The organism is Bacillus solitudinis (genome assembly GCF_002797395.1).
In the GTDB taxonomy this organism is placed as follows: Bacteria; Bacillota; Bacilli; order Bacillales; family Bacillaceae_D; genus Halalkalibacter_A; species Halalkalibacter_A solitudinis.
The window spans coordinates 1,015,024-1,072,694 of the sequence record NZ_KZ454943.1 but is presented as its reverse complement, the minus strand read 5'-3'; the positions used below and the strand labels follow the sequence as shown (position 1 = coordinate 1,072,694).

53 protein-coding genes (2 of these 53 only partly in view) are annotated in these 57,671 nt (G+C 38.2%); 45 read left to right on the top strand and 8 right to left on the bottom strand.

The window, feature by feature from the left end; genetic code table 11:
- Positions 1–140 carry the 5' portion of a 30S ribosomal protein S4 gene (gene rpsD / locus CEF19_RS05330; protein WP_100405126.1) on the bottom strand. The gene continues 463 nt to the left of window position 1, outside the view, so 140 of the gene's 603 nt are visible here — the first part of the coding sequence; it begins with the start codon at positions 138–140; the stop codon falls past the left edge of the window.
- A 472-nt stretch (positions 141–612) separates the two neighbouring features.
- On the opposite strand from rpsD, the gene CEF19_RS05325 reads away from it, so the two are divergent.
- Together CEF19_RS05325 and refZ are read left to right on the top strand one after the other, a co-directional pair.
- Positions 613–2,874, top strand: coding sequence for a sensor domain-containing diguanylate cyclase (locus CEF19_RS05325; RefSeq protein ID WP_227521918.1), 2,262 nt, complete (start codon positions 613–615; stop codon positions 2,872–2,874).
- A gap of 192 nt (positions 2,875–3,066) precedes the next feature.
- Positions 3,067–3,708, top strand: a complete 642-nt coding sequence (refZ, locus tag CEF19_RS05320) for a forespore capture DNA-binding protein RefZ (protein ID WP_100405125.1) — start codon at positions 3,067–3,069, stop codon at positions 3,706–3,708.
- Here the strand turns inward: refZ and hisJ are convergent.
- Positions 3,705–4,520 (bottom strand): histidinol-phosphatase HisJ, encoded by an 816-nt coding sequence (gene hisJ / locus CEF19_RS05315; protein ID WP_198510240.1) that lies wholly within the window; start codon positions 4,518–4,520, stop codon positions 3,705–3,707. The two genes, refZ and hisJ, sit on opposite strands and share 4 nt — an antisense overlap.
- Before the next feature lie 278 nt (positions 4,521–4,798).
- Between hisJ and ezrA the strand changes: the two genes are divergently transcribed.
- The 5 genes from ezrA to CEF19_RS05290 all read left to right on the top strand — a co-directional run bounded on the left by ezrA (position 4,799) and on the right by CEF19_RS05290 (position 10,995).
- Positions 4,799–6,490 carry a septation ring formation regulator EzrA gene (ezrA, locus tag CEF19_RS05310; protein ID WP_100405124.1) on the top strand — a complete coding sequence of 564 codons (1,692 nt, stop codon included), beginning with the start codon at positions 4,799–4,801 and terminating at the stop codon, positions 6,488–6,490.
- Between the two features lie 130 nt (positions 6,491–6,620).
- On the top strand, positions 6,621–7,766 hold the full coding sequence (locus CEF19_RS05305; protein WP_319830069.1) for a cysteine desulfurase family protein: 1,146 nt from the start codon (positions 6,621–6,623) through the stop codon (positions 7,764–7,766).
- Positions 7,767–7,803: 37 nt separating this feature from the next.
- Complete coding sequence (gene thiI, locus CEF19_RS05300) at positions 7,804–9,009, top strand: tRNA uracil 4-sulfurtransferase ThiI (RefSeq protein ID WP_100405122.1); 1,206 nt, start codon at positions 7,804–7,806, stop codon at positions 9,007–9,009.
- 83 nt (positions 9,010–9,092) lie between these two features.
- The gene (locus CEF19_RS05295) at positions 9,093–9,305 is read left to right on the top strand and encodes an alpha/beta-type small acid-soluble spore protein (RefSeq protein WP_100405121.1); all 213 of its coding nucleotides are present in this window, start codon (positions 9,093–9,095) and stop codon (positions 9,303–9,305) included.
- A 109-nt stretch (positions 9,306–9,414) separates the two neighbouring features.
- The gene (locus CEF19_RS05290) at positions 9,415–10,995 is read left to right on the top strand and encodes an amidohydrolase (protein WP_100405120.1); all 1,581 of its coding nucleotides are present in this window, start codon (positions 9,415–9,417) and stop codon (positions 10,993–10,995) included.
- Positions 10,996–11,155: 160 nt separating this feature from the next.
- On the opposite strand, the gene CEF19_RS05285 is transcribed toward CEF19_RS05290, so the two are convergent.
- Positions 11,156–11,953 carry an NAD kinase gene (locus CEF19_RS05285; protein WP_100405119.1) on the bottom strand — a complete coding sequence of 266 codons (798 nt, stop codon included), beginning with the start codon at positions 11,951–11,953 and terminating at the stop codon, positions 11,156–11,158.
- A gap of 123 nt (positions 11,954–12,076) precedes the next feature.
- Here CEF19_RS05285 and sppA point away from each other — a divergent pair, with 123 nt between their 5' ends.
- The 9 genes from sppA (at position 12,077) to CEF19_RS05240 (ending at position 20,088) form a co-directional block, all read left to right on the top strand.
- Entirely contained in the window at positions 12,077–13,072 is a 996-nt protein-coding gene (sppA, locus tag CEF19_RS05280; protein WP_100405118.1) for a signal peptide peptidase SppA, read from the top strand.
- 14 nt (positions 13,073–13,086) lie between these two features.
- Positions 13,087–13,605 carry an RDD family protein gene (locus tag CEF19_RS05275; RefSeq protein ID WP_100405117.1) on the top strand — a complete coding sequence of 173 codons (519 nt, stop codon included), beginning with the start codon at positions 13,087–13,089 and terminating at the stop codon, positions 13,603–13,605.
- A 105-nt stretch (positions 13,606–13,710) separates the two neighbouring features.
- Positions 13,711–14,376, top strand: coding sequence for a DUF2953 domain-containing protein (locus CEF19_RS05270; protein WP_100405116.1), 666 nt, complete (start codon positions 13,711–13,713; stop codon positions 14,374–14,376).
- A gap of 14 nt (positions 14,377–14,390) precedes the next feature.
- The gene (ytfJ, locus tag CEF19_RS05265; RefSeq protein ID WP_100405115.1) at positions 14,391–14,846 is read left to right on the top strand and encodes a GerW family sporulation protein; all 456 of its coding nucleotides are present in this window, start codon (positions 14,391–14,393) and stop codon (positions 14,844–14,846) included.
- A 198-nt stretch (positions 14,847–15,044) separates the two neighbouring features.
- Positions 15,045–15,545 (top strand): thiol peroxidase, encoded by a 501-nt coding sequence (gene tpx, locus CEF19_RS05260; RefSeq protein WP_100405114.1) that lies wholly within the window; start codon positions 15,045–15,047, stop codon positions 15,543–15,545.
- A 182-nt stretch (positions 15,546–15,727) separates the two neighbouring features.
- Positions 15,728–16,726, top strand: coding sequence for a class I SAM-dependent methyltransferase (locus tag CEF19_RS05255; protein WP_100405113.1), 999 nt, complete (start codon positions 15,728–15,730; stop codon positions 16,724–16,726).
- Between the two features lie 207 nt (positions 16,727–16,933).
- On the top strand, positions 16,934–18,121 hold the full coding sequence (locus tag CEF19_RS05250; protein WP_100405112.1) for an acetate kinase: 1,188 nt from the start codon (positions 16,934–16,936) through the stop codon (positions 18,119–18,121).
- A gap of 173 nt (positions 18,122–18,294) precedes the next feature.
- Positions 18,295–19,230, top strand: coding sequence for an HD domain-containing protein (locus tag CEF19_RS05245; protein ID WP_227521917.1), 936 nt, complete (start codon positions 18,295–18,297; stop codon positions 19,228–19,230).
- A gap of 21 nt (positions 19,231–19,251) precedes the next feature.
- Positions 19,252–20,088, top strand: a complete 837-nt coding sequence (locus CEF19_RS05240) for an EcsC family protein (RefSeq protein ID WP_100405110.1) — start codon at positions 19,252–19,254, stop codon at positions 20,086–20,088.
- A gap of 129 nt (positions 20,089–20,217) precedes the next feature.
- Here CEF19_RS05240 and CEF19_RS05235 read toward each other — a convergent pair whose 3' ends face one another.
- Complete coding sequence (locus CEF19_RS05235; protein WP_100405109.1) at positions 20,218–20,559, bottom strand: hypothetical protein; 342 nt, start codon at positions 20,557–20,559, stop codon at positions 20,218–20,220.
- Positions 20,560–20,797: 238 nt separating this feature from the next.
- Here CEF19_RS05235 and CEF19_RS05230 point away from each other — a divergent pair, with 238 nt between their 5' ends.
- The 8 genes from CEF19_RS05230 (at position 20,798) to CEF19_RS05200 (ending at position 28,672) form a co-directional block, all read left to right on the top strand.
- A complete protein-coding gene (locus CEF19_RS05230; protein WP_100405108.1) occupies positions 20,798–22,009 on the top strand; it encodes an argininosuccinate synthase in 1,212 nt (403 codons plus the stop codon).
- The gene (gene argH / locus CEF19_RS05225) at positions 22,006–23,379 is read left to right on the top strand and encodes an argininosuccinate lyase (RefSeq protein ID WP_100405107.1); all 1,374 of its coding nucleotides are present in this window, start codon (positions 22,006–22,008) and stop codon (positions 23,377–23,379) included. The genes CEF19_RS05230 and argH overlap by 4 nt, the downstream gene beginning before the upstream one ends.
- Positions 23,380–23,441: 62 nt before the next feature.
- Complete coding sequence (locus tag CEF19_RS23940) at positions 23,442–23,576, top strand: hypothetical protein (RefSeq protein WP_264755121.1); 135 nt, start codon at positions 23,442–23,444, stop codon at positions 23,574–23,576.
- A 135-nt stretch (positions 23,577–23,711) separates the two neighbouring features.
- Positions 23,712–24,470 (top strand): SDR family oxidoreductase, encoded by a 759-nt coding sequence (locus tag CEF19_RS05220; protein ID WP_100405106.1) that lies wholly within the window; start codon positions 23,712–23,714, stop codon positions 24,468–24,470.
- A 52-nt stretch (positions 24,471–24,522) separates the two neighbouring features.
- The gene (locus CEF19_RS05215) at positions 24,523–24,903 is read left to right on the top strand and encodes a hypothetical protein (protein WP_100405105.1); all 381 of its coding nucleotides are present in this window, start codon (positions 24,523–24,525) and stop codon (positions 24,901–24,903) included.
- A 1,348-nt stretch (positions 24,904–26,251) separates the two neighbouring features.
- Positions 26,252–26,935 (top strand): metal-dependent hydrolase, encoded by a 684-nt coding sequence (locus CEF19_RS05210; protein ID WP_100405104.1) that lies wholly within the window; start codon positions 26,252–26,254, stop codon positions 26,933–26,935.
- A 93-nt stretch (positions 26,936–27,028) separates the two neighbouring features.
- Complete coding sequence (locus CEF19_RS05205; RefSeq protein WP_100405103.1) at positions 27,029–27,265, top strand: hypothetical protein; 237 nt, start codon at positions 27,029–27,031, stop codon at positions 27,263–27,265.
- A 99-nt stretch (positions 27,266–27,364) separates the two neighbouring features.
- Complete coding sequence (locus CEF19_RS05200) at positions 27,365–28,672, top strand: CBS domain-containing protein (protein ID WP_100408211.1); 1,308 nt, start codon at positions 27,365–27,367, stop codon at positions 28,670–28,672.
- Positions 28,673–28,755: 83 nt separating this feature from the next.
- Here CEF19_RS05200 and CEF19_RS05195 read toward each other — a convergent pair whose 3' ends face one another.
- Positions 28,756–29,043 carry a YtpI family protein gene (locus tag CEF19_RS05195; protein ID WP_100405102.1) on the bottom strand — a complete coding sequence of 96 codons (288 nt, stop codon included), beginning with the start codon at positions 29,041–29,043 and terminating at the stop codon, positions 28,756–28,758.
- A 142-nt stretch (positions 29,044–29,185) separates the two neighbouring features.
- On the opposite strand from CEF19_RS05195, the gene CEF19_RS05190 reads away from it, so the two are divergent.
- Positions 29,186–30,118: a DHH family phosphoesterase gene (locus tag CEF19_RS05190; protein WP_100405101.1), complete on the top strand. Its 933-nt coding sequence runs from the start codon at positions 29,186–29,188 to the stop codon at positions 30,116–30,118.
- Between the two features lie 84 nt (positions 30,119–30,202).
- On the opposite strand, the gene ytrI is transcribed toward CEF19_RS05190, so the two are convergent.
- Together ytrI and CEF19_RS05180 are read right to left on the bottom strand one after the other, a co-directional pair.
- Positions 30,203–30,709 (bottom strand): sporulation membrane protein YtrI, encoded by a 507-nt coding sequence (gene ytrI, locus CEF19_RS05185; protein ID WP_100405100.1) that lies wholly within the window; start codon positions 30,707–30,709, stop codon positions 30,203–30,205.
- Positions 30,709–31,041, bottom strand: a complete 333-nt coding sequence (locus CEF19_RS05180; protein WP_100405099.1) for a sporulation membrane protein YtrH — start codon at positions 31,039–31,041, stop codon at positions 30,709–30,711. The genes ytrI and CEF19_RS05180 overlap by 1 nt, the downstream gene beginning before the upstream one ends.
- A 194-nt stretch (positions 31,042–31,235) precedes the next feature.
- On the opposite strand from CEF19_RS05180, the gene dnaE reads away from it, so the two are divergent.
- The 8 genes from dnaE to CEF19_RS05140 all read left to right on the top strand — a co-directional run bounded on the left by dnaE (position 31,236) and on the right by CEF19_RS05140 (position 42,085).
- On the top strand, positions 31,236–34,595 hold the full coding sequence (gene dnaE, locus CEF19_RS05175) for a DNA polymerase III subunit alpha (protein ID WP_100405098.1): 3,360 nt from the start codon (positions 31,236–31,238) through the stop codon (positions 34,593–34,595).
- Between the two features lie 149 nt (positions 34,596–34,744).
- Entirely contained in the window at positions 34,745–35,983 is a 1,239-nt protein-coding gene (locus CEF19_RS05170; RefSeq protein ID WP_100405097.1) for an NADP-dependent malic enzyme, read from the top strand.
- 12 nt (positions 35,984–35,995) lie between these two features.
- Entirely contained in the window at positions 35,996–36,655 is a 660-nt protein-coding gene (locus CEF19_RS05165) for a FadR/GntR family transcriptional regulator (protein ID WP_100405096.1), read from the top strand.
- Between the two features lie 88 nt (positions 36,656–36,743).
- Positions 36,744–37,592, top strand: coding sequence for an acetyl-CoA carboxylase, carboxyltransferase subunit beta (gene accD / locus CEF19_RS05160; protein ID WP_100405095.1), 849 nt, complete (start codon positions 36,744–36,746; stop codon positions 37,590–37,592).
- Positions 37,593–37,608: 16 nt separating this feature from the next.
- Positions 37,609–38,586 carry an acetyl-CoA carboxylase carboxyl transferase subunit alpha gene (gene accA, locus CEF19_RS05155; RefSeq protein ID WP_100405094.1) on the top strand — a complete coding sequence of 326 codons (978 nt, stop codon included), beginning with the start codon at positions 37,609–37,611 and terminating at the stop codon, positions 38,584–38,586.
- A gap of 203 nt (positions 38,587–38,789) precedes the next feature.
- Complete coding sequence (gene pfkA / locus CEF19_RS05150; RefSeq protein ID WP_100405093.1) at positions 38,790–39,749, top strand: 6-phosphofructokinase; 960 nt, start codon at positions 38,790–38,792, stop codon at positions 39,747–39,749.
- A gap of 46 nt (positions 39,750–39,795) precedes the next feature.
- The gene (gene pyk, locus CEF19_RS05145) at positions 39,796–41,550 is read left to right on the top strand and encodes a pyruvate kinase (protein WP_100405092.1); all 1,755 of its coding nucleotides are present in this window, start codon (positions 39,796–39,798) and stop codon (positions 41,548–41,550) included.
- 139 nt (positions 41,551–41,689) lie between these two features.
- Positions 41,690–42,085: an FxsA family protein gene (locus CEF19_RS05140; protein WP_100405091.1), complete on the top strand. Its 396-nt coding sequence runs from the start codon at positions 41,690–41,692 to the stop codon at positions 42,083–42,085.
- Between the two features lie 18 nt (positions 42,086–42,103).
- Here the strand turns inward: CEF19_RS05140 and ytvI are convergent, their stop codons facing one another.
- The gene (ytvI, locus tag CEF19_RS05135) at positions 42,104–43,216 is read right to left on the bottom strand and encodes a sporulation integral membrane protein YtvI (protein WP_100405090.1); all 1,113 of its coding nucleotides are present in this window, start codon (positions 43,214–43,216) and stop codon (positions 42,104–42,106) included.
- 358 nt (positions 43,217–43,574) lie between these two features.
- Here ytvI and CEF19_RS05130 point away from each other — a divergent pair, with 358 nt between their 5' ends.
- From CEF19_RS05130 to coaE, 12 genes are all read left to right on the top strand, one after another.
- Entirely contained in the window at positions 43,575–44,048 is a 474-nt protein-coding gene (locus CEF19_RS05130) for a DUF441 domain-containing protein (RefSeq protein WP_100405089.1), read from the top strand.
- 210 nt (positions 44,049–44,258) lie between these two features.
- Positions 44,259–45,374, top strand: coding sequence for a citrate synthase (gene citZ, locus CEF19_RS05125; protein WP_100405088.1), 1,116 nt, complete (start codon positions 44,259–44,261; stop codon positions 45,372–45,374).
- Between the two features lie 49 nt (positions 45,375–45,423).
- Positions 45,424–46,692 carry an NADP-dependent isocitrate dehydrogenase gene (gene icd / locus CEF19_RS05120; protein ID WP_100405087.1) on the top strand — a complete coding sequence of 423 codons (1,269 nt, stop codon included), beginning with the start codon at positions 45,424–45,426 and terminating at the stop codon, positions 46,690–46,692.
- Positions 46,693–46,739: 47 nt separating this feature from the next.
- On the top strand, positions 46,740–47,684 hold the full coding sequence (gene mdh / locus CEF19_RS05115; RefSeq protein WP_100405086.1) for a malate dehydrogenase: 945 nt from the start codon (positions 46,740–46,742) through the stop codon (positions 47,682–47,684).
- 176 nt (positions 47,685–47,860) lie between these two features.
- Positions 47,861–48,586, top strand: a complete 726-nt coding sequence (locus CEF19_RS05110; protein WP_100405085.1) for a response regulator transcription factor — start codon at positions 47,861–47,863, stop codon at positions 48,584–48,586.
- A complete protein-coding gene (gene pnpS, locus CEF19_RS05105) occupies positions 48,579–50,348 on the top strand; it encodes a two-component system histidine kinase PnpS (RefSeq protein WP_100405084.1) in 1,770 nt (589 codons plus the stop codon). The genes CEF19_RS05110 and pnpS overlap by 8 nt, the downstream gene beginning before the upstream one ends.
- Positions 50,349–51,069: 721 nt before the next feature.
- Positions 51,070–52,029, top strand: coding sequence for an FtsH protease activity modulator HflK (gene hflK, locus CEF19_RS05100; RefSeq protein WP_100405083.1), 960 nt, complete (start codon positions 51,070–51,072; stop codon positions 52,027–52,029).
- The gene (gene hflC, locus CEF19_RS05095; RefSeq protein ID WP_100405082.1) at positions 52,029–52,961 is read left to right on the top strand and encodes a protease modulator HflC; all 933 of its coding nucleotides are present in this window, start codon (positions 52,029–52,031) and stop codon (positions 52,959–52,961) included. Before hflK ends, hflC begins: the two co-directional genes overlap by 1 nt.
- Before the next feature lie 116 nt (positions 52,962–53,077).
- On the top strand, positions 53,078–55,705 hold the full coding sequence (polA, locus tag CEF19_RS05090; protein ID WP_100405081.1) for a DNA polymerase I: 2,628 nt from the start codon (positions 53,078–53,080) through the stop codon (positions 55,703–55,705).
- Positions 55,706–55,719: 14 nt separating this feature from the next.
- The gene (mutM, locus tag CEF19_RS05085) at positions 55,720–56,544 is read left to right on the top strand and encodes a DNA-formamidopyrimidine glycosylase (RefSeq protein WP_100405080.1); all 825 of its coding nucleotides are present in this window, start codon (positions 55,720–55,722) and stop codon (positions 56,542–56,544) included.
- 65 nt (positions 56,545–56,609) lie between these two features.
- Positions 56,610–57,245 (top strand): sporulation membrane protein YtaF, encoded by a 636-nt coding sequence (gene ytaF / locus CEF19_RS05080; RefSeq protein WP_100405079.1) that lies wholly within the window; start codon positions 56,610–56,612, stop codon positions 57,243–57,245.
- A 15-nt stretch (positions 57,246–57,260) separates the two neighbouring features.
- Positions 57,261–57,671: the 5' portion of a dephospho-CoA kinase gene (gene coaE / locus CEF19_RS05075; protein ID WP_100405078.1), read on the top strand. It continues 192 nt past the right edge of the window; the window shows 411 of its 603 coding nt (coding positions 1–411); the start codon lies at positions 57,261–57,263; its stop codon lies off the right edge, out of view.

Sequence of the window (57,671 nt, the reverse complement as noted above, 5' to 3'; positions counted from 1 at the left end):
TATTCAGAAAGCTTCTTACGTTGATTTGGACCGTGTTGCCCTGGAGCATACGGACGTTTTGCTAATTCTTTACCAGTTCCGCTTAATGATACACCTAAGCGACGGGATAATTTCCAAGATGGACCTGTATAACGAGCCATAATTTGACTCCTCCTTGTTATTTTGTTGTTGCAAAATAACAACCGTTTGGCAATCCCTTAACATGAACATTTTGCCTTTATGCATCTTCGCTTCGACAGCTAGAAGTTACTCAATGCACCTCAGGTACTTTCAGCCGCAGACCGAGGAACAAAATGAAATCATATTAAATTTACCTTGGCTGTCTTATTTCACACGATTTTAATTATAGCTAGTTGAGTTTAAAATGTCAATAAACCCTCTCGTGAAATTTAGTTAATGCATTGCTAGATTTTAGGTTTTCTTGCTAATTTACCGTAGTAAATTAGCCTAGTTTCATATATACTAAACCGTATATATTAGTGGGAACTAAGTGGTGTCCATCAGGTTATTGGGCAACATGGTTATTTATAAATGTTAATAGAATAAATCGGTAAAATCTTGAGCATGAATGTGTTTGTATACAAATACGTATCCGTGTGTGGTGGTGCAAGTATGGATAATTTCTTCAAGGAAGAAGTAAAGAACAACCGGAAAAGTATAGAGTTATTAGACGTACTAGTCGCAAATGAGATTAATAGTCCGTCTTTATTTGAATCTGCACTTTTATTTTTAGCAACTGATAAAAAAACACTTGTGGTAAAAAAAATAGGGAAAAGTCATTCTTCACTGATGGACTCCTTTGACTATTTTCAAAATTCTTCTATAGATTCAACGCCCATACACTACAAAGGTTCCATTATTATCGCTTTACCCTGCATCAAAAGTATGGAGGATGGAGTAAAACTGTACCTTGGCGTAATTGTGCAAGACAATAAAGAAAAAATGGAAATATATCATAGTTACTTATCTGGACTTATTAACGGATTAGCTCAAGAACAGCAACTAAGAGAAGTGATACCTTACTTAATAGATGTTTCAGTAGGACGTGTGCTGGCTGAAGCTGGTTATGAAATGGAGTACCGGAAACTAGCATCTGCTTTTGTTCATTCTATAGCTGACGAGTATAAAGAAACCTGTGCGGCAGCTGTTTGTGAAAAAATTGATAACGAGTTTTTCGTGGTTTCTTCTTCTCAGGAAGTCATTTTACATAAAATGCCATTGGAAAATGTATTTTCAAATCCTAAAATGAACAGCCCTTACAGTACATATCATGGGACGCTATTTTTTGATTCATATCATTGGCACGCTATTCTCACTTTAAGTAACGATCAAGGTATATATGGTTGTATCATTTTAAGCTTTGAATCAGATGAACTAAAAGAACAAGCTTTACAAGGAATTAATAATTGGGCACAAGATCTTCTATCTTTATTTGCGAAGGGGTATTACCTAGAGAAACTTCTTAATGAAGGAAAAAGGCGAGACTTGCTTTTACAAGTTACAAAGAAGTTTCACTCAACAATGGATATAGGTGAAGTGTTGGGGGAGATTATTTATGCAATTGAACAAGTCTATCCATCTTTTAAAGTGAACCTGTTACTTTCTCACGAATGGGAAGTTAAAGAAGGCGTTCCAATTAAGCCACTTATGTATGGTTCAGAGAGCGGAAATCGTATTGCGGAGCATGCGTATTTAACAGGAGTAATCCAAATAGAACAAATTGATTTGAAAAATGAGGTTGTTCTATATGCTCCTTTAAGAGGCAAACAAGGTGTGTATGGCGTCATGGAAATTCAAGCGAGTTCAGATGTACGATTGCCTAAGCATGAAATTGATTTCATTGAAATGCTTGCAGATACAGGTGGGAATGCCTTAGAAAATGCGGAGTTGTATCAGCAATCAAGAAAATTAATTCATGATTTACAATTAATTAACCAGACGTCCCATCAACTTAATTTAAATTTACGTCTTGCTGATACAATTAATTTTATGACTAAGCAAATTAAGAATTCATTTGGCGCAGAGCAAGTTGGATTTATTATGTTCCTGTCAAACGGAGAATTTAATTTATTAGACGGTAGTACATCGTTTTTTACAAAGAATGAAACGTTGGAAGATTTAGCCCCATTTATCCGAAAAGTGAAACGAGAGAAAGATCCTATTTATATAGGTGATACAGAGCTTCGTGAAGAAATTAGTATTATGGGCTATCGTTCGATGTTGGCAGTTCCAATGATTCAAAGCAATGAATTAAAAGGACTTGTACTTGCCGCTCATTCTGAACCATATCACTTTACATTTGAAAGCTTCAAGCTGTTGCAATCATTAATTCACCATTCAACCTTAGCATTTACAAACTCAATGCTCCATGAAGAATTAAAGAAGCTTGTCATTACTGATCACTTAACTAGATTATATTCCCGTAACCATCTTGATGAGAAAATCCAAGAATCGATGTTCAAAGATGTAGAAGGAACATTTCTTTTACTTGATATTGATAATTTTAAATCAATTAATGACACCTATGGACATCAAGTTGGTGACGATATTATTATTCAAGTTGCAAATATTATGAAGAAAAACATTCGAGAAGAAGATATTGCTGCTCGTTGGGGCGGTGAAGAATTAGCTATTTATTTACCAAGGGTAGAAGTAGAGATTGGTTACCAAGTTGCCGAGCGAGTTGTTAAAGCTGTGGCTGTGGAAACAAGCCCTCGAGTGACAGTTTCATGTGGTGTGTCCTGTTGGCATAGTCAAGAGTTAGATAACTCCTCATCTAAGACGCTTTTTAATCTAGCAGACGAAGGCCTGTATGTTGCGAAAAGCACAGGGAAAAATCGTGCCATCTTACAACTAAAACCAAAAAACCAATGATAAATAAGGCTGACGATGTAAGCGTTAGCCTTATTTATCATTGGTTTTTAGCGAAGAACGGCGAAAAACAGCGAAGTAATACTTTTTTTGTAGGATGTTTTACAGGAATTGTCGAGCGATTTTTACAGGAACCAGAAACAAAGGAAAGAACAATATAATAAGGAAGATAAGAAAGGACAGGAGGAGATTCGTTTGAGTACACAAACAACGAAAGAAAAAATGCTCGAAGCGGCTGTTCACTTATTTCATACACAAGGCTACCATGGTACGTCTGTTCGTCATATTGCTGAAAAAGCTAAAGTGAATGTTGCTTTAGTTTCTTATCACTTTGGAGGAAAAAAGGGCCTTTTCGAACAGTTAATGACCCAATTTTTAGAAGGATATATGCACGTGATTTCAGCGGAACTTTCAAAAGAAAATACAGGCGCGAAAGAACGTTTACTTTCAATGTTACATGCTCTTTTAACTTATCAGCAAACCTACCATTATTTAGCTCGTATGGTTCATCGTGAAATGGCTCTAGATTCTGTGCTTGTCCGTGAAATCATGTCAACCTATCTTCGAAAAGAAAAGCATGATTTTGACCAACTCTTAAAACTCGGGATACGACGTGGTGAGTTTAGGAAGCAACAGCTTGATTTTGTCGTTATTCAATTAAGAAGCATGCTGACAATGCCTTATTTGTATCCGCAATATTTAAGAGAACTCTATCAGATGATTCCGACAGAGCCTTATTTCGTTAAAAGATATATGGAGCATCTTACAAGATGGGTTAACCTTTTCTTATGTGGAGAGGAGAATCAACCGACGCGGATGTTCGTTCCTATACGTTAAGGTTTTGAAAGAGACACTCCTTTGTGAAGCTTTGAAGCACCGGTCATAAGTGCACTCGATTGATGGGCGTCAGAACCATAGATAAGAGGTATCCCCATCTCGATTGCCTCCTGGATAATTTGCTTGTTTGGATAAGGTTCGCCACATAGCGGCTTTATCACTCCTGCTCCGTTGTAATCAATCGAGTAATTCTTTTCTTTTATAGCTGATAAAAGAATAGTAGTTTCCTGACGAAACGTATGCTGAGTCGGGAATTTTTTTTGGAATTTTTTCACTAAGGTAATATGTCCAATTCGATGGGGTTTATAGGGACCTAAATCTGCTTGAACTGATGCTTGAAGAGTTTCATAATAGCGAGTATAAACTGCTTCGATAGAACCAAGGGAAAGAACAGTTTCTTCAAAGACATCTGGACTATAATCGATGCATACATAGCGATCGTAGATTTTTAAAAAGTGAACAGATAAAATGCTGTCATCTAAAAAAGGACCTACTTTTTTTAGAAATGAGGTCGTCTCAAGTTCATATCCTTCGATATAATCTACTTCAAGGCCAATAAATATATCCAGCTTCCCTTGATAACTTTGTTTTATATCATTAAGCTCTTCTAAATATGGCTGTAAATCTTTTTGACTCATTGCGCTGTCTAGCTGGGGGGTTGGATCAATGAACCCCTCTGGTAATGGTGCATGCTCTGTAAACGAAATACTTTGGAGTCCGAGTGAAATTGCTTTTTCGCAATAATCTTTAAATGAGTCCTTACTGCCGTGAGGGCAAAATGGTGTATGGACGTGTCCATCGTGACTAATCATCAGAACGCTTCCTTTCAAATTAGATAAAAATTGCACGGCTACTGTTTAGTAAGTATGAAAAAATGAATACAAATGCTTTTTTTCATGGTATCATATTACATATCTAAAGCGTAGAAATGTGTACGATTTTGTAGGAAAAGAGAAAATTCACAATTTGCTCAAAAAAATATTGTAGTTGTCCCACTTTAACCGAAGTACATGCCATAGTAAACGACGAATCCCAATTCATTAAAGTTTTATAATTGATAAGGGGTAGGGAGTGAGAAGGGAGTCCTCACATGCAAAATTTAATTTATAGTGTCTTAGCAATTATTGCAATTGTATTTGTTGTTGGTATCTTCTTCCGGAGAAGAATTTATAAGGAAGTTGACCAACTTGAAGAATGGAAAAATGATATTCTTAACCGAGAGATTCCAAATGAAATTGGTAGAGTGAAAAGCTTACAAATGTCTGGCGAAACAGAAGAAAAGTTTGAATTATGGAGAAATGATTGGGATGAAATTGTAGGCGTTATCCTTCCTGACATTGAAGAGCAATTATTCGATATTGAGGAGCTTGCTAGCAAATATCGTTTTAATAAATCAAAACAGCTTATTTCTTTGACAAAGCAGAGGCTTGAAGGAATTGAAGAAAACTTGACATTGATGATTGAAGATATCGAACGTCTTGTCAATAGCGCGAATGAAAGTCGAATAGAGAGTGGGGGCGTTAGATCCCAACTCGAGGAACTTGAAACGTCATTGTTTCAAAAGCGTGCGGTTTTAGGAGGAAGCATCCTCACTTTTGATTCTAGATTCGAGGATCTTAAATCTCAAATTTCAACCTTTGATGAGTTAATGGGCGAAGGCAGTTATTTACAAGCGAAGGATTTGCTTGAGAGAATTAAGGTGAATCTTGATTTACTAACGATGCAATCTGAGAAAGTTCCAAAGCTTCTTGTTCAAATTTATACGACGATTCCTTCAGAGCTTTCAGATTTATCAGATGGAATTAGTGAAATGAAAGAATTAGGTTATTACTTAGAACCGTTTTCGCTTGAATCAAGAATGGAAATACTTGAAAAACAAATGAACCAGTTAGAAGAGTTAGCGATTGCTCTTGAATGTGAACAAGTTGAAGAGACGCTTTTAGCTATGACTGACCAAATTGAGAAAATTTACGAAGTATTAGAAACTGAGGCAAAAGCAAAGCAAGAAGTACTAGAGATTATACCTAGTTTAACAGAGACACTCATTAACACAGAAGAGCAATTAACTTTGCTTATTGATGAGACGTCCCATGTTCAACTTAGCTATCGAATTGCGGACGAAGAGTTAGCATTACAAGAAAAAATCCGTAAAAAACTTGGTGAGTTAGGTAAGCAGCTTCAAGTAATTGTTGATGTGACGGAAAAAGAAAACCAAACCTTTACATCTATTTTTGATATGGTGACAGAATGGAATGACGAAGTAAACCATTTGGCAACTGAAATTGAGCAAGGAAAGCTTAAACTTCAAGCATTACGTGAGGATGAATTACAGGCAAAAGAAACAATTGTTCAACTTCGCAGAGCAATGCTTGATAGTAAACGTTCTCTACAGCAAAGCAATATTCCGGGCTTACCGGACCGAATGATTGAGCAGTTACGAACTGGGGATAGAAAAATTATTGAAGCTGCTGAGCTGTTAGATTTAGTTCCTTTAGAGATGGGACGTGTGAATATTCTAGTTGCAGAAACCCTCACGATTATTCGTGATAATGAAGTGATGATTGAAGAAACGATAGAAAAAGCACGTCTTGCTGAACGTGTTATTCAATATGGGAATCGTTATCGGAGTCGGTCGCATGAAGTTCAGATTGGGTTACTACAAGCAGAACAGTTGTTTCGCGATTCTGAATATGACGAAGCGATTGAGTCGGCTGTACGTGCTGTTGAACCTTATGAGGAAAATATTGTCGAACGCGTTTCGTCGGCTCATATGATTTCATAAATAAGAAGTCCTGTTATCACAGATAATAGGCTTCTTATTTGTTTGTGATACATTTTATGCTAACATAAGTAAATGCAGTAAGAAGGGCAACTGATAAAGGATATACTTGCAGTAAGTAAAGGAGCTATAAATGATGATTTATCTTGATAATAGTGCGACGACACGTCCACATCAAGAAGTAATGAACACTTATATGAAAGTAGCAGATCAATATTTCGGGAATCCATCTTCTCTCCACACATTAGGTATGGAAGCAGAATCTTTACTAACAAAGGCTAGAATGATGATGGCAGAACACTTAGGAGTGAAAACAAAAGAAATTATTTTTACTTCTGGTGGAACCGAAGGCAACAATCTAGCCATCAAAGGAACCGCCCTCGGAAGAAGAGAACGAGGGAGGCATCTCATTACAACAGAAGTTGAGCATGCCTCATCCTATGAAACCTTTAAAGAATTAGAAAGCTATGGCTACCGTGTCACGTACCTCCCTGTTAACGAAGACGGAAGAATCAAGACAGCTGATGTTGAAAAAGCTATTGAATCAGATACAATTCTTATCTCAATTATACATGTGAATAATGAAACGGGGGTCATTCAACCCATTGAAGAGATAGGGGACATGCTTAGAAGTTACAAACATGTTCGTTTTCATGTTGATCATGTCCAAGGCGCAATAAAGGTACCTCTTTCGCTTTACGAGGCAAATGTTGACATGTGTTCTTTGTCAGCTCATAAGTTCCATGGAATGAAGGGAACAGGGCTTCTTTATGTAAAAGAAGGTGTTCCGTTGTTCCCCTTATTACATGGAGGTGACCAAGAGCAAAAGTTACGGGCAGGTACAGAGAATGTAGCAGGTGCGGTTGCACTTGCTAAAGCATACAGAATTGAAAGAGGACATGCGATAGAAGGTCTTGCACAGCTTAAACGACTTCGTAGTCAATTTTTAAAAGGATTAGAAGCACTTGAAGGTGTAATCGTCAACAGTCCTACCAAAGGAGTAGCGGACCATATTATCAATTTCTCGATTCCTTATACAAAACCTGAGGTCGTGATTCAATCGTTAGCAGCAAAACAAATTTATGTGTCCACTAAATCTGCTTGCTCGTCAAAGTTAGCTGAACCGAGTCGTGTATTACTTGCTATGGGTTTTAATGGAGAACGAGCAAGTTCAGCCATTCGCGTCAGCTTTTCTTTTCAAACAAAAGCTCAAGAAATTACGACAATTTTAAAAGAGCTCAAGCAGATTATTCCAACTATTACGCGAGTGAAACATTAGAGAAACCACTATTAAGTGCTTCGGAGGGTATATATAAATGAAATATAATCACATTTTAGTTCGTTTTGGAGAGCTTGCTTTAAAAGGGAAAAATAGATCCTATTTCGAAAAGCAACTTCTGCAAAATATGAAAACGACGTTAAAGGAATACTCAGCATTAACTTACAAAAGAACATATGGACGAATTATTGTTGAGTTGAATGGTCAAGATCATGATCCAGTTGTAAAGCAGCTAAAACACATATTTGGAATTCATTCTTTCAGCCTTGCGCTGAAAGTAGAGAATGACGTAGATGAAATGAAGAAGGGGGCTCTTGAAGTTCTAAAGTCCCACCCTACAGCTGTGCGTACCTTTAAAATCACAACAAAACGAGCATATAAGCCGTTTCCAATTGACTCTCAAAAATTAAATCATCATATTGGCGGGTATGTGTTAACGAATTCGGAAGATGTAACGGTGGATGTTCATCATCCAGATTTAGACATTAGAGTGGAAGTGCGTGAGACAGCAACGTATATTACATCTGGTGCTTATTCTGGTGCAGGAGGATTGCCCGTTGGAACAGGTGGTAAGGTGCTCTTGATGCTATCAGGTGGAATTGATAGCCCAGTAGCCGGATACCTAACCATGAAGCGAGGAGCAAGAATTGAAGCTATTCACTTCCATAGTCCTCCCTATACAAATGAACGTGCCAAGCAGAAAGTTATTGATTTAACAAAAATCTTAACAAAGTATGGATGTAATATAAACCTCCATTTAGTTCCGTTTACAGACATTCAACAGCATTTGCATAAGGAAGCCCCAAGCAATTACCAAATGACATTGATGCGAAGAATGATGTTGCGAATAAGCGAAAAAGTGGCAAATGAGCGTGGTATATTAGCGCTTGCCACTGGTGAGAGCCTAGGCCAGGTAGCTAGCCAAACCTTACATAGCATGAATACGATAAATGAAGTCACTAATTTACCGATTATTCGGCCGCTCGTAACAATGGATAAACTTGAAGTCATTGAAATTGCCCAAAAAATTGATACGTACGAAACTTCGATTTTGCCTTATGAGGATTGCTGTACAATTTTTTTACCGCCGGAATCAAAAACTAGACCTAAACGTGAACATGCAAATAAATATGAGAATAAATATTTGAAAGTCGAAGAATATATAGAGGATGCAGTAGCCCGTACAGAAACCATTTTAATCACAAGTAAATCTCAAACTAATGAAATTGACGATTTATTCTAAGTTTTCATGATATTACCAATATAATTCTTGCATGAATTCTTACCTCCTGAGTCATTCTAGTAGTACAGAAGGAGGTGAGACACATGGCAAGTAACAACAACAGCAACTCAAACCAATTGCTAGTACCTGGAGTACAACAAGCTTTGGATCAAATGAAGATTGAAATCGCTCAAGAGTTTGGTGTTCAACTTGGAGCTGATGCGACATCTCGTGCAAACGGGTCTGTCGGGGGAGAAATCACGAAGCGTCTAGTTCAGATGGCTGAACAACAAATGGGTGGTTTCCAACAACAATAATTATATAATATGGCTTAGGGGGGCGGTTATCCGTCCTCCTTCTTTTCGTTTACTTGCCTAAATTTGTTAAGATAGGAAGTAAGGATAAGTAATAGGAGGTTTAAAGAATATGGGGACACTTTGGTGGAATGGCACTTTTTTTACGATGAACGCAGAAAATGAAACAGTGGAAGCACTTTATGTTGAGGATGGAATAATAAAGGGGAGTGGAAAAAAAAGAAATCTTGAAAATACATATCCTATAAAGAAGCTAGTAGATGTACAGGGTGCATTTGTATATCCTGGGTTTGTGGATAGTCATCTACATATGATCGGTCATGGAGAAAAGTTAATTCGGCTTGATTTGTCGACAATGAATTCATCGGATGAAATGAAAAGAGAGCTTAAAGAATCAGTAGCCAAAACAGGTAAAGAAGAATGGGTACTTGGTGAGGGATGGAATGAAAATAATTTTTTTGATCGAAAACTATTTCATCGTGAAGAATTAGACGACATTGCCCCAAACCATCCAATGTTTTTGACGAGGATTTGTCGCCATGCGGCTCTAGTCAATAGCTCTGCACTGAAGATAGCTGGGATTACAAGGAACACTCCTAACCCTGAGGGTGGGCTAATTGTTAAAGATTTAAAAGGAGAACCGACAGGATATTTACTTGATGCAGCAATGGATTTAGTGAAATCAAAGATTCCAGCTGTCAGTCAAGCGTATGTGCAGCATGCACTTGAAAAGTCAGTAGATGATATGGTGCGACATGGACTTGTTGGTGGGCATACGGAGGATCTGCATTATTATAATGGTTTTATACAAACTCTTGATGCATTTAAGACTGTAATTGATGGCAAGAATCGAAAGTTCCGTGCACATTTGCTTGTTCATCATGAAGAAATTACACAAATGAAAAAAGAAGGCTACTCAATGGGCGACGTTACATCATGTATTGAATTAGGAGCAATGAAGATTTTTGCCGATGGAGCATTAGGGGGTAGGACAGCTTATTTAAGCTCACCTTATACAGATGACCCAAGTACTTCTGGTGTGGCTATGCATACGGTAAAACAACTCGAGAAGCTTATTCAGCAAGCCAGAGAAGTAGGGATGCCGGTTGCCATTCACGTGATTGGAGATGCCGCGTTAGAGATGGCTTTAGATGTGATTGAGGAAAATCCAGTAAAAAAAGGACGTGACAGGCTTATACACGTCCAAGTTGTTCGTGAGGACTTACTAGAAAGAATGCTTAACCTGCCACTCGTACTCGATATTCAACCGCGGTTTGTAGCTTCTGACTTCCCTTGGGTCCAGGAACGACTAGGTGAACAACGATTGCCTTATTCTTTTGCTTGGAAAACTTTATTAAATAAAGGTCTTCACTGTGCAGGTGGATCTGATGCTCCAATTGAGCCAGTAAATCCATTGCTTGGAATCCATGCAGCTGTGACACGTAAGAAACCTGGGGAACACATGTCTTACTTTTTAAAGCAATCCCTGACCATGTTCGAAGCAATTCAGTTATTTACATCAGGGAGTGCATGGGCAATTGGAAAGGAGAATAGAAGAGGGAAGCTTAAAGAAGGGTATGTCGCAGACTTTACCGTTCTTAATCAAAATTTATTTGAAGTTGAGCCGGATGAACTACTTCAGACAAAAGTAGTTATGACGGTTATTGATAATACGATTATGTATCAAAATTAAATCAATAAATTAATTTTAATATAAAAACTATTTAAACGATTAGCAACCGTCCCCCGTGCCGAACGCACCACTATTTAGTGGTGATTTAAAACCTTCGGTAGCTTCACTCATTGCTAACTGTCTATTCAAAAAGGAATGTATACCCTTTTTAAATAGACAGTTAAAGAAATTTTCTTTGCACTCTATGCCAAAATGAATTATTTTTGAGTTTTAAAACTTTGATGTGTTTGTCAGCGAGCTTAATTGTAAGCTGTTCAGCATGGCGAATACTAATGGCCTCATTATCTACACCAATAATGGGATGGTCATTTCCATCTTGAACAACTTTTAAAGTGAGTGTTCGCTGACTACTTAAGAGAAAGGAAGTACCTAATGTTCGGTATTCATTATTATTTAATGAGGCGATTTCACTTATTTGCATTGATGGTAGTAATGGGTCCACAATTGCACCACGAACAGATTTATTATACGCGGTGCTTCCTGTTGGTGTTGAGACAATCATTCCGTCACCTCGGAAGGTTTCAAACGCGATGTCATCAATGAAAACATCGATAACAAAGGTTTTAATTACGTTAGAACGAATGGAACATTCATTAAGACAATAGAAAGGTTTCTCTCCATCAATTGACACTTCAATGATCGGGTACTTTCTTACCTCAACCTCCGCATTTTGTACAGCGTGTATCATTTGTTCGGCATTTTCTGTTGTAAAATCGGTATAAAACCCCAATTGATCTGTGTTAATACCAATATATAGACAGTCGTCTCGGAAACCTGTTTTTCGTGTAGCTTGTAAAAATGCGTTATCTCCACCAATGCTTGCAATAATATGAGCATCTTTTGTATCGGTAACAATATGAAAACCATTAGCTTGAAGTAGAGAGGATATTGGTTGGACGATTTGTTCGAGTTCAGTCGTTTGTTTATAAGAAAAATAAATATTTTTGCGGTGAGGCATAGAATGTCATCCTTTCCCTGAGTGATTCTGTTTCAGATTTCATCTCACGTTTAAGTTGTTTCTATGTTATCATAACCCTTGTTTAGAAAAAACAACCAAGAAAGATAAAAGAGGAGTGGCGTCATGAGTAGGAAACGTTGGTTAGCTTTAATTGCAGCAGCGATGCTTGTGGTTGCATCGATTGCAGTAAATGCAGCAACAAGCTTTCTTTCATCTGATTTTGAGAGTGTATTTGGAGCCAGCGATCAAGACTGGAATGAACAAGTAGTCGACCAAGGCACTGAACTCACTGGTAATATTGCGCTTTTGGAAATAAACGGGGTCATTCAAGATACGGGAGATCAACTAGGACTATTCGCAACGGATGGGTATCGCCATCGATTGTTTCTTTCGCAAATTGACCATGCCGCAAAAGATCCAATGGTTAAAGGGATTATTATTCGGATCAATAGCCCAGGCGGTGGAGTGGTAGAAAGTGCAGAAATTTATGAGAAAGTTCTAGAAGCAAAGAGAGAATATAAAAAACCAATCTATGTCTCAATGGGAAGTATGGCTGCGTCGGGAGGATATTACATTGCAGCACCTGCTGATAAAATTGTGGCTAGTCCTCAAACAATAACTGGTTCTCTCGGTGTAATTATGGAGTCCATTAATTTTGCTGAATTGGCGGAAAACTATGGAGTGAAATTTAACACGATTAAAAGTGGTCCCTATAAGGACATTATGTCGCCATCACGAGAAATGACAGAAGGTGATCGAGCGATTTTACAGTCGTTAGTTGATGAGTCTTATGATGAATTTGTTCGCGTTATTGCGGAGGGACGTCAAATGTCTGAGCAAAAAGTTCGTCAATTAGCAGATGGTCGTATTTATAGTGGTCTCCAAGCAAAAGAGGTCAATTTAATTGATGAGCTAGGAAGTCTAGACGATACAATTAAGTTAATGAGAGACCAAATTGGTGGATACAATGTAGTAAGATTTGAGACCAATACAGGGTTATATAGTTTATTTTCAATGTCAGTCCAGAAATTATTTTCATCCGATCATGAACTTGTCGGTCTTGAAAAATTAATTTCAAATCATCGGTCGCCAACATTAAAGTATTTGTATGCTGAATAGGAAGGAGAACGGTAATGGAACAACAACGGTTGGCAAGGAACTCAAGGATTAGACCTTTGAATGGAAGGCTACCTCGTACTAATCATGAGGAAACGGGGACTCATGTTACAGGAGCCAATTATTTCGCTGGATTTTGGATGCGTTTTTGGGCATTTCTGTTAGACTTGATTATTGTATTCAGTTTAAATGGGTTATTGGTGTATCCTCTCCTACGGTTGGTAGGAATCGGTCAAGTAACATTCATTTTTCCGTTGGCTACATTGTTATCTGGAGTTGTATTTTTTCTTTATTTTGCTATTATGACGAAATATTATGGGCAAACTATTGGCAAAATGGTATTTGGCTTAAGAGTGGTAACAGTAGATGGTCAATTACTAAGTTGGCAACAAATCTTTTTTCGTGAAGGAATTGGACGCTTCTTGCACCAAGCATTTTTTCTGTTCTATGCCATTTATCTCACAGTAGCTTTTACTACAAAAAAACAAGGAATTCATGACATGATCTCAGATTCTTTTGTTATTTATGAACGTTAAAAAATAAACCTACCAAATTTTATTTGGTAGGTTTATTTTTTCCAATGTAGGAGAACCCTAGAAAGAACAAATGAAGAATGAGCTAAGAAAGAAAGGAAGGAAAACATGAATTGGTTTATTGTTGCTGGGCTACTTCTTTTATTATTTATACTATTTTTAATAACAAAAGTATCAATTGATGTCCAATATGAGCATAAACAAGACGATGACTTGCTTGAGGTAGTAGTTTACTTTTGGAAATTGCGTGTATATACGTTCTCAGCTCCATTAATACGCTTAGATTTTAATTCAGAATCAATCGTTGTTGATGAAGAACAAAACATTAGTGGAAACCGTGAAAAAGGAAGGAAAATCATAACGAAAGATTTAATAATACATGATTTACAGAAGCTTAACGAGTTTATTCAGCATGTTGCTGGTCTACATAAAATTGTCCGAAGATTCTTAGGAAGAATTAGTGTACATTTTTTAAAATGGAAGTCAGAGTTCGGGATTGGAGATGCGGCACATACAGGTCAGTTGATAGGAACGGTTTGGACTATTAAGGGATCAATTATAGGATTAATAGGTAATTATATGAAAATGAAACGTTTACCAGAAGTGGCAGTTACGCCTCATTTTCAAGAAGTAGTATCCCGTACGAAGTTTACTTGTATGTTATCCTTCCGAATCGGGCATGCTATCGTTGCAGGTCTTATGATTATAAAACACTGGAAAAAAAGACCGAAGCTTTTTCAACCGAAGCCGGTTGAAAAAACATCAAATGTCTAAAGGAGGAGTCAACCGTGTCAGAACATCCAATTCAAGGTTTAATGAAAACGGCCATGGAAAACTTAAAGGAAATGGTAGATGTCAATACAATTGTTGGGGATCCTGTAGAAACCCCAGATGGTAGTGTCATTATGCCGGTATCTAAAGTTGGTTTTGGCTTTGCGGCTGGTGGTAGCGAATTCGTGATGGAGCACGAGTCAAAGTCGGAAGATGAGCACCCTTTTGGTGGTGGTAGTGGGGGTGGTGTTTCTATTACACCAATCGCATTTTTAGTTGTAAATAGTCAAGGTGTCAATATGGTCCATCTTGATAGTAATACTCATCTTTATGAGAAGCTTCTTGACTTTGCTCCACAAGTCGTTGATAAGATTCAACAAATGATTGGAGCTAATTCTCAAAATCAAGGTGATGATCAGACGACAACATCAACTACGACATTTGAGCAAACGTCAGGTCAATCTCCATCTTAAGTTCGGAATAGGAAAACCCCTTTTTTCAGTAAAATGAAAAAAGGGTTTTTTTTAAGGTAAGGTTCTAAAGTGCTTCACAGAAGAAAAATGGGTGGATCCATGCTTTTCTTCAAAGATAATGTTCTTTACTTGAAAAGTTTCCGAAGATTCATGTATGATGAGTTTGTACATATTTTGGGAAAATGAGGGTGATACATAATGGCGTCTATTACATTTAAAGGTAATCCGGTTACTTTACTTGGAAATGAAGTTAAGGTAGGAGAGAAAGCTCCTGACTTTACTGTGCTTGCAAATGATTTGTCCAAAGTTACACTAGCTGATTCTAAAGGACAAGTTCGTTTAATCAGTGTTGTTCCTTCGATTGATACAGGAGTTTGTGACCAACAAACGCGTCGATTTAATGAAGAAGCGGCAGCTCTCGATAACACGAAGATACTAACTGTAAGTGTAGATTTACCATTCGCCCAAAAGCGTTGGTGTGCAGCGGCTGGAATTGAAAATGTTCAAACTGTTTCTGACCACCGTGATCTTTCGTTCGGGAAAGCCTTTGGTCTTGCTATTGAAGAACTTCGTTTATTAGCTCGCGCAGTATTTGTTATTGATTCGAATGATGTAGTTACTTATGCAGAATACGTATCAGAGGCAACTGAACATCCGAATTATGAAGCCGCTATTGAAGCAGCAAAAGCTGCAAAATAACTCTTTTTAAACCCGCTGCTTACACCGGCGGGTTTTTATATAGCTGATCCGGTAATTTCAACTGTGTATTCCGGGTAATATTTATAAAGCTCTAATTGTTTCAAGAAAAGCTAATTAGGTTTAGAATAGAAAGTGAAGGGTTAGAATGACAAGCATAAATAGTATGGATTAAGGGGATAAATATGATTAAAACCGATAATAAGATTGAAGATCTATTTAATTATTTGAATGAGAGCGCAACTCTTTTAGAAAAGGAAGGGTCGTATACATACTTAGAGGCTTTAGCCGAAGTAGGAGAAAATTTGTTTCAACAAGACGTTGTTCAACCTGTGCCAGAAGATGTAAAAGGACAACTTTCTCAGCAAATTGACAAAATTAAAATTGAAGAATACGAACCAGAATGGATACGGAAATCCTTTCAGCTTGCTGTGCTAAAAGGAATGAAAGAAGTGACACAATCTCATCATGCAATGACTCCGGATGCTGTCTGTCTATTTATGAGTTATTTAGTAAATAAGGTGACGTCGAATAAAAAAGAAGGATTCTCCCTTATTGATCTTGCTGCTGGTTCAGGTAATTTATTATCAGCTCTTTTAAACCAGTCTCCGAGTCCAATAAAGGGATATGGGTTTGAAGTTGACGAAACCTTGCTACATATTGCATTTGTTCATGCGAATTTGCAAAAAAATGAAGTTGAGCTCTTTCATAAAGATAGCATTCAACCGATTGAATTTCCTGAGGTTGATGTGATTGTAACGGACTTACCAGTTGGCTTTTATCCAAATGATGAAATCGCAAAATCCTTTTCACTTCGTTCAACTGAGGGTCATTCTTTTATTCATCATTTAATGATTGAGAAAGGAATTGAAAGAACAAAAGCGGGTGGTTTTTTGTTTTTTATTGTTCCGAACTTTTTATTTGAGAGTGATCAAGCCCCGGTGTTGCACGCATACCTAAAGGAGCATACGTGTATACACGGTCTTCTTCAATTACCAAAGACAATGTTCAAGTCAAAGCAGCAAGCAAAAAGTATCCTTATGCTACAAAAGAAAGGGAAGGATGTTCGCCAACCACAGCAGGCATTATTAGCAGAACTACCTTCGTTCAGTAATAAACCTGCTTTAGGCGATATGGTTCAACAAATTAATAAATGGTTCAAAGAAGAACTTGGTTTATTGTAGTCGTGAAAAGTTGATTCTTTTCATGGCTTTTTCTAATAGTTTTGGTTTAATTGTAGAACACTAATGTAAACCATTTCATTTCTGAAAATAAAGAATTCAAGAGAATGGAAGAGAAAAACTATGATTTTTCTTGAAAACTCAAACTTTAGATGCTTAAATGTAGAAGGTTAACAATTAGTATATGTTTAAAAAAAGGAGACTCAAGGAATGTCAAAAATAATCGCAATCAATGCGGGAAGCTCATCATTAAAATTTCAGCTTTTACATATGCCAGAGGAACATGTTGTTACAAAAGGACTTGTTGAAAGAATTGGTTTAGGTGAAAGTGTATTTTCTATTGAAGTGAATGGTGAAAAACAATCCGAAACATACGACATACCTGATCACTCATTTGCGGTTAAAATTTTACTTGATAAGCTAACAAGCTTACATATCATTCAATCTTTGAACGAAATTGATGGGATCGGCCATCGAGTTGTTCATGGTGGTGAAAAGTTTAATGATTCCGTCTTAATAAACGAAGAAGTGTTAAAGGCGCTGGAAGAAGTGTCTGAATTAGCACCACTGCACAATCCGGCAAACATTGTTGGAATTAAAGCATTTAAAAAAGTATTACCAAATGTTCCAGCTGTTGCGATTTTTGATACAGCCTTTCATCAAACGATGCCTGAAGCTTCCTTTCTTTATAGCTTACCTTACGAGTATTATAAAAAATTTGGGATCCGAAAATATGGATTTCACGGGACGTCTCATAAATATGTCTCTGAACGCGCTGCAGAGTTACTCGGTCGACCAATTGAACAGCTTAGGCTTTTGTCATGTCATCTTGGAAATGGTGCAAGTATCGCAGCCATTCAAGGTGGTGAGTCGATTGATACATCGATGGGATTTACTCCTCTAGCTGGTGTAACAATGGGGACGCGCTCAGGAAATATTGATCCTGCCTTAATTCCATACATAATGGAAAAGACGGGACAAGATGCCTATCAGGTTTTAGATACGTTAAATAAAAAAAGTGGCTTGCTGGGTGTATCGGGTTTTTCGAGTGACTTACGTGATATTGAAAGTGAAGCAAATCAAGGGAACGAACGTGCTGAGTTGGCGCTAGAAGTATTCACTTCCCGAATTCATAAATACATCGGTTCTTATGCCGCTCGTATGAGTGGAGTTGATGCGATTATATTTACAGCAGGGATTGGGGAAAATAGCGAGACAATACGTGCTCGAGTCTTAAGAGGGCTTGAATTTATGGGCGTTTATTGGGACCCGTCGTTAAATAAGGTTAGAGGAAAAGAAGCCTTTATTAATTATCCTCATTCACCAGTAAAGGTGATTATCATTCCGACAAATGAAGAGGTTATGCTAGCTCGTGACACGGTGAGACTTTCGCAGTAACCCTCACAGGCAGGCGTGAGAAGCTCTTTTTAAGATATTTAATGATAGGAGTGTGTAAAAAGGTCAATACCCTTTTAGCACACTCCATTTTGCTTTGTATAATGGAACAGGCTAAGATAAGACTAGGGATTGGTTGTTATGCATAGAAATAGAGAAAAACGAAGGAGAGGATGATGATGGTCTCTTTTCTAGATACGAATGAAGGGGATACAATCACCGATTTCTTTTTAATTCGTGACCGTGAGATTAAACGTGCTGCGAATGGTAGTGAGTATGCAAACTTTACGTTAGAAAAAAATATGGAATTGGTGCCTGCACGGTTATGGGATATTACCGCTGCTCAAAAACAACAATTTGAACAGAAGGCTGTTGTTAAAATTGAAGGAATCGTTACCCTGTATCGCAAGCAAAAACATGTAAATGTACAAAGAATTCGTTTATTAAATGATGAGGATGACGTTAAAATAACAGAGCTAATATCGCGAAAAGGTATCTCTCGTGAGGAGTTATGGCACGAACTTAGGATGCAAATGGAAGATGTTGAATCTCCACCTTTAAAAGAGATAATTAAACGCTTGTTTAGTCAACGTCTTATTCGTGATAAAATAACAATGCTACCTGCCTCAAAAGTTTATCATCATGCTTATTATGCAGGGCTGCTTGAGCATATTGTTCATGTGACTCAAAGTGCGTATCAATTGCTTCCTCTTTATCCAGATTTAAATCGAAACATTGTGTTAGCTACATGCATTCTTCATGAAATCGGAAAGGTAAAAGCATTATCGGATCCGGTTGCTCCTGAATATACTTCAAATGGAGAGTTTTTAGGCCATACGGTGCTATCTATTGAAATGATTAATGAAGTAGCACGTGAAGCAGGAATCTCAAGTGACGATGAAGAAGTTGTTGCATTAAAGCATTGTATTCTTAGTCAGGCTTATGAAACACAATCTGTTGCACCTAAAACAGCAGAAGCAGTATTCTTTTATCATCTCAAGCAACTAAATATACAGCTTAACAACTTAAATGTCTTAGCCGAACAGTCTCAGGAAAGTTGGATGTACTCTCCGATGTTTAAACGAAAGATGTACATTCAAAAGAAGGATTAAGAACGAATAGAAGGTGATTGAATGAATAAAAGACCGATTGATGATAGAACACTAGAACAAATCCTTGATTGGGAGGAACGTTTTTTTGCACATGTGCCAAGTGACCTTGAACACACATCTTTAAAGTGGACGAATTGGGCTTTTTCCAAACTTGGTCGCGCAAAGCAACAGCTGTTTTTATCGCAAATTGATACATTGATTATTCATATTCAAGCATGGTTACACAATGGTCGTTCCCATGAGGAGACAACTAAACGGATTATTCAACATGCTCGTGTGTTTAATCATCAAATCCAAGATTTAAAAGATCTCCAACTTTTGAATTTAGAGCAACTTGAATATATCGTTGAGCAACAAATGGCGAGGCAACGGTTGCTTGCTTTTAGTCAGGGCGGACTAACTGGAATGGGAGGAGCTTTTTTCATGGCTGCTGATTTGCCAGCTATGGTCGCTATTAATATCCGCTCTATCCAACAGCTAGCTTTTACGTATGGCTACAATTTGGATGAACCTGTAGAGATGATGATGGCTCTTAAATTATTTCACCTAACGTCCTTACCTAAGGCGTTCCAAGAAGAGGCATGGCTTCAATTGTTTGAAGATGTTGAAATACATCGTGACCAAAACTTGTTCTATCAAGGAAAAGAGGGCATCATTGAGGCGGAATGGTTAGCAAATTTAGTAAAGCAAGTCGGAAAGAATCTCGCTATTTCAATGCTTAGAAAAAAGATGATACAAGGTGTTCCATTAATTGGTATGGCTTTTGGTGCAGGTATGAATTATCGCTTTGCAAAGCAAGTTATTGAAATTTCCCATATGTTCTATAAGAAAAGGTTTATTATGGAAAATTACCGGTAACCAAACGAAGATCTGAATAAAACTCTATGTTCTTAGTCAAACAGGAATCGATTTTTCAATTTTGTATAAAATAGGAGACCAAACGTCAAGACGGTTGGTCCCTGCTTGTACTCATTCACACGGCGATTATCATAAGTGTATCGACCTTTCTCTCGGACAAGATGCTTTGTATGTGGAAACGGAGGGGTCGATTCGAAACCAAATCCAAAGATCATTTATGATAGAAGCTAGCTCGGCCATCTCATGATTTAATTCACATGAACGATTAAAATCGGATTCCTGTGTAAGACTTGCTAATGTTTGATTAATTTTTTTTTCAGTCTCTATTACTCTTTCAGGAATTCTGCCACGAATATCTTCCCATTCTGCTAAGATTTTTGCTTGGCTAACTGTATCAAGTTCCTCCCAAGTAACATATAGCTGAGGGAGAGATATACCTAAACGGTCATTATAAACGAATTCAATTTCCATAAACATCACCTCAATTTCATCTTAACGAACAATAAAAGAAATGAAAATGAAAATAATTAAAGAAATTCACTTTTATCTCTTGCCAAAATGAGCTGTCGTTGATAAAGTAATGTATATTAATAAGTTAATACTTTGGTTTTATGCAATATGGAGTTTTGCAGAAGAAAACTCTTTTCTTTTTGGAAAAGGATGTATAAAAATAATAAATTGAGTATTAATATTCATTGGAGGGAACGTAATGAGCAAGCAAAAAGTCGTGTTAGCATATTCAGGTGGTCTAGATACATCGGTCGCAATTAAATGGTTAAGTGATCAAGGTTATGATGTCGTAGCAGTTGGCCTTGATGTAGGCGAAGGGAAAGACCTTGATTTTATAAAAGAAAAAGCATTAACAGTTGGTGCAATTGAGTCTCATACAATTGATGCTAAGAAAGAATTTGCTGAAGAATTTGTATTACCAGCGCTACAAGCACATACTTTATATGAACAAAAGTATCCTTTAGTATCTGCTCTTTCAAGACCACTTATTTCTAAGAAACTTGTAGAAATTGCGGAGCAAGCAGGTGCCACAGCGGTGGCTCATGGTTGTACAGGAAAAGGGAATGACCAAGTACGTTTTGAGGTAGCAATTCAATCATTAAATCCGAACCTTGAAGTGTTGGCTCCAGTTCGTGAGTGGGGTTGGTCTCGTGATGAAGAGATCGAGTACGCGAAGAAAAATAATATTCCAATTCCTGTTGACTTAGATAATCCTTACTCTGTTGATGCCAACCTTTGGGGAAGAGCAAATGAGTGCGGTGTATTAGAAGATCCTTGGGCAGCTCCACCAGAAGGCGCATATGAAATGACCGCACCTCTTGAAAAGACGCCAGATCAACCAGAATACATTGAAATTGCGTTTGTAAAAGGTGTACCTGTTTCTTTAAATGGTAAATCGTATGAGTTACATGAGCTTATCTTAGAATTAAATGACGTGGCCGGTAAACATGGCGTTGGACGTATTGACCACGTAGAGAACCGTTTAGTTGGGATTAAATCACGTGAAGTATACGAGTGCCCAGGTGCAATGACATTAATCAAAGCACACAAAGAATTAGAGGATTTAACATTAACGAAAGAAGAATGTCACTTTAAACCGATTATTAGTAATAAACTAGCTGAGATTATTTATAATGGTCTTTGGTTCTCACCACTTCAAAAATCATTGGTGGCTTTTATTAAACAAAGCCAAGCATCAGTTACTGGTCTTGTACGTGTCAAATTATTTAAAGGCCATGCGATTGTTGAAGGACGTAAATCTGAGTTTTCATTATATGATGAAAAACTTGCAACATATTCAACGGATGACGAGTTTGACCATAATGCTGCGGTTGGATTCATTAAATTATGGGGCCTTCCAACAAAAGTACACAGCTTAGTTAATAAAGAAAAAGAGGAGGTCAAACAGTGACAAAGCTTTGGGGTGGACGCTTTACAAAAACAGCGGAAGAGTGGGTCGATGCATTCGGTGCGTCGATCGGCTTTGACCAAAAACTAGTCGATGAGGATCTTGAGGGAAGTCTTGCTCATGTGACGATGCTTGGCAAATGTGGAATTCTTCCAGCTAATGAAGTAGAGCTCATCAAAAAGGGACTAAATACTCTCCGCGAAAAGGCGAAAGCTGGAGAGCTTGTTTTCTCTGTTCAAAACGAAGACATTCATTTGAATTTAGAAAAAATGCTGATTGATGAGATTGGTCCAGTTGGTGGAAAGCTACATACAGGTAGAAGCCGTAACGACCAAGTAACGACAGATATGCACTTGTTTTTAAGAAAAGAAACAAAAGAAATCATGAGTGCTGTCAAAGCGCTACAGCAAGCGCTTGTCAATCAGGCATCAAATCATGTGGAAACGTTAATTCCAGGCTATACTCATCTTCAGCGAGCGCAGCCGGTTTCCTTTGCACATCACTTACTAGCATATTTTTGGATGCTTGAGCGCGACTATGGCCGTTATCAAGACAGCATGAAGCGTTTAAATATCTCTCCATTAGGAGCAGGTGCTCTTGCAGGGACGACCTTCCCAATCGATCGTGCTTATTCAGCTGAATTGTTAGGGTTTGATGGAATTTATGAAAATAGTTTAGATGCGGTAAGTGACCGTGATTATATCCTTGAATTTATGAGTGCGTCTTCAACATTAATGATGCATTTATCCCGTCTATGTGAAGAATTAATTTTATGGTCTTCACAGGAGTTTCAGTTTATTGAAATGGACGATACGTTTGCGACAGGTAGTAGCATTATGCCACAAAAGAAAAACCCTGATATGGCAGAATTAATCCGTGGAAAAACAGGCCGTGTTTACGGAAATCTTTTTTCAATGATGACCATTCTCAAAGGTCTTCCGCTTGCCTACAATAAAGATATGCAAGAAGATAAAGAAGGCATGTTTGACACGGTTGAAACGGTCAAAGGGTCATTAAATATTTTTGCGGGTATGATTGATACAATGACAGTGAATCATGAGACGATGGAAAAAGCAGTTCATCAAGACTTTTCTAATGCGACTGAGCTAGCGGATTATTTAGCAACAAAAGGAATGCCTTTTCGTGAGGCGCATGAAGTTGTTGGAAAGCTGGTTCTCGTTGCGATTAATAAAGGGATATATTTGCTTGATTTGCATTTCTCCGATTTTCAAGAAGCTAGTGCACTATTTGAAGAGAATATCTATGATGTCTTACAGCCTAAAACGGTTGTTGCGCGTCGAAATAGTGCTGGTGGTACAGGGTTCGAACAAGTGAAAATTGCGCTACAAAAAGCAGAAGAGTTACTTAAATAATAAAATAGAAAACAGAAAACAGCCCATACTAATCACATAAAGTGGAAAGGGGCTGTTTTTTTATGGTTGAAAGACAAGGGAAAATAAATAAACAAACAGGAACATCTGACCAAGATAGGTCGCGACTGCTGGAAATCAGTGATGAGAAGCGCCATCAAGACGAAATGCGCCAACAAACTGAAAAAACAAAAAAATAATGAGTAAATGATGGATGACGAGCACTTTTTTGTCGCAGGAGCGATGAGAAGGTGTTCGTTTTTTACTATTCATATTAAACGTAGTATGCTCAAAGAATAATGAATGAGGAAATGGCTAAGAGGAGGTTTAGTAACATGCGTCATGCGTTTCTAACAGCAGGGACAAAAGGACTTGGCGTACAGGTCACAGAAGCATTATTACAAAAAGGCTATTCAGTTACAGTGACGTACCGAAGTAATGACGAAACTGTAAAAAAACTAGCACGAAAATGGGCAGAACAATCGGTTAACTTATTTTTAATTCAGGCTGATATTACCAATAAAAAAGATATTCAAAGAGCTGTGGATGAAACGGTCAAAAGATTTGGACGTATTGATATATTAATTAATAACGCAGGTCCCTATGTATTTGAACGAAAAAAGTTAATTGATTATGAAGAAGAAGAGTGGTATACGATGATAGAAGGAAATTTAAGTGCCGTCTACTATCTTTTAAAAAACATTGTGCCACATATGAGGAAGCAGTGTTATGGAAGGATTGTTACATATGGGTTTCAAGGGGCAAGTAGTGCACCGGGATGGATGTATCGTTCTGCTTATGCAGCGGCAAAAGTAGGTCTAGTCTCCTTAATGAAAACCATTTCGATTGAAGAAGCGGAGTATGGAATTACAGCAAATATGGTTTGCCCTGGTAATATTCTCGGAGACATGAAGGAAGCTACGATTGTAGAGTCAAGGAAACTTCAGGACGGGCAAACACCTATTGGACGCCCGGGAACTGGGGAGGATATAGCGAGAACGGTTCTTTTCTTATGTGAAGATGATGCTGATATGTTGACTGGTACGGTTATTGAAGTAACAGGTGGGGTTGACGTGATTCACAGATACCGTTAAAAATGTATAGAATTCCATTATTTGTTACACCTTAAGAATAAGAGGTGATAATATGAAAAAAAGGAGCTTACTGATTTTTCCATTAGTCATGATGTTCATGTTTTCTACGAACGAGATGGCAAATGCAACTGAGCTAATGGAAGCATTTGCCCTACGGGTTACGGTTTTGAATGATGGAACAGAATACGAATGGGAATATGATAGTCCTAACCGATATGAATATGAGGTAGGAACGAAGGTCATAAAGGGAAAAGAAGCTGAGCAAGAAATGAACCAACTGCTTAAAACATTAAAATTAACAGAAGAAGCAAATGTAAAAGATCTCGTACAACGTTTAAAAAAAGAAACATTTCCAAAACTAGAACGCCTAGACATTCGCTATATGAACGGAGAAAGCAAACTGTTTACTTGGGTTTGGAATGCTGAAAACTAGTGAACGAAGCCGCCATAAAAATGGTGGCTTTTTTTATAGGCGACAACTCGTTGGCGCCGGCAGCCGAACGCAGAGAGGCTCAAGGTCTTGGTTTAAAGTTTTATAGGCGACAACTCGTTGGCGCCGGCAGCCGAACGCAGAGAGGCTCAAGGTCTTGGTTTAAAGTTTTATAGGCGACACCTCGTTGGCGCCGGCAGCCGAACGCAGAGAGGCTCAAGGTCTTGGTTTAAAGTTTTATAGGCGACACCTCGTTGGCGCCGGCAGCCGAACGCAGAGAGGCTCAAGGTCTTGGTTTAAAGTTTTATAGGCGACACCTCGTTGGCGCCGGCAGCCGAACGCAGAGAGGCTCAAGGTCTTGGTTTAAAGTTTTATAGGCGACACCTCGTTGGCGCCGGCAGCCGAACGCAGAGAGGCTCAAGGTCTTGGTTTAAAGTTTTATAGGCGACACCTCGTTGGCGCCGGCAGCCGAACGCAGAGAGGCTCAAGGTCTTGGTTTAAAGTTTTATAGGCGACACCTCGTTGGCGCCGGCAGCCGAACGCAGAGAGGCTCAAGGTCTTGGTTTAAAGTTTTATAGGCGACACCTCGTTGGCGCCGGCAGCCGAACGCAGAGAGGCTCAAGGTCTTGGTTTAAAGTTTTATAGGCGACACCTCGTTGGCGCCGGCAGCCGAACGCAGAGAGGCTCAAGGTCTTGGTTTAAAGTTTTATAGGCGACACCTCGTTGGCGCCGGCAGCCGAACGCAGAGAGGCTCAAGGTCTTGGTTTAAAGTTTTATAGGCGACACCTCGTTGGCGCCGGCAGCCGAACGCAGAGAGGCTCAAGGTCTTGGTTTAAAGTTTTATAGGCGACACCTCGTTGGCGCCGGCAGCCGAACGCAGAGAGGCTCAAGGTCTTGGTTTAAAGTTTTATAGGCGACACCTCGTTGGCGCCGGCAGCCGAACGCAGAGAGGCTCAAGATTTGGTTTAAGGTTTAATAGGCGACAACTCGTTGGCGCCGGCAGCCGAACGCAGAGAGGCTCAAGGTTTGGTTTAAGGTTTAATAGGCGACAACTCGTTGGCGCCGGCAGCCGAACGCAGAGAGGCTCAAGATTTGGTTTAAGGTTTATAGGCGACAACTCGTTGGCGCCGGCAGCCGAACGCAGAGAGGCTCAAGGTTTGGTTTAAGATTTAATAGGCGACAACTCGTTGGCGCCGGCAGCCGAACGCAGAGAGGCTCAAGGTCTTGGTTTAAGAGTTTGACAGCTGAGCGCAGGAGAAAAAACAAGCTAAATATTTGCATGAAGGACAGTCTTTTGTAAAACTGGATCATAGGTAATAATTTAGAAAATTAAGAACTGGAGATGAAACTGATGGAAATTAGTTACCATGGACATTCTGTTGTTATCATTGAAGTTAACAAAAAAAGAATTATTATTGATCCGTTTATTACAGGGAACGAACTATGCGATTTGAATGCAGCAGACCTTAAAGTTGATGTCATTTTGCTTACACATGGTCACAATGACCATGTTGGAGATACTGTAAATATCGCAAAAAGAAATGATGCCCTTGTAATTGCTCCGTTTGAGTTAGCTACGTTTTTAAGCTGGCAGGGTGTAAATACCCACCCGATGCATATCGGCGGGGCCTATGAGTTTGATTTTGGGACTGTGAAGCTTACACAAGCTTTTCATGGTTCCTCCTATACCATTGAGGAAGAGCAAAAAATAATTTATACAGGGATGCCTGCAGGGATTCTTTTCTATGGAGAAGGGAAAACAATATTCCATGCAGGCGATACCTCGCTTTTCTCGGATATGAAATTAATCGGAGAGCGCAATTCAATTGATATCGCTTTTCTTCCAATTGGTGATAATTTCACAATGGGGCCAGAGGATGCAGCGTTAGCGTCCGAATGGCTGCAAGCAAAGCAAGTTGTCCCCATTCACTACAATACCTTTCCAGTTATTGAACAAAATGCAGATAATTTTGTTGATAATTTATCAGGTAAAAAAGGGAAAGCCCTGAAGGTCGGAGAGAGAATCGTATTATAAGAGAGAGAAAACCAAGTAGGGACCTACCCTGCTTGGTCTTTTTTTGACATGTATTTCATATGATAGACTAACTTTAGAAAAAGAGGGGATATAATGAGACAGCGGTTTCTAATTAGTTTTTTAATTGCTACGACAATTCTTGTATACAGTTTTGGTCGTCTGCCTTTGAACGGACAAGGTCTAGAAAAAGTTTTTGCTGTTTGCTGGTTGGTATTTGCAATAGTAGTCATATTCGGAAATTTGTATGGGCTGTTACATAAGAGGAAGCAGAAGATGAATTCAACTGTTACAGTTAGGGAGAATGAAAGTAAGCATAGAAGTTATGGCTGATTGGCTTGCTACTTGGTTCTTTCAGCATTATAATGGGAACTAATACAGTTTAGTACTTCTTATGAGTACAGCTGAAAGAATGAAAGAGTGGTGGTCCCCATCGCGACGAAGCACGAGCAAATTTTGGAGTATATTGGGAATTTAGGAGTAGGTGAAAAAATCTCTGTTCGCCAAATTGCTAAAGCATTGCTAGTGAGTGAAGGAACTGCTTACCGAGCGATTAAGGAAGCAGAAAACCAAGGACTAGTTAGTACCATTGAACGAGTAGGTACAATTAGAATAGAGAAGAAAAAGAAGGAAAATATTGAAAAACTAACTTATGCAGAAATTGTAAACATTGTCGATGGACAAGTACTTGGTGGAAGCCAAGGTCTTCACAAGACGCTAAATCGTTTTGTTATCGGGGCGATGAAGCTAGATGCGATGATGCGCTATGTTGAATCTGGTAACTTATTGATAGTAGGGAATCGCTATCAAGGACATAAACTTGCATTAGAAGCAGGGGCAGCTGTATTGATAACTGGTGGATTTGACACTAGTACAGATGTTATTGAATTAGCTGATGATCTAGACTTACCAATTATTTCAACAAGCTATGATACGTTTACGGTTGCTGCGATGATTAACCGTGCTATTTATGACCAGTTGATTAAAAAAGAAATTATTTTAGTTGATGATATTCTTATTCCACTACAAGATACGTATTATATGACAACATCCAATCCCGTAGAAAAGTGGCATGAACTAAATGTGAAGACGGGTCATAGTCGCTATCCTGTTATTGACGATAATATGAAAATTCAGGGAATGGTGGCTGCAAAAGATGTTGTGGGCTCATCAAAACAAACACCAATTGAAAAAGTGATGACAGCTAATCCCATTACCGTGAACGAAAGAACATCAGTCGCCTCAGTCGCCCATGTGATGGTGTGGGAAGGAATAGAGCTTCTACCTGTAATTGATGGACAACGCCGCCTAATTGGGGTGATTAGTCGGCAAGATGTGTTAAAGGCGCTGCAAATGATCCAACGTCAGCCTCACGTTGGAGAAACTATTGATGATATCGTAACTAGCAGAATTGAGGATTACTCGGAAGGAGGAGAGTATGCGTTTCAGTGTGAAGTGACTCCTCAGATGACGAATCAACTAGGCACGGTTTCATACGGGGTGCTAACAACGCTAGTAACTGAGGTTGGTAGTCGGATTCTCAGGAAATTTAAACGAGGTGATCTGGTCGTTGAGAATATTACCATATATTTTATTAAACCGGTTCAAATTGAGAATACGATTACCATCCAACCTCGAGTGCTAGAAGTCGGACGAAAGCATGGGAAAATTGATGTGGAAATGTACCATCATGGCAAAATCGTTTGTAAGGCACTGATGATGGCTCAATTAATTGAATAAAGAAGATGTCTAAATGTTCAAGTGACCATTTGGACATCTTCATGAATATTTACATTACCAGGTTTTGGCTTGAATCTTCTGCCTTAATCTTGATGATATTGGCCAGAATAATGCTTATATGCTCTAAAATTAAAGATAACATTTGTAATCCCAAATAATAGAAAAACTGCACCTATTACGAAATCAATGGTTCCTCTTGGTATTACTAGCAGATTTATTGCAAAAGACGTAAGTAAAACCCCTAGAGATAAACCGGCTTTTGTTTGATAGAGTCGTTTTAATAAAGACTCCTCTGTTCGCCAAGTCTTCACTTTATTGTAAATAAAAAAAACAGCAGAAAATACGATGATAATTGTGAAAATTTTATCCAAAATAAATCCTCCTAAAAAGTGTTCAAAATAGGGAAAACATCCCTCTTTGAATAGACACCTAAAGCGTTCTACTAGATGCTATTGTAACGTTTGTTTGATAGGATTGCTAGTGAATGAATATTGAACAGAAATGAGGAAAGACATGATTCGTGAAATTCTTGAAAAAATTGCAGACTATTCAACGATTATTATTCATCGCCATGAGCGACCAGATCCTGATGCCCTAGGGTCACAGCTTGGTTTAGCTACATTAATTAGTGATACGTTTCCAAAGAAACATGTATTAGTTGTAGGGGAGGAGGAACCATCCCTACAATTTCTCGGAGAAATGGATAGAGTTGAAGATTCATTGTATGAACAGGCTCTTGTTATTGTTTGCGACACAGCGAATACTGATCGAATTAGTGACAAGCGTTATATACACGGAAAAGAACTTATTAAAATTGACCATCACCCAAATGAAGAGTCTTATGGTTCCTTGGCTTGGGTTGATACAACTGCTAGTTCTACGAGTGAACTGATTGTTTCCCTTTACGAAGAGGGAAAGAAAGATGGTTATGTTTTAAGTGAGCGAGCAGCATTGCTTCTTTATGCAGGAATTGTTGGGGATACTGGACGTTTTCGTTACACTAACACTAGTGCTAACACGTTAAAAAGGACGAGTATTCTGGTTGAGCAGGGATTTGATCAAAATCAATTTTATTCAAATCTTTTTAAACGAAACTTAAAAATGACAAGACTTGAGGGATATGTTCTTCAACACTTTGAAGTTCTAGAAAACAAAGTAGGTGTGATGAAGTTAACGATGGAGACGTTAAAAAGATTCGAAGTTACCTCAAGTGAATCCTCCATGCTCGTTAATTGTTTTTCGGATGTCGAAGGCTTACTAACATGGGTCTTCTTCGTTGAAGAAGAGGAAAAAATCAGAGTGAGGTTACGATCGAAAGGCCCAGTAATTAACGGTATTGCACAGCAGCATGGTGGAGGTGGACACACGATGGCTGCAGGGGCAACTGCTTATTCGTGGGATGAGGTTAATGAAATTATTAACAAGTTAGTAAAAGCTTGCACCTAACCAAACTGAAAAGTGATTTAGAAGCTACTGAAAAAGGTTTGACTATCACCTTTTTCAGTGCCCTTGTTGTGTTTAAGGTTCTTTTTACGTAGATGCTGGGATGATTTTAACGTGCAGTTGTAAGGTCGTAAATAAATACACCTCTCGAATATCAAGTTGATAACGACTTTCTCCGATGACAAACACCTTATTTTCTAGGGTCCTTATCATTAAATCCTTTGTTTTTGAAACAGATTCAATATCCATTCTTTCTAAGAATGTTAGTTCATTTAATGCCTGTTGTTTAAGTTCATATATCGTAAGCTTGTTCAATCTAAGCTTACGATCATTCATAAAATGAATTTCAATACTTTGAATCGTTAATTTCTTTTTATTCTCTTCATTTTGTAAATCCTGTTCACTAAGTAACTCTTCAATCCGAACATTTTGTTTTTTTATGGTGTCCTCTTGTTCAGACATCTTTATAACAAGATTTCCGTATATTTGACCATAATGAAATAAAAAGAAAAACCAGCCAATGATTATTCCAAGGATAATGCCTGCGAAGAAACGTTGCCAGCTCGGGCGTTTATAATAGGGTGGCACTCTCATTACGGAAGCTGATCTCCAAGAATCGATTGAATTAATAAAGTACCCGAATGAGCACCACATAAAGCAGCAAAAACCATTAACACTGTTTTTAAGATATCGTCATGGGCACCGCTAAATAATCCGCGTTCAATGCTCGAAATGGCGTCAAAGGTCCCGCCAATTGCTGCAACAATTGCCCAAATTTTTAAACTGTTGGCTAAATCATTGATTACAGAAAGGGGAGGCTTTCCAATAAGAAAAGCACCAATTCCACCGACTATCGCTCCTCCAATGATCACTCCAAAGGCAACAAAGAAGTCTATGATTAGTGTAGCTAGTAGCTCTCGAGTCATAAAAAACGCTCCTTCCTTGAAATTATCTAGTTCTCTTTATAATGAACGGCTTAAGCAACGTTAAGGCTTGTTTATACTATGTATAGTTGTCATGAATGAATTTATGCCTAATCGTAACAGTTGGGCTCTGTGATTTTTCTTGTGGGCTAGATCGTATTATAATAGAGCAAAGAAGAGGAGAGGGAGAGACTATAATGGAACTCATACATACTCATGTTTATAGCGAATATAGTCTTCTATCATCTACAAATCGAATCGAAGCTCTCGTTATTCGAGCGAAAGAGTTAGGGTTTAATACTTTAGCTTTAACAGATAAAAATGTAATGTATGGAGCCATTCCTTTTTATCGTGCTTGTAAAAAGCATGGGTTAAAGCCAATTATTGGATTAGAGGTAACCATTGAATCAAACATTCAATCATACCCACAAGCAACAGTGAGGTTACTCGCGAAAAATCTAAAGGGATACCAGAACCTTTTAAAAATTGCAACAGAACTGGGTTTAGACGAAAAAAACAAGTCGCAATCTCTTGAAAACCTTTCCTCGTGGCTAGAAGGCTGTCTTGTCATTCTTCCATTTCAAAACGGTCCACTTCGATATTTTATAGAGCATGAGCTATATCAAGAGGCCGTAGAATGGTGTCGCCAATCAATCCCGCATCAATCTAAAGAAAACTGGTACATTGACATCCAAGGTCAAGGAGAAAAGGAAGAAATCTTAAATGACAGACTTGTTTTACTTGCCGATAAGCTAGAATTGAAGGCTATTGTTTCCAATCCAGTTTACTTTTTAGAAGAAGCTGATTTTCAAACCTTTAACGTTATTCAAGCGATAAAAAAAGGCGAAACTCTTCGAACTATAGAATATAAAGGAAATGAGCATAACTATTATTTATTGAGTCAAAATCAGTTGCATCAACGCTTTGAAAAGTATAGACAGGCTCTTCAAGAAACAATGAAGCTCTCAAGTCAATGTGAGCTTCACTTAGAGCTTGGACAAGTTAAATTACCTAAATATCCTTTGCCTTCTGAAGAAACAGCTGAATGCAAGCTTCGGAATCTTTGCTTAGAGGGTGTTAAGAAACGGTTCGAAAATGCCAGTCAAGAAGTTTATCGACGCTTAGAAAATGAGTTGGAGGTTATAACCGTTTTAGGTTATAGCGATTATTTTTTAATTGTCTGGGACTTCATGAATTATGCACGTCGTCAGAAAATATTGACCGGACCAGGACGAGGTTCAGCAGCTGGTGCATTAGTTTCTTATGTTCTTTTTATTACTGATGTTGACCCAATTTCTTATGATTTATTATTTGAGCGTTTTTTAAACAGTGAGCGTATATCTCTACCAGATATTGATATTGATTTTCCTGATCATCGACGCGATGAAGTTATTTCATATGTTCAACAACGGTACGGTATTGAACATGTTGCGCAAATCTTAACATTTGGAACATTGGCTGCTAGAGCCTCAATTCGAGATGTCGGAAAAGTAATTGAATTAGATACCTATGTCATTGAACAAGTCATAAAGGAAATACCTTCAACGCCAGGAATGACATTAGAAAAGGCACGGTTAAACAGTCAAAAGCTAGAGAGTATGTTGAGCGATCCGGAAACAAAGAAGTTGTTTGACTTAGCAAAGAAAATTGAAGGACTCCCTCGTCACGTGTCGACCCATGCAGCTGGAGTCATTATTAGTTCTCGACCTCTCGTTCATACGGTGGCGTTACAAAAGGGGCAACATGGTATTCCGATTACCCAAGCACCAATGGACGTCCTAGAACAGATTGGATTATTGAAATTTGATTTTCTTGGTCTGCGTAACCTAACTCTATTAGAAAGAATTGTTGATGCCATTAAAATGCAGGAAGGTAAACAAATTGATTTAAAAGAAATTCCATTAACGGATGTAGAGACTTACAAGCTATTAAGTTTAGGGGATACGACGGGTGTCTTTCAATTAGAGTCAGAGGGAATGAGGAGTGTTCTTAGACGATTACAACCAACTGAGTTTGAGGATATTGTTGCGGTTAACGCCCTTTTTCGTCCAGGTCCTATGGAATTTATTTCAACCTATATTCAACGAAAGAATGGAGAAACAGAGCTTGTTTATCCTCATCCTGATTTGGAAGGAATTTTAAAGAAAACATATGGTGTCATTGTCTATCAAGAACAGATCATGCAAATCGTGTCAAAGCTTGCAGGATTTACTTTAGCTGAATCAGACCTACTTAGACGTGCAATTAGTAAAAAGAATAAAGAAGCACTGATAAAGCAAGAAGACGCGTTTGTGAAAGGGGCGCTGGCGAAAGGGTACGAAGAAAGTGTAGCAAAACAAATATTTTCTTTTATTGAACGTTTTGCTAACTATGGATTTAACCGTAGCCATGCTGTGGCCTATAGTTTAATTAGTTACCAACTAGCTTATTTAAAGACTCATTATAAAGAAGCTTTTTATACGGCTCTTCTTTCTAGCGTTTGGAATAATAAAGAAAAGGTGGCGCAATATGTAATAGAGCTGAAAAAAGCGAAAATAACAGTGGCACCCCCTTCTCTTCGTAAAGGAAAAGCCCTTTTTTCTTTAGAAGGTAAGTCGATTCGTTTTGGATTGTTGTCAATTGATCATGTCGCAATGAAAACGGTTGAGCACCTCAACCACGTGCAGAAGGAAAAACCTTTTCAAGATTTATATGATCTGTGCATTAGAACAGATTCACGATTTGTTAGTAAACGTGTGGTAGAGAGTATGATTAAGGCGGGGGCAATGGATGACTTTGGACAAGACCGCGCGATATTGCTCTATTCGTTAGATGCTGCGTTGAAATTCTCTGAAAAAGTCCAAAGTTTTCAAGAAGAAACGGATGGTCTATTTACACTGGATGTTCAGACACCAGAGTATGAAGATGTAGAGCATTTAACCATCGAAGAAAAGCTTGAGTTGGAAAAGGAGGTACTAGGGGTCTATCTTTCTGGTCATCCTGTTGAGAGAATAACTTCCGAACTTCATTCGCACCATCGACTGACAATTGTCGAGGCAATGGAGACAAATCGCAATGTTAACATTGCGGCGCTCATTCATGATATTCGAGTCATTCAAACAAAGAAAGGAGAACCAATGGCTTTTGTACAGTTAGGAGACGAGACTGCTCAAGCAGAGGCTGTCATTTTTCCAGGTGTTTGGAGGATGGTTCATGAACGCTTTAAAAAAGGAGATATTCTCTTTATAAAAGGTAAATTTGAAGTGTCAAGAGAACGAACTCAATTTAATATTTCAAAGGCTTTGTTGATTTCGGAACTAGTAAAAGGTAACCAACTATTGCAAACCTTATTTTTACGAATTACGGCTGAACTAGAAAACGAAGAAGTCTTAATGGAAATTAAAGAGATACTAGCAGAAAGTCATGGAGATATTCCAGTTATTCTTTACTACGAGAGGAAAAAACAAACGATTCGTTTAGATAAAAAAATCCATGCAAACGATCTTTCAACAGTCATTGTGTTGTTAAAACAGCTTTTAGGTAGCCATAATGTTGTTCTAAAAGAAACAGGAAAATAAAAAGTTTTGTCCTTAATGAAATTAATAAAATAAGTAGAAACTCTTGGCGAAAGGTCAATAGTATTTTATAATATAGAGGTTTTAGTGGTCAGACCAGTGAAGATAATTTTTGAAAAATTGATTTAAACATACTAAAAGGAGAGTGTCTGATGTCAACAACTAGAGAGGAAGCCTTACATATTCATCGAGTCAATCAAGGAAAGTTAGAATCGAAGTCAAAAGTTCCTGTAAAAGATGCCCGTGATTTAAGTCTCGCGTATTCACCAGGTGTGGCAGAGCCATGTAAAGAAATTTTTGAAGATATTGAGACTGTCTATGAGTACACGATGAAAGGGAATATGGTCGCTGTTGTTAGTAATGGAACTGCAGTTCTTGGGTTGGGGAATATAGGCCCGGAAGCATCATTACCTGTTATGGAAGGAAAGGCAGTCCTTTTTAAATCATTTGCTGGAGTTGACGCATTCCCTATTTGCCTGCGTACAACCGACGTGGACAAAATTGTTGAGACCGTCATGCTTTTAGAACCGACATTCGGTGGTATCAATTTAGAAGATATTGCTGCGCCAAGTTGTTTTGAAATTGAAGAACGATTAAAAAAGGAAATGAATATTCCGGTATTCCATGATGATCAACATGGAACAGCAATTGTCACATTGGCTGGACTAATAAATGCATTAAAGTTATCCGGCAAAAAGCTTTCTGATATCAAGGTGGTTGCAAACGGGGCTGGCTCTGCCGGAATCGCTATTATTAAATTAATGAAGCGGATGGGTGTTAGAGATATTATCATGTGCGATTCAAAAGGTGCTATTTTCGATGGACGTACCTATGGAATGAATAGTGTCAAGGATGAAGTCGCAAAATTTACCAATAGTGAAAAGAAAGAAGGAAGTCTTGCTGAGGTGATTAAGGATTCCGACGTGTTTATCGGGGTCTCTGTTGCAGGTGCTTTAACAAAAGAAATGATCGAGGATATGAATGCGGATCCAATTATTTTTGCAATGGCAAATCCAGTTCCAGAGATTATGCCGGATGTGGCAAAGGCTGCAGGAGCAAAAGTAATTGGTACTGGTCGTTCTGATTTTCCGAACCAAGTAAATAATGTTCTCGCATTCCCAGGAATTTTCCGTGGAGCGCTTGACATACGTGCAACCAATATAAATGAAGAAATGAAAGTGGCTGCTGTTTATGCGATTGCAGACCTAGTTAAAGAATCTGAGTTAAGTGCAGATTATGTTATTCCAGCACCGTTTGATCCCCGTGTAGCCCCTGCAGTAGCTGCTGCAGTTGCTAAAACAGCGATGGAAACAGGTGTTGCGCGGAGAAAGGTTGACCCAGAAATAATTGCGGAGAAAACACGCAGACTTGCAGTTATTGAGGGGAGCTGAGCTAAGGTAACAATGTCCGAATCGAAACGATATCTTGAAATAATTAAGGAACTTAACCAAATTATTCAAACTGATAAATTGACGAGTGGAGATAAGTTACCATCAGAGCGAGAGCTAAGCGACCGACTTCAGGTAGGTCGCTCCTCTGTTCGAGAAGCTTTAAGAGCGTTAGAGTTGCTAGATTTGATTGAAACTAGGCGTGGAGAAGGAACCTATATAAAGCCTGTTGGTTCGTACCGGCTCGTAAACATTATTTTATCATTTCTTTTAAAAGATTCCGGGGCTCGGGAGGATTTGACAGAAACAAGACGAATAATAGAACTTGAGGCTCTTAGATTAGCATGTGAACGAATGACTAGTCAGACACTGGAAAAACTTTATTCGTTAATTTTAAAATCAAAAGATGAGTGGAGTCATGGCGACATTCCAGTTGAAGAAGACTATTTGTTCCATCAAACAATTGTTGAAGCTTCACAAAATCGCCTTTTATTAAATTTATGGATTTCTCTTGTTGAATATAATAAAGTAGCTATAAAGGAATCACTTGAGAGAGAGGGACGCCCGGCGCTCTCTATCCAAGAACATGAAGTTATTTTTGAAGCGATTCAACAACGAGATCGAGAAAAAGCTGTCCTGTTTATGAAAAAACATCTTGAAAATAGCCGATTTTAGTTTTAATTTAGGTTAAAATAGGTTGTACTAAAATTTTTTTGTTTTCATATGTATATAAAACAGACACTTAAGCTAGTGAGGTGTAGAGATGCTTAAGGATTTTTTTGTGAAAAAGAAAAGATATGCAACAATTCCTTCAGAACGAGCGAAACAGGAAGTTCCAGAAGGTCTTATGTCAAAATGTCCTTCATGTCGGACAATTATGTACACAAAGGAATTAAAGAAAAACCTACTTGTGTGTGATTCATGTGGTCACCACCATCGAATGACTGCCTATGAAAGAATAGATAGTTTATTTGACAGTGGTACGTTTGTAGAATTTGATAAAAATATGACTAGTAAGAATCCATTAGACTTTCCGACATATGAAGAGAAGGTAGAAGCAGACCGTAAAAAAACAAAGCTGAATGAGGCAATTGTCACTGGAGAAGGGACGATTAACGGCTTCCCTGTAATAATTGCAGTAATGGACGCTCGTTTTCGAATGGGAAGTATGGGGTCTGTAGTTGGAGAAAAAATTACTAGAGCCATTGAGGGTGCTATTAAACAAAACGCTCCATTTATACTATTTTCTGCTTCAGGTGGAGCTCGAATGCAAGAGGGTGTATTAAGCTTAATGCAAATGGCCAAAACGAGTGCTGCTCTTCAAAAGCTCAGTCAAAATAGAGGGCTCTTTATTTCAATTATGACTCACCCAACAACAGGTGGGGTTTCAGCTAGTTTTGCTTCACTTGGGGACTATAATTTCGCTGAGCCAAAGGCATTAATCGGCTTTGCAGGTCGAAGAATTATTGAGCAAACTATTCGTCAAGATTTGCCAGAAGACTTTCAAACGGCAGAATTTTTGCTGAAGCATGGACAACTTGATCGTGTCGTTTCTCGTTTAGAAATGAAAGAGACATTATCAACAATATTAGACATTCATCATGTGTCATAAGGGAGGTGTGTAAACAATGGCAACAGATTTAGGATTTGAGAAACCGATTGTCGAGCTCCGAAACAAAATTACTGAATTAAAGTCGTTTACAGAAGAAAAAGAAATCGATCTTTCTGATGAAATTAACAAGTTAGAAAGACGATTACAACAGCTTGAAAAGGAAATTTACGGAAACCTCCAACCGTGGGAGCGTGTGCAGATTGCTCGTCATAGCGAGCGTCCAACGACACTCGATTATATCGAGCATTTGTTTACCGACTTCCTTGAGATGCATGGGGATCGTTTTTATGGGGATGATGCAGCGATCGTCGCTGGAATTGCAAAGTATAAAGGAATACCTGTCACAGTTATCGGGCATCAACGTGGAAAAGATACTAAAGAAAATATCCATCGTAATTTTGGGATGCCACACCCAGAAGGATATCGTAAAGCGCTACGCTTAATGAAACAAGCTGAAAAGTTTAATCGTCCAGTTATCTGCTTTATTGATACAAAGGGTGCTTACCCTGGAAAAGCTGCAGAGGAACGCGGACAGAGTGAAGCTATTGCTAGAAACCTTCTGGAAATGGCTGGATTGGAAGTACCGATTATTTGTATCGTTATTGGTGAAGGAGGAAGTGGAGGGGCTCTTGCTTTAGGAGTCGGGGATCATATTCACATGCTAGAAAACTCAACCTATTCCGTTATATCACCGGAAGGAGCCGCCGCGTTACTTTGGAAAGATGCCTCTCTAGCTCAAAAGGCTGCCGAATCAATGAAGATTACAGCACCCGATTTAAAAGAGTTAGGGGTCATCGATGAGATTATCCGTGAGATTAAAGGTGGTGCTCATCGCGATATTAAGGGCCAATCTGCATTGATAGATGAGGTGCTTGAATTATCTCTAAATGAGCTTAGGAAACTTCCTAAAGATCAGATCATTAACAAAAGATATGAAAAATTTAAAAATATCGGACAATTTACGTATGTAAACGATTCCAATGCCTTATTATAGGGGAAAGTGCTTTCTTTAAAAAAAGAAAGCACTTTTATTTTGATCGTAACTGTATTGTGTTTAAACGGTTAAAGTGGTATTTTTAAAAAATGAGAGCAAAATAATACAGGGATTATTTAAAAAGTCCGTTTACTTTTAACAAATTTGTGACAAAATTAAGCGAGGCTTTTACATATACATAGTAGCTTTTAGGAGGCCAACAAATGAAAAGAATTGGAGTTTTAACAAGCGGAGGAGATTCTCCAGGCATGAATGCCGCGATTCGAGCGGTTGTTAGAAAGGCAATTTACCATGATATCGAGGTTTATGGTATTTCTTATGGATATGCAGGGCTAATTGAAGGCGAAATCAAAAAAATGGAGCTAGGATCGGTGGGTGATATTATTCATCGTGGCGGTACAATCCTTTATACTGCTCGTTGCGAAGAATTTAAAACCCTAGAAGGTCAGCAAAAAGGTATCGAGCAATTAAAAAAATTCGGTATTGAAGGGCTGGTTGTCATTGGAGGTGACGGGTCCTACCGTGGTGCCCAAAAGCTAGCTGAACATGGATTTCCAACGATTGGCGTTCCAGGAACCATTGATAATGATATCCCAGGAACTGATTTTACGATTGGTTTTGATACAGCACTAAACACAGTCATTGATGCGATTGATAAAATTCGTGATACGGCAACATCGCACGAGCGCACTGTTATTGTCGAAGTAATGGGACGTCATGCAGGGGATTTAGCTCTTTGGTCAGGATTAGCAGATGGTGCTGAAACGATTGTTATTCCGGAAGCTGATTACGATATGGAGCATATTGTTAACCGCCTAAAGCGAGGGGTCGAACGCGGTAAGAAACACAGTATTATTATCGTTGCTGAAGGAGCAGATAATGGGTTTGATTTCGGAAAGAAAATCAGTGATGCGACAAATATGGATACACGTGTAACCGTACTTGGCCATGTTCAGCGTGGAGGATCGCCATCTGGGTTTGACCGTGTACTTGCAAGTCGGTTAGGGGCGAAGGCGGTAGATTTACTTTTAGAAGGAAAAGCTGGCGTAACAGTTGGAATTCAGAAAAATGAATTAGTATATCATGATATTAATGAAGCGCTCTCTAGAAAGCATACAATTGATTTTGATATGTATAAACTCTCACAAGAACTTTCAATTTAAACACTCAAAACAGATTTAAAAAAACAGGGGAATTTAGGAGGCAGTTATGCGTAAAACAAAAATAGTTTGTACGATTGGTCCAGTAAGTGAAAGTGTAGACATGCTAGTAAAGTTAATGGAAGCCGGAATGAATGTTTGTCGTTTAAACTTTTCACATGGGGATTTCGAGGAGCATGGTAATCGAATTAAAAATATTCGAATAGCTTCAGAAAGAACAGGGAAAACGGTTGCTATCTTACTTGATACAAAGGGACCCGAAATTCGCACGCAAACATTAGAGAATGGGGTAGCAGAATTAAAGGCTGGACAAGATCTTGTTATTTCAATGACTGAAGTTGTAGGAAATGAAAAGAAAATTTCAATTACATACCCTGGATTGATTAATGACGTTAAACCGGGTTCAAAAATTTTATTAGATGATGGACTAATCGGACTAGAAGTTACCGAAGTGCATTCGGACGAAATTGTAACAAAGGTATTGAATAGTGGCACGTTAAAAAATAAAAAAGGTGTAAATGTTCCTAATGTCAGCGTCAATCTGCCTGGAATTACAGAAAAAGATACGGCTGATATTAAATTTGGGATTGAACAAGGTGTTGATTTTATTGCGGCATCATTTGTTCGTCGTGCGTCTGATGTTCTTGAAATTCGTGAGCTATTGGAGCGAAATAATGCAACAAACATTGATATCATTCCAAAAATCGAAAACCAAGAAGGTGTCGACAACATTGATGAAATCCTTGAGGTTTCGGACGGATTGATGGTGGCTCGTGGTGATTTAGGTGTTGAGATTCCAGCTGAGGAAGTACCACTAGTTCAAAAAGAATTAATTAAAAAATGTAATGTTGTTGCAAAGCCAGTTATCACAGCGACTCAAATGTTGGATTCAATGCAACGCAATCCACGACCAACTCGTGCAGAAGCAAGTGACGTTGCGAACGCTATTTTTGACGGTACCGATGCAATCATGCTTTCTGGTGAAACAGCAGCTGGGGATTACCCAATTGAAGCTGTTGAAACGATGAATAATATCGCAACTAGAACGGAAGAAGCATTAAATTATGAAGCTATTCTTAGAAAAATGGTAAAGGAAGCAAATATGTCAATTACAAGTGCGATTGGACAATCTGTTGCTTATACGGCATCTAACTTGAATGCAGCTTCAATTTTAACTGCAACTGAAAGTGGATATACAGCTAGAATTGTTTCAAAATATCGTCCGAAATCGACGATTGTTGCTGTCACTAGTAGTGAACATGCGTTTAGAAAGTTAAATCTTGTTTGGGGTGTTGTACCCGTACTTGGCAAAAGAGGAAATACAACAGACGAAATGCTTGAAGCAACAGTGGATTCAGCTGTAAAATCAGGAAACATCATGCAAGGTGATTTAGTTGTTATTACAGCAGGCGTTCCTGTTAATGAATCTGGTACGACAAATCTATTAAAAGTCCATGTCATTGGCGAAGTCGTTGCTAAAGGACAAGGAATAGGTCGTCGCTCTGCTTCTGGTAAAGTAGTTACTGCTCGTAATGCAGATGAGGCAAATGAGAAGGTTCAAGAAGGTTCCATCCTTGTTACTTATAGTACGGATAAGGATATGATTCCAGCATTTGAAAGAGCTGGAGCTGTTATTACAGAAGAAGGTGGATTGACTTCCCATGCGGCTGTTGTAGGAATTAGTCTTGGCAAGCCAGTCATCGTTGGTGTGGAGGGTGCGTTAACATTATTTACCGATGAAGATGAAATTACCGTAGACAGTACCCGTGGTCATATTTACAGAGGCCATGCAAGTGTATTATAATTGACCAAAAGGAGAAGGATACACCTTCTCCCTTTTTTTATAGTCGCGCCCGCGCGACGACAGCCGAGCGAAGAGAGGCTCATATCTTTATATCTTTTTATAGTCGCGCTCACTGTAACTTTAAAATGAGGAGATTAATATGTTTAAAGTACTATTTTTACTTATTATTATTGTTCCCGCTTTAGAAATTGCTGTGATGCTTTTGTTTGGTCAATTAATTGGTTTATGGCCAACAATCACTATAATCTTATTAACAGGCATATTAGGTGCCTGGTTAGCTAAAAAAGAAGGCTTGCAGGCAATACGCCTAGCTCAACTTCAGGCTACCAAAGGAGAAATACCAAGTGGTGTCCTTTTAGATGGGATTTGCATATTAGTAGGTGGTGTTGTTTTACTAACACCAGGTTTTATAACCGATGCAATTGGTTTCTTTCTGCTTTTTCCAAAAACAAGAGCTATCGGAAAGGCCTTTTTACTAAAGCTTTTTGAACGGTTGGTTAGAAATGGTAACTTTATTATCATGTCGAGAAGGTAACTGCTCATAAATGAGTGGTTATTTTTTTTGATTTTTAATATATGCCCAAATATCTTCCAGTACTTTCGTACGGTAAATGGTTCTAAGAAAGATTAGTGCAGCTGGTCCAATTAGTAATCCAACAAATTGAAACAATTGAAAACCAACAAATAAAGCAACGAGCATAGCGAGAGGAGCAATTCCGAGCGAAGCGGAAAGCACGCGTGGTTCGAACAATTGACGCTGAATAAGGACAATGCAGTATAAAATGGCGATACCTGTTGCTAAATGATTTTGGGCGCTCATAAAACTGTAAATAATCCAAGGAATAAAGATAAAGCCTGTGCCAAGATAAGGAATTAAATCAACAATAGCAATGATAAGTGCAGTGGTAATAGGGTACTTGATGTCGAGAAAAAGGAAGCCAACAAGCACAATAAAGCAAGTCATCGATATAAGGAGAAACTGACCCTTCATATAGTCGAATAGTGCTTGTTTCATGTCGAGTAGAGCAGTATGAATATGTGTTGCTACGGAAGTAGGAAGCAGTTTTCGAAATAATGCAGTTAATGTATTCCAATCTTTGCTAATAAAAAAAGTAGAGAGCAAAGAGAAAACGAAGACAGTTGCTAAATTTGGTAGTGAAAGTAGAAAGTGAGATAATCCATGTAAAATAGATTGAATGGTTTGACTGACCGTTCCAGTGAATTGATTTGTAAAACTTTTAACAGTAGAAAGTACAGTATCTTGCTGTGACTCGTCTAAAGTGGCAAAAAGAGCCATTAGCTGCTCAACAAAAGGAAAAACCCTTGTAAAAAACAGATGCTCCGTACTTTCTTTCATTGTGATTAGATGGATGGGAATCGCAGAAGCTAGATAAGCGCTTCCTGCAATAATTTCAGCAATTAAAAACGTCATAAAACCACTAACAAGAATGAGCAACAGAAATAAGCATATAAGAACTGCAAATCCCCGATTAAAACGAAAATAACGCTCTTGAAATGAGACGATGGGATTAATAAGAAATGCTAGGACAAATCCAATAAGAAAAGGATAAGCAAGTGAAAACAAAAAAAATATCAATCCAATAACCAGTAAGATACATCCAATGACTAGCAAAAAACGATAGAACGGTTGCAGAGAGAAAGGCATCTCCTTGCTCCTTTCTAAAATAAGTTGAATACAGTATATGAATGAGTCAGGACAAACATGTTGAAACACTAAAAACAAAAAATATAAAGGGAGATTATTAAAGTATTTAAGTAGTATTCATAAATTTGTATGTTAAATAATCTCTCGAAATATAAGGATATCTTAAGTGTAAATGGGAATAATTTTAAATAGTAAAGAAAATAGTCTAGATACGGTATATTTTGAAGTGCAAAACCTAGCGTTCATGATAGATTTTCATCGTTTTAATCAAAGATTAAAGGGTTCATCTATCTTGGCGGATTTTTATAATCTATGATATGCTTATTATGAGTGCTACGGGGAAGGTTGGGTAATAACTTTGATTTCACAAGCAACGTTATTTATGCTAACTTTATTGGTTGTCGCGATTATCGCCAAAAATCAATCTCTTCTTGTTGCTGTCATCGTATTACTAGCTATTAAATGGATTGGTTTGGGTGATGAGCTCTTTCCACTTATTCAGCAAAAGGGAATACATATTGGCGTAACTATCATCACGGTAGCAGTTTTAACACCTATTGTGACTGGTGAGATTGGGTTTAAGCAGCTAGGAGAAGCTGTTCGCTCTTCCTACGCATGGATAGCACTGGGCTCAGGAATTTTTGTTGCCATCATTGCAGCAAGTGGGGTTGAGTTATTAAAGAATGATCCGCATATTACAACTGCGCTAGTATTTGGAACTATTCTAGCGGTTGCTCTTTTTAATGGTGTAGCAGTCGGACCAATGATAGGAGCTGGAATCGCTTATTTAGCTATGAGGATTGTCCAAATGTTTGGAAACCTAGGTGGCTGATAGGCTTTTTATATGCATAAACAGATTAAATCCCGCAAATATAAAATTTTTGTGAACATTATTCATTCACAAACTTTAAAAAAATGTTTATAATGGAGTTTGTGATGCTTCCTTCCTACATAGCTATAACATTTCTATTTTTAATAGAAATGTAAGCATTTACGGTTTTTGAGAATAGGAAAGATATTTAGGGAAAAGGAGAGGGTAAACGTGAGTACAACTCGTGGTCTAGAAGGTATTGTTGCAACAACATCTAGTGTAAGTTCTATTATTGAAAGTGTCCTAACATATCAAGGGTATGATATTGATGATTTAGCGGATAATGCGAGTTTTGAAGAGGTTATTTATCTTCTTTGGAACGGACGCTTACCGAAAGCGGATGAGTTGCGTCAATTAACGGAAGACTTGGCTCAGTATGCTGAAATACCAAGCGGTATTATAGAGCAAATGAAGTCTTATCCTATTGAAAAAGTCCATCCAATGGCTGCCCTTCGTACCGCAATTTCAGGTCTCGCATTATTTGATGAAAGTGCAGATATTATGGAAGAAAAAGCAAATCATATTAAAGCACTTAAACTTCAAGCGCAAATTCCTACAATCGTGACAGCGTTTTCGCGTATCCGTGATGGGAAAGATCCTGTTGCTCCTCGCAAAGACTTGGGTTTTGCAGCGAACTTTCTTTATATGCTAAACGGCGAAGAGCCGGACGAAATTGCAGTAAATGCATTTAATAAGGCACTTGTTCTTCATGCTGACCATGAGTTGAATGCTTCAACGTTTACAGCTCGTGTTTGTGTGGCGACATTGTCTGATGTCTATTCTGGTATTACAGCAGCAATCGGTGCTTTAAAAGGGCCATTACATGGTGGTGCGAACGAAGCAGTTATGAAAATGTTAGCGGAGATTGGTGAAGTTGAAAATGTAGAGCCTTATATTCGTAAAGCTTTAGACAACAAGGAAAAGATTATGGGATTCGGTCATCGTGTCTATAAAAATGGCGACCCACGAGCCAAGCATCTTAAAGAAATGTCAAAACGCTTAACTGAAATTACAGGTGAAACAAAGTGGTATGACATGTCATCTAAAATTAATGATATGGTTACTAGTGAAAAGGGATTGTTACCAAACGTTGATTTTTATTCTGCGAGTGTTTATCATAGCCTTGGAATTAAGCATGATTTATTCACACCGATTTTTGCGATTAGCCGTACGTCTGGTTGGTTAGCTCACATTTTAGAGCAGTATAGTGATAACAGACTAATTCGTCCGCGTGCTGATTATATTGGTCCGCAAAAACAAAAATATGTTTCTATTGAAAATCGTTAAGCTTTTTTGAAAAGTAAGAGGATGAACAAAATTCAGGAGGTTTTTTATAATGTCAAATGGTGAAGTAATCAAAGTAAATAATGGTGTTCTCGATGTACCAAACAACCCGATTGTTCCTTATATCGAAGGAGATGGAATTGGTCCTGATATCTGGGCAGCATCTTCACGCGTTATGGATGCAGCAGTTGAAAAAGCATACAATGGTGAAAAGAAAATTGTGTGGAAAGAAATTTTGGCTGGGGAAAAGGCATTCAAAGAAACTGGTAGTTGGTTACCTGAAGAAACACTTGATGCAGTTCGTAAATATATGATTGCAATCAAAGGTCCTTTAACTACACCAATCGGTGGGGGAATTCGTTCATTAAATGTAGCATTACGTCAAGAGCTTGACCTTTATGTTTGCTTACGCCCCGTTCGTTATTTCAACGGAGTACCGTCACCAGTTAAACGTCCAGAAGATACAGATATGGTAATCTTCCGAGAAAACTCTGAAGATATTTATGCAGGTATTGAATATCAAGCTGGTTCAGACGAAGCGAAAAAACTAATTGCTTTCTTACAAAATGAGTTAGGTGCAACGAAGATTCGTTTCCCTGAAACTAGTGGTATTGGAATTAAGCCTGTATCTCAGGAAGGAACAGACCGACTGGTTCGTGCAGCGATTCAATATGCTTTAGATGAAGGCCGTAAGAGTGTGACGATTGTTCACAAAGGAAACATCATGAAATTTACAGAAGGTTCATTTAAGACTTGGGGTTATGAATTAGCTGAACGTGAATTCGGAGATAAAGTCTTCACTTGGGCTCAATATGACAAGATTGTTGAAAATGAAGGCAAAGAAAATGCAGACAAAGCTCAAGCTGATGCGGAAGCAGCTGGTAAAATCATTGTAAAAGATTCAATTGCTGATATTTTCTTACAACAAATCTTAACGCGTCCCAAAGAGTTTGACGTTGTAGCAACAATGAATTTGAATGGTGACTATATCTCTGATGCGTTAGCAGCACAAGTTGGTGGAATAGGTATTGCTCCTGGAGCAAATATTAACTATGATTCTGGTCATGCAATTTTTGAAGCAACTCATGGTACAGCTCCAAAATATGCAGGTCTTGATAAAGTAAATCCATCTTCTGTTCTTCTTTCAGGCGAGTTAATGCTTCGTCATCTTGGCTGGAACGAAGCGGCTGATTTAATTATGGCTTCTATGGACAGAACAATTGCAAGCAAGGTTGTAACATATGACTTCGCACGTCTAATGGATGGTGCAACAGAAGTTTCTTGCTCAGGTTTTGCTGAAGAACTTATCAAAAACCTTTAAGTTAACGGAGTACAACCATAATATTAAGCTGGGAGAGTGAAAAAACCATGGCAATTAAGCGCAGAAAGATTTCAGTTATCGGCGGTGGCTTTACTGGTGCAACAACAGCTCTTATGGTGGCACAAAAGGAACTTGGTGATGTCGTCCTAGTTGACATTCCTCAAATGGAAGGCCCAACAAAAGGAAAGGCACTTGATATGCTTGAATCAACACCAGTACAAGGAATCGATTCAAACATCATCGGTACATCTAGTTATGAAGATACAGCCGGTTCTGATGTGGTCGTTATTACTGCTGGTATTGCTCGTAAGCCTGGAATGAGTCGCGATGATCTTGTTAATACGAATGCAGGGATTATGAAGGCTGTAACAAAAGAAGTGGTCAAGCATTCACCGGACTGCTACATTATCGTATTAACAAACCCTGCTGATGCAATGACTTACACTGTTTATAAGGAATCTGGATTTCCTAAAAACCGTGTAATCGGACAATCAGGTGTTCTTGACACAGCTCGTTTCCGAACGTTTGTCGCTCAAGAATTGAACCTTTCAGTAGAGGATATTACTGGTTTTGTTCTTGGTGGTCACGGAGATGACATGGTTCCGTTAATTCGCTACTCAGCTGCAGGAGGCGTACCGTTAGAAAAGTTAATTCCGGCTGAACGCATCGAAGAGATTGTGGAACGTACTCGTAAGGGTGGCGGAGAAATTGTTGGTCTTCTTGGAAACGGGAGTGCTTACTATGCACCTGCCGCATCGCTTGCTCAAATGGTTGAAGCAATTATTAAGGATAAGAAACGTGTTATTCCTACAATTGCTTTACTAGAAGGCGAGTATGGTTATGATAATCTTTACCTTGGGGTACCTACAATCCTTGGTGGAGACGGAATTGAAAAGATTATCGAACTTGACTTAACAGATGAGGAAAAGGCACAATTAGCCAAATCTGTTGACTCTGTTCGTGCGGTAATGGCTGCTCTTCCAGCACAATAATACATTATTTAAGAAAAGCCCTCATTGCGAGGGCTTTTTACATATGAAAAAAGAGTAAATTTTTACAAGAAGTTTGTTATACTAGATTAAGATAAAGAGAATATATTCACATTTGACAAAGGGAATTGTTGGACCGTTTAATATCGTCTCTATACATAGAGAGTGGAGGATGAATGATGTCACAGCGATTATTAGTTGTAGACGATGAACAATCAATCGTAACGCTTTTACAGTTTAATCTTGAGAAATCAGGCTATGAAGTTGTCACAGCCATGGATGGAAAGGCAGGTCTAGAGCTTGCAAGGACTCAATCCTTTGATTTAATTGTACTTGATTTAATGCTACCTGAAATTGATGGATTGGATGTGTGTAAACAGCTTCGCCAAAGTAAAATTTTAACTCCAATATTAATGTTAACGGCTAAAGATGATGAATTTGATAAAGTACTCGGGTTAGAATTAGGTGCCGATGACTATATGACCAAGCCGTTTAGCCCGCGGGAAGTGGTAGCAAGAGTTCGAGCGATCCTTCGTAGAAGTGGGCAACAAAACGTTGTGTCTGTACAAGAAGAAGCCGAAGAATTTGCACAGCTCATTAAATTTGGTGAGGTTGAAATTTACCCAGAGAATTATGAAGTATATTACCGTAAAAAGGCATTAGAATTAACACCAAAGGAATTTGAACTATTTTTATATTTAGCTAATAATAAAGGGCGAGTCTTAACAAGAGACCAACTCCTTAATGCGGTTTGGAATTATGAGTTTGTTGGCGATACGAGAATTGTAGATGTGCATATTAGTCATTTACGAGAAAAGATTGAGCCGAATACTAAAAAACCAGTTTATATAAAAACGATAAGAGGTTTAGGCTATAAATTAGAGGAGCCTCAATTGAATGTTTAAGTTGCGATTTCGGTTTGTTATTGCCGTTTTAATTATTACGATGGCGGTTATGACAAGCTTAGGGTTAGTAATTGGACAGCTTTATGAGGACTTTTATCTAAATAATTTCACAGATAGGTTAGAAAAGGAAGCAGATTTAGTTGCGTTTACAATTCTCAATCAAGATTTTAATGAATCTTCTGTTCAAGAGTATACAAAGGAAATTAGTGAAAAACTTTCTGCCCGTGTCACAGTAATACTAGCAGATGGTACGGTTATCGGAGAGTCTTCCAAAGATCCTTCCACTATGGACAACCACTTAAACCGTCCTGAGGTCAGAAAGGCACTTTCAGGTTTACATGGCAAATCAACTCGTTTTAGCAGCACAGTCGAAGCAGAAATGCTTTATTATGCTAAGGCGATGGTTCAGGATGATACAGTTACCGGGTTTGTACGATTGGGATTACCTACAACAACATTAGATCGTATGAAGGAAAAGATTTGGGAAATTATAGCAGCCAGTTTTATCATTGGTTTTATTATTATTGCCATAGTAACTTATCGTGTTGCCAATCAAATGATTCGGCCTATTGAGAATGTGACGTCTGTAGCAAATGAGCTAGCAGAAGGTAATTTTAAAGCAAGAGCTTCAGAAGGTAGACAAGATGAAGTTGGTCAGATGACGAAATCGATAAATGTCCTAGCTTATAATCTTGAGCAAATAACTACGAGACATCAAGTCCAGCAAGAGCGTATGGAAACATTAATTGAAAATATGGGAAGTGGCCTTATATTAATTAACACTCGTGGTGACATCACGCTTATTAACCGAACTTGTCAAGATATTTTCCAGGAGAATACTGACTTATGGTTAAATCAGCTATATCATGATGTGATTAAGCATAAGGAGATTATTAAAATAGTTCAAACGATTTTAATAACCGAGGAACGACATCGGAAACAAATCAGCTTCCCTGTCCATCTCACAATTCGCCACTTTGATGTGTACGGAGCTCCTGTTATGAGTAATTTAGGCATATTAAATGGAATTGCTTTAGTTTTTCATGACATTACAGAGTTAAAGAAGTTAGAGCAAGTTCGTAAAGACTTTGTGGCGAATGTATCTCATGAACTGAAGACGCCTGTCACGTCGATTAAAGGATTTTCAGAAACGCTTCTAGATGGTGCTATGGAAGAACCAGAGCTACGAGAAAAGTTTCTTGAAATCATTTGGAAGGAAAGTGAGCGTCTTCAAGGGCTCATTAATGATTTATTGGAACTTTCCAAGATTGAACAGCACTATTTTAAACTTAATTGGCAGCAAACAAATTTAGCTCATATCGTCGAAGAAGTGTTCACGATACTTGAAGAAAAATCTAGTAAGAAAAGCATTGAACTTGATTTGAAGATGGAAGGCAATCTTGAAATGTCAGGGGACCCTGAACGAATCAAACAAATAATTATTAACCTTATTAATAACGGTATTACCTATACCCCAACTGGTGGGATTATCGAAGTCCACCTAAAGGAGTATAAGCAATGGATAAAAATGGAGGTAAGCGATACCGGTATAGGCATAAGTGAAAATGAACTTCCACGTATTTTTGAGCGTTTTTACCGAGTAGATCGTGCGAGAAGCAGAAATTCTGGTGGTACTGGGCTTGGCTTAGCGATTGTAAAGCATCTAATAGAAGCGCATCATGGTAAAATACACGTTGAAAGTGAAGTTGGGAAAGGCACAACTTTTACGATATTATTTAAACGTGAATTCGATGAAGAGTAAAGTCACATTAAACGAAATTTCGTGTTCAAAAAGGCGAACTTTGTTGAAGGCAATGAAAAAGCTCTTTGAGAAAGCTGCCAAGGAGCAAATCGCTGCGAAAAATCAGATGACAGCAGTTTTAAAATAAAGCAAGGTCTCCACTCATTACTTAATAGGGAACTGAAAAAGGTAAAAAAACCTTTTTCAGTTCCCTTCTTTCTTTACAAATAATTTACACCATATTCATGTGTCCTTAACTATTTTCCTTTATTATAATCATTGAACGGTTCATCAATGCCGCTTAATCAAACTGTTTTACTCATCCCTTCAGTTTGATTAAACCCTTTGTTTTGGACGAGAGCCCCCCTTTAGCTCTCGTCCATTTTTTTGATACAGATATAAGTGAGCTTTTGAGTGATTCATAGAGAGTAGAAGCTCCACCCCCTGCTAAAATTACTTGTAGATAACTTAAAACTTGGCAATGGCTCCGTGCGTCACTCTTCTTGCGATAAGAAAAACACTCATCTTAAGCCTTTTAAAAGGTGTAGTTAATCCGTTTATTGCTTAGGGGGGTGCCCTCCTCGATTGTTCACATAGATTTGTCAACTTTTTTCCTAATTGAGTCCTCTTGCTATTCTTTTTGTACTATAATAGTAGAGGTGGATTTACGGGTTAATAAATGTTGAAACCGAATTAGGTTAAGGAACGTAGAAAGAGTATCTAAAATGAAAGAAGGGATAACATGATTACGATTAAACAAATGGTTGTTGGCTTTATCTCATTAATTGGTATCGTCATACTCGGCTTATTTCTTGTAACTGGTTGGTATATAGTTGATGAATCAGAGCAAGCAGCACTTATAACGTTTGGTAAAGTTGAACAGACCATTGATGAACCAGGTTTGAAATTCAAAATGCCTTGGCCAATCCAACGAGTTGAAATCTTATCAAGAGGAACCTTTAACCTTCAAGTAGGTTATAAAGAAGAAGATGGAGAAGTCGTTGAATTTACAAATGAAGCGAAAATGATTACAGGAGATGAAAATATTCTATTTGCTGATTTGGCCGTTCAATGGAGAATTACAAATCCAGAGCAATATCTATATAGCACACAAGATCCAAAAGTCGTCCTTTATAGTGCGACGTCCGCTTCTCTTCGTGGTGTGATTGGAAGCTCTAGTGTTGACGAAGCCCTTACAGACAAGCGACCAGAAATTGAGGCAGCTGTTTTTGAGAATCTAGTTGAGTTACTTGAAGTTTACCAAATTGGAATTAGTATACAGGATGTAAAACTCCAAGATGTAGAACTACCAACTGACGAAGTACGTCGTGCGTTTACAGATGTAACGGATGCTCGTGAAGAACGATTAACAAAGATAAACGAAGCGAATAAATATCGTAACCAAAAAAAGAACGAGGCAGAAGGGGAAGTCGATGCGATTATGTCGCGGGCGGAGGGAACCCGTACAGAACGAATTGAGCATTCTCGTGGTGATGTTGCAAAGTTTGATGCCCTCTATACTGAATACCTAGTCAACCCGGAAGTCACACGTCAAAGATTGGTTCTTGAAACATTGGAACGAGTTCTACCATCAACAGAAATCTATATCATGGATAGCAATAACAATGATACGGTAAGCTATTTGCCAATACGACCAATTGAACGTAAACCTGAAGCTGCATCAGAAGGAGGGGCGAATTAATGAGTGATGAAAATATTGTAGACATTAATGAACGGCGTCCTAGTGATGAATGGAGAAAATATACAAAGCTGATTGCTGTGGCTGTTATCTTAATTGTTATTGTTGTAACGATTATTAGTAATTTATTTATAGTTGAACAAGGTGAATATAAAGTTGTCCGCCAATTCGGTGAAGTTGTGCGAATTGAAAACGAACCGGGTTTAAGTTACAAAATTCCATTTATTCAAAATGTCACGACACTACCTAAGTATCAAATGGTGTATGATATTCCACCAGCAGAAATCAACACACGCGATAAAAAGCGGATGTTAGCAGATCATTATGCCGTTTGGAAAATCGAAAGTCCTCAGTTAATGATCTCTAATGCTAGAACGTTTCAAAATGCCGAGGCGATTATGGGAGAGCTTATTTTTTCTGCAATTCGAGCAGAATTAGGTCAGCTGAATTTTGATGAAATAATTAATGAGGAACAGTCTTCACGTGGTAGTTTTAATGATTTAGTTCGTGACCGCGTGAATGAAGCGTTAGAGCGTAATAAGTACGGAATTCTTTTGACAGACGTCCGTATGAAGCGTATTGACTTACCTGAGGAAAATGAAGAAGCTGTCTATCGTAGAATGATCTCTGAACGACAATCAACGGCTCAGGACTATTTATCTCAAGGTGATGCTGAAGCAAATCGTGTCCGTGCCAAGACGGATAAAGAAGTTCAAGAAATGCTTGCTAAAGCCAATGCAGATGCTAATGAAATTATTGGTGAAGGTGAAGCTGAAGCTGCAAAAATATACAATGAATCATTCGGAAGAGACACCGAATTTTATCAACTTTATCGCACTCTGCAATCTTATGAAACAACCATTAATGATGAAACTGTTATCGTTCTTCCTGCAGATTCACCATACGCTCGTATTTTAATGGGCTATATAGACTAAGGTTTTTAGAGGGGGTGTCAAAGGTTTTTACCTTATGACACCCCCTCTTTCTCATTATCAATCGAGTTGTGCTAAAATGAAGACGGGAATCTAAGTGTAGAGAGGGGCCTTTCAAATTGAAAAAGCTCATATTAATTGATGGTAATAGTATTGCATATCGAGCATTTTTTGCATTGCCTTTATTAAATAATAATAAAGGTGTGTATACAAATGCTGTGTATGGGTTTACTACGATGCTTTTAAAAATTATTGAAGAAGAACAACCAACTCATATGATGGTTGCTTTCGATGCGGGGAAGACTACATTTCGTCATAAAACTTATGGTGAGTATAAAGGTGGTCGCCAAAAAACCCCACCAGAATTATCCGAACAATTTTCTCTAATTCGCGAGCTTTTGGATGCGTTTTGTATTACTCGTTTTGAAATGGATAATTACGAGGCTGATGACATTATTGGAACGTTAGCTAAAAAAGCAGAAAAAGAAGATTGGAACGTAAAGATTTATTCAGGAGATAAAGACTTATTACAGCTTGTCTCTGATAAAGTCACCGTTGCTTTGACAAAGAAAGGCATTACAAACATTGAGGCATTTGATGAAAAGGCAATTGATGAAAAGTATGGAATTAGTCCCCTTCAAATTATTGATATGAAGGGACTGATGGGAGACAGTTCAGATAATATTCCTGGAGTTCCTGGAATCGGTGAGAAGACAGCTTTAAAGCTATTAAAAGAATTTGGAACGGTTGAAACGGTTCTAGAGTCAATTGATAAAATCTCCGGTAAAAAGATGAAAGAGAAGCTTGAGGAGAACAAAGAGCAAGCTATGATGAGTAAAGAGCTTGCTACAATTTATTTAGAAGTACCATACGACAGTAATCTTGAAGACTTTTCCTTTGGTCATTATGATAAGAAAAAAATTGTCTCCCTTTTTAAGGAACTTGATTTTTCTTCACTAATTTCAAAATTTGATGAAGATGGAGAGACACTTGAAAAGGAAGAATTCGACGATGTGAAGTTTGAAATCATAGACGATATCAAAGCTGAATATTTAATGAATCCATCTGCTCTTGTTGTTGAGGTCATCGAAGAAAATTATCATAAAGGAGATATACTGGGAATGGCTGTCACCAATGAGGCAGGTCATTTCTATATCCCTACAGAAGTTGCCTTAAAATCCGATATTTTCCTTGAGTGGGCTAAAGATGAAACAAAAGAAAAGTGGGTACTAGATGCAAAGCGTTCCGTAGTGGCGCTCGGATGGAAAAATGTCTTGCTTGATGGGGTCACGTTTGATTTGTTAATGGCTTCCTATATTCTTGACCCGTCTGCCTCTTCACATGAGGTTAGTGACATATCCAAGCGCAAAGGTAAGGGACAAGTTCAAGAAGATGATGTGGTCTATGGCAAGGGAGCAAAACGCAGCATCCCAGAGTTAGACGAATTAGCCGATCATATTGTTAGAAAAGCGGATACAGTATTTAAGTTAAAAGAATCACTAGAAGCAGAATTAAAGGAAAACGAACAATTAGAATTATTTAAAGAACTAGAAATGCCCTTATCAATCGTTTTAGGTAGAATGGAAACCACAGGAGTAAAGATTGATACAGAGCAATTGAAACAAATGGGAGCAGATTTAGAAAAACGTTTAATCGTATTAGAACAGCATATTCATCAGCATGCGGGTTTGAAGTTTAACATCAATTCACCAAAGCAGCTTGGAGAAGTGCTTTTTGAAAAGCTTGGTTTGCCACCTATAAAAAAAACAAAAACAGGCTATTCCACGTCAGCAGATGTTCTTGAAAAGCTCGCTGATGATCATGAAATCATTCAACATATTTTACATTATCGTCAGCTTGGAAAGTTAAATTCAACATATATCGAAGGTTTGTTAAAAGTAACAAGTGAAAAAAATAGAATTCATACAAGATTTAATCAAGCCTTAGCACAAACAGGCCGACTAAGCTCAATTGATCCGAACCTCCAAAATATCCCAATCCGCTTAGAAGAGGGTCGGAAAATACGTAAAGCCTTTATACCATCTGAATCTGGTTGGAAAATTCTAGCGGCTGATTATTCACAGATTGAACTACGTGTTCTGGCTCATATCGCTAATGATGCAAAGCTTATTGAGGCTTTCCAAGAAGATATGGACATTCATACAAAAACAGCAATGGATGTTTTTCATGTCAAGGCAGATGAAGTAACTAGTAATATGCGGAGAAGTGCAAAAGCTGTTAACTTTGGGATTGTCTACGGTATTAGTGATTATGGTTTGTCACAAAGCTTGAATATTACTAGGAAAGAAGCAGCAGAATTTATAGAACGTTATTTAAAAAGCTATCCTAGTGTAAAAGATTATATGGAAGATAGCGTTAGTCAGGCGCGAGAAAGCGGCTTTGTGTCAACGTTACTTCATCGCAGGCGGTATTTACCAGATTTAACGAGTAGCAATTTTAATAAGCGGAGCTTTGCGGAACGCACGGCAATGAATACACCGATTCAAGGGAGTGCTGCTGATATTATTAAAAAGGCAATGATTGATATGGCCAAAAGACTTGAGGATGAACAATTAGAAAGCCGTATGCTTATTCAGGTTCATGATGAATTAATATTTGAAGTTCCTGAAAAAGAAGTCGATAAAATGCTGAAAATTGTTCCTGAAGTGATGGAACAAGCTGTCAGTCTTAAAGTACCTTTAAAAGTTGACGTGTCCGCAGGAGAGACTTGGTATGATGCAAAGTAAGGGAGAGGGTAGTCATGCCTGAATTACCAGAAGTTGAAACAGTACGGAGGACGTTAGGACAGTTGGTGGTCGGTAAAACAATCGAAAGCATTGAAGTTGGCTGGGGACGAATCATAAAAAAACCAGATGATATCAATGAATTTACAACGATGTTAGTAGGGCAAACGTTCCGCGCTATCGGTCGAAGAGGGAAGTTTCTAATATTTCATCTTGATGATGTGGTTCTCGTTTCTCATTTGAGAATGGAGGGACGGTATGGAGTATATAAGAAGACAGATGAACGTTCTACTCATACTCATATTATTTTCGAATTCACTGATGGGACAGAGCTTAGGTATCAGGATGTTCGCAAATTTGGAACGATGCATGTGTTTGCTAAAGGAACGGAAGAGTTAGAGTTACCGCTGTCTAAGCTTGGCTTAGAACCGTTTTCAGAGGATTTTACCGTTGAACAGTTGAAAAGTGGGATGAAAAAGACAAATCGAAAAATAAAAGTAGCCTTGCTTGACCAAAATACAGTGGTTGGCTTAGGTAATATTTATGTTGATGAAGCTCTCTTCCGTGCAGGAATTCACCCGGAAAGGTCAGCCAATTCATTGCAAGAAGGGGAATATGTGAAGTTACATAAACATATTATAAACACTTTGCAACAGGCTGTTGATTTGGGGGGAAGTTCAATAAAATCGTACGTAAACGGTCAAGGAGAAATGGGGATGTTCCAACAAAACCTTGATGTGTACGGAAGAAAAGAAGAACCATGTAGAAAATGTGGAACCCTGATAACAAAGACGGTTGTAGGGGGAAGAGGCACACATTTTTGTCTGAAATGCCAAAAATAAATGTACATTGGATAGGCTCCTACCATATACTATCATATCGATTTTAATGGAAGGGGCTTATCGTGATGTTAGAGATTCTTTCATTGCTTGCACTTGCGCTTGCAGTAAGCTTAGATAGCTTTGGAGTAGGTTTAACGTATGGATTACGAAAAATGATACTACCGTTAAAATCTTTGATTTTTATTGCGGGATGTTCCGCCGCATCAATTATCATTGCCATGGCCTTTGGAAGAGTTATCCAGTCACTTTTGTCAGTTAGAGTGGCAGAGTCTTTAGGAGGGGTTATTCTAATACTGATTGGAGCTTGGGCTTTATATCAAGTATGTAGGCCTGCAAAAAACTCACAAAAGACAAAAGAAGATAAAGTTATCCTGAGTTTTGAAATCAAAATGTTTGGGGTCGTTATTCGTATTTTAAGAAAACCCATGGTGGCAGATCTAGATGATTCCGGAACAATTACTGGACGTGAAGCTTTCTTGCTTGGGATTGCTTTATCTCTAGATGCTTTTGGTGCAGGGATAGGGGCCGTACTTATAGGATATTCACCAACTTGGTTGGCGTTTTGTGTAGCTTTGATGAGCGCGCTATTTGTTACGCTTGGAATGAAGAGTGGCTATCGTTTTTCAGATTCAAAAGTTATAAAGAAGTTCTCATTTATACCGGGTTTATTATTAATTTTACTGGGTGTGATGAGTTTATAGGAGCTGGGAACAAGTATGTTAATTGGATTAACCGGTGGAATTGCTAGTGGCAAATCAAGTGTTTCGGCGATACTTAAACGTATCGGGCACCCGCTTATCGATGCAGACCAAATTGCTAGGGATGTCGTCGAGCCAGGTGAAGTGGCTTTTGATAAAATTGTGTCTCATTTTGGGAAAGCGATTTTAAAAGAAGATGGTACTATCGCTAGAAAACGCTTGGGTGCAGTCGTTTTTAACGATGAGGCTGAAAGAGAGGTATTAAATAAGATTGTCCACCCTGCTGTTCGTACCCGGATGAATGAGCAAAAAGAGGATTATCTAAGACAAGGGTTTGAAACAATTATCTTTGATATCCCTCTTTTATATGAGAGTAATCTATTTCATCTCGTTGATAAGGTGATGCTTGTTTATGTTAATAAACATGTT

What these genes read in the sequence shown, in the direction of transcription:
- CEF19_RS05325 (WP_227521918.1), top strand. Translation starts at nt 613, where the DNA reads ATGGATAATTTCTTCAAGGAAGAAGTAAAGAACAACCGGAAAAGTATA.
- hisJ (WP_198510240.1), bottom strand. Translation starts at nt 4,520, where the DNA reads ATGATTAGTCACGATGGACACGTCCATACACCATTTTGCCCTCACGGC.
- ezrA (WP_100405124.1), top strand. Translation starts at nt 4,799, where the DNA reads ATGCAAAATTTAATTTATAGTGTCTTAGCAATTATTGCAATTGTATTT.
- CEF19_RS05305 (WP_319830069.1), top strand. Translation starts at nt 6,621, where the DNA reads ATGATGATTTATCTTGATAATAGTGCGACGACACGTCCACATCAAGAA.
- thiI (WP_100405122.1), top strand. Translation starts at nt 7,804, where the DNA reads ATGAAATATAATCACATTTTAGTTCGTTTTGGAGAGCTTGCTTTAAAA.
- CEF19_RS05295 (WP_100405121.1), top strand. Translation starts at nt 9,093, where the DNA reads ATGGCAAGTAACAACAACAGCAACTCAAACCAATTGCTAGTACCTGGA.
- CEF19_RS05290 (WP_100405120.1), top strand. Translation starts at nt 9,415, where the DNA reads ATGGGGACACTTTGGTGGAATGGCACTTTTTTTACGATGAACGCAGAA.
- CEF19_RS05285 (WP_100405119.1), bottom strand. Translation starts at nt 11,953, where the DNA reads ATGCCTCACCGCAAAAATATTTATTTTTCTTATAAACAAACGACTGAA.
- sppA (WP_100405118.1), top strand. Translation starts at nt 12,077, where the DNA reads ATGAGTAGGAAACGTTGGTTAGCTTTAATTGCAGCAGCGATGCTTGTG.
- CEF19_RS05275 (WP_100405117.1), top strand. Translation starts at nt 13,087, where the DNA reads ATGGAACAACAACGGTTGGCAAGGAACTCAAGGATTAGACCTTTGAAT.
- CEF19_RS05270 (WP_100405116.1), top strand. Translation starts at nt 13,711, where the DNA reads ATGAATTGGTTTATTGTTGCTGGGCTACTTCTTTTATTATTTATACTA.
- tpx (WP_100405114.1), top strand. Translation starts at nt 15,045, where the DNA reads ATGGCGTCTATTACATTTAAAGGTAATCCGGTTACTTTACTTGGAAAT.
- CEF19_RS05255 (WP_100405113.1), top strand. Translation starts at nt 15,728, where the DNA reads ATGATTAAAACCGATAATAAGATTGAAGATCTATTTAATTATTTGAAT.
- CEF19_RS05250 (WP_100405112.1), top strand. Translation starts at nt 16,934, where the DNA reads ATGTCAAAAATAATCGCAATCAATGCGGGAAGCTCATCATTAAAATTT.
- CEF19_RS05245 (WP_227521917.1), top strand. Translation starts at nt 18,295, where the DNA reads ATGATGGTCTCTTTTCTAGATACGAATGAAGGGGATACAATCACCGAT.
- CEF19_RS05240 (WP_100405110.1), top strand. Translation starts at nt 19,252, where the DNA reads ATGAATAAAAGACCGATTGATGATAGAACACTAGAACAAATCCTTGAT.
- CEF19_RS05235 (WP_100405109.1), bottom strand. Translation starts at nt 20,559, where the DNA reads ATGGAAATTGAATTCGTTTATAATGACCGTTTAGGTATATCTCTCCCT.
- CEF19_RS05230 (WP_100405108.1), top strand. Translation starts at nt 20,798, where the DNA reads ATGAGCAAGCAAAAAGTCGTGTTAGCATATTCAGGTGGTCTAGATACA.
- CEF19_RS23940 (WP_264755121.1), top strand. Translation starts at nt 23,442, where the DNA reads ATGGTTGAAAGACAAGGGAAAATAAATAAACAAACAGGAACATCTGAC.
- CEF19_RS05220 (WP_100405106.1), top strand. Translation starts at nt 23,712, where the DNA reads ATGCGTCATGCGTTTCTAACAGCAGGGACAAAAGGACTTGGCGTACAG.
- CEF19_RS05215 (WP_100405105.1), top strand. Translation starts at nt 24,523, where the DNA reads ATGAAAAAAAGGAGCTTACTGATTTTTCCATTAGTCATGATGTTCATG.
- CEF19_RS05210 (WP_100405104.1), top strand. Translation starts at nt 26,252, where the DNA reads ATGGAAATTAGTTACCATGGACATTCTGTTGTTATCATTGAAGTTAAC.
- CEF19_RS05205 (WP_100405103.1), top strand. Translation starts at nt 27,029, where the DNA reads ATGAGACAGCGGTTTCTAATTAGTTTTTTAATTGCTACGACAATTCTT.
- CEF19_RS05190 (WP_100405101.1), top strand. Translation starts at nt 29,186, where the DNA reads ATGATTCGTGAAATTCTTGAAAAAATTGCAGACTATTCAACGATTATT.
- ytrI (WP_100405100.1), bottom strand. Translation starts at nt 30,709, where the DNA reads ATGAGAGTGCCACCCTATTATAAACGCCCGAGCTGGCAACGTTTCTTC.
- CEF19_RS05180 (WP_100405099.1), bottom strand. Translation starts at nt 31,041, where the DNA reads ATGACTCGAGAGCTACTAGCTACACTAATCATAGACTTCTTTGTTGCC.
- dnaE (WP_100405098.1), top strand. Translation starts at nt 31,236, where the DNA reads ATGGAACTCATACATACTCATGTTTATAGCGAATATAGTCTTCTATCA.
- CEF19_RS05170 (WP_100405097.1), top strand. Translation starts at nt 34,745, where the DNA reads ATGTCAACAACTAGAGAGGAAGCCTTACATATTCATCGAGTCAATCAA.
- CEF19_RS05165 (WP_100405096.1), top strand. Translation starts at nt 35,996, where the DNA reads ATGTCCGAATCGAAACGATATCTTGAAATAATTAAGGAACTTAACCAA.
- accD (WP_100405095.1), top strand. Translation starts at nt 36,744, where the DNA reads ATGCTTAAGGATTTTTTTGTGAAAAAGAAAAGATATGCAACAATTCCT.
- accA (WP_100405094.1), top strand. Translation starts at nt 37,609, where the DNA reads ATGGCAACAGATTTAGGATTTGAGAAACCGATTGTCGAGCTCCGAAAC.
- pfkA (WP_100405093.1), top strand. Translation starts at nt 38,790, where the DNA reads ATGAAAAGAATTGGAGTTTTAACAAGCGGAGGAGATTCTCCAGGCATG.
- pyk (WP_100405092.1), top strand. Translation starts at nt 39,796, where the DNA reads ATGCGTAAAACAAAAATAGTTTGTACGATTGGTCCAGTAAGTGAAAGT.
- CEF19_RS05140 (WP_100405091.1), top strand. Translation starts at nt 41,690, where the DNA reads ATGTTTAAAGTACTATTTTTACTTATTATTATTGTTCCCGCTTTAGAA.
- ytvI (WP_100405090.1), bottom strand. Translation starts at nt 43,216, where the DNA reads ATGCCTTTCTCTCTGCAACCGTTCTATCGTTTTTTGCTAGTCATTGGA.
- icd (WP_100405087.1), top strand. Translation starts at nt 45,424, where the DNA reads ATGTCAAATGGTGAAGTAATCAAAGTAAATAATGGTGTTCTCGATGTA.
- mdh (WP_100405086.1), top strand. Translation starts at nt 46,740, where the DNA reads ATGGCAATTAAGCGCAGAAAGATTTCAGTTATCGGCGGTGGCTTTACT.
- CEF19_RS05110 (WP_100405085.1), top strand. Translation starts at nt 47,861, where the DNA reads ATGTCACAGCGATTATTAGTTGTAGACGATGAACAATCAATCGTAACG.
- pnpS (WP_100405084.1), top strand. Translation starts at nt 48,579, where the DNA reads ATGTTTAAGTTGCGATTTCGGTTTGTTATTGCCGTTTTAATTATTACG.
- hflK (WP_100405083.1), top strand. Translation starts at nt 51,070, where the DNA reads ATGATTACGATTAAACAAATGGTTGTTGGCTTTATCTCATTAATTGGT.
- hflC (WP_100405082.1), top strand. Translation starts at nt 52,029, where the DNA reads ATGAGTGATGAAAATATTGTAGACATTAATGAACGGCGTCCTAGTGAT.
- mutM (WP_100405080.1), top strand. Translation starts at nt 55,720, where the DNA reads ATGCCTGAATTACCAGAAGTTGAAACAGTACGGAGGACGTTAGGACAG.
- ytaF (WP_100405079.1), top strand. Translation starts at nt 56,610, where the DNA reads ATGTTAGAGATTCTTTCATTGCTTGCACTTGCGCTTGCAGTAAGCTTA.